The organism is Peribacillus sp. YIM B13472 (assembly GCF_042788005.1).
GTDB lineage: Bacteria > Bacillota > Bacilli > Bacillales > DSM-1321 > Peribacillus > Peribacillus simplex_E.
Genome location: NZ_JBHZPG010000023.1, coordinates 1 through 57,671, shown reverse-complemented (window position 1 = coordinate 57,671; position 57,671 = coordinate 1). Strand labels below are relative to the sequence as shown.

General features: G+C 41.5%; 50 protein-coding genes and 1 pseudogene. 34 read left to right on the top strand and 17 right to left on the bottom strand.

All coding sequences use genetic code 11. The features are described 5' to 3' along the window. The first annotated feature begins 111 nt into the window (after positions 1-111). The 10 genes from ACFX4I_RS17290 to ACFX4I_RS17245 all read left to right on the top strand — a co-directional run bounded on the left by ACFX4I_RS17290 (position 112) and on the right by ACFX4I_RS17245 (position 13,235). Entirely contained in the window at positions 112-312 is a 201-nt protein-coding gene (locus tag ACFX4I_RS17290) for a cold-shock protein (RefSeq protein ID WP_034304915.1), read from the top strand. A 534-nt stretch (positions 313-846) separates the two neighbouring features. Beyond that, complete coding sequence (locus ACFX4I_RS17285) at positions 847-1,218, top strand: ArsR/SmtB family transcription factor (RefSeq protein WP_098371746.1); 372 nt, start codon at positions 847-849, stop codon at positions 1,216-1,218. Further along, positions 1,211-3,334 (top strand): heavy metal translocating P-type ATPase, encoded by a 2,124-nt coding sequence (locus ACFX4I_RS17280; protein ID WP_230303261.1) that lies wholly within the window; start codon positions 1,211-1,213, stop codon positions 3,332-3,334. Before ACFX4I_RS17285 ends, ACFX4I_RS17280 begins: the two co-directional genes overlap by 8 nt. A 274-nt stretch (positions 3,335-3,608) precedes the next feature. Then, positions 3,609-4,874 carry a GTPase HflX gene (gene hflX, locus ACFX4I_RS17275; protein WP_309519529.1) on the top strand — a complete coding sequence of 422 codons (1,266 nt, stop codon included), beginning with the start codon at positions 3,609-3,611 and terminating at the stop codon, positions 4,872-4,874. A 694-nt stretch (positions 4,875-5,568) separates the two neighbouring features. Next, positions 5,569-6,927: an NAD(P)-dependent oxidoreductase gene (locus tag ACFX4I_RS17270; RefSeq protein ID WP_377421990.1), complete on the top strand. Its 1,359-nt coding sequence runs from the start codon at positions 5,569-5,571 to the stop codon at positions 6,925-6,927. 26 nt (positions 6,928-6,953) lie between these two features. Further along, complete coding sequence (gene preA, locus ACFX4I_RS17265) at positions 6,954-8,240, top strand: NAD-dependent dihydropyrimidine dehydrogenase subunit PreA (protein ID WP_309519527.1); 1,287 nt, start codon at positions 6,954-6,956, stop codon at positions 8,238-8,240. Between the two features lie 14 nt (positions 8,241-8,254). Continuing rightward, a complete protein-coding gene (hydA, locus tag ACFX4I_RS17260) occupies positions 8,255-9,673 on the top strand; it encodes a dihydropyrimidinase (protein ID WP_283932471.1) in 1,419 nt (472 codons plus the stop codon). A gap of 42 nt (positions 9,674-9,715) precedes the next feature. Then, entirely contained in the window at positions 9,716-11,200 is a 1,485-nt protein-coding gene (locus ACFX4I_RS17255) for an NCS1 family transporter (protein ID WP_377421969.1), read from the top strand. A gap of 18 nt (positions 11,201-11,218) precedes the next feature. Further along, complete coding sequence (locus ACFX4I_RS17250) at positions 11,219-11,434, top strand: hypothetical protein (RefSeq protein ID WP_144529503.1); 216 nt, start codon at positions 11,219-11,221, stop codon at positions 11,432-11,434. 166 nt (positions 11,435-11,600) lie between these two features. Beyond that, positions 11,601-13,235 carry a PucR family transcriptional regulator gene (locus ACFX4I_RS17245; protein WP_309519526.1) on the top strand — a complete coding sequence of 545 codons (1,635 nt, stop codon included), beginning with the start codon at positions 11,601-11,603 and terminating at the stop codon, positions 13,233-13,235. Positions 13,236-13,343: 108 nt separating this feature from the next. Here the strand turns inward: ACFX4I_RS17245 and yhfH (ACFX4I_RS17240) are convergent, their stop codons facing one another. Genes yhfH (ACFX4I_RS17240) through yhfH (ACFX4I_RS17220) form a run of 5 tightly spaced genes read right to left on the bottom strand, consistent with a single transcriptional unit; the run spans position 13,344 to position 14,163 of the window. Then, positions 13,344-13,484, bottom strand: coding sequence for a protein YhfH (yhfH, locus tag ACFX4I_RS17240; protein ID WP_098371755.1), 141 nt, complete (start codon positions 13,482-13,484; stop codon positions 13,344-13,346). 29 nt (positions 13,485-13,513) lie between these two features. Continuing rightward, positions 13,514-13,651 carry a protein YhfH gene (gene yhfH / locus ACFX4I_RS17235; RefSeq protein ID WP_377421967.1) on the bottom strand — a complete coding sequence of 46 codons (138 nt, stop codon included), beginning with the start codon at positions 13,649-13,651 and terminating at the stop codon, positions 13,514-13,516. A gap of 29 nt (positions 13,652-13,680) precedes the next feature. Then, positions 13,681-13,818 carry a protein YhfH gene (gene yhfH, locus ACFX4I_RS17230; protein ID WP_251435914.1) on the bottom strand — a complete coding sequence of 46 codons (138 nt, stop codon included), beginning with the start codon at positions 13,816-13,818 and terminating at the stop codon, positions 13,681-13,683. Positions 13,819-13,847: 29 nt separating this feature from the next. Beyond that, a complete protein-coding gene (yhfH, locus tag ACFX4I_RS17225) occupies positions 13,848-13,985 on the bottom strand; it encodes a protein YhfH (RefSeq protein ID WP_202317005.1) in 138 nt (45 codons plus the stop codon). 43 nt (positions 13,986-14,028) lie between these two features. Next, complete coding sequence (yhfH, locus tag ACFX4I_RS17220; RefSeq protein WP_098372155.1) at positions 14,029-14,163, bottom strand: protein YhfH; 135 nt, start codon at positions 14,161-14,163, stop codon at positions 14,029-14,031. A gap of 511 nt (positions 14,164-14,674) precedes the next feature. On the opposite strand from yhfH (ACFX4I_RS17220), the gene ACFX4I_RS17215 reads away from it, so the two are divergent. The 10 genes from ACFX4I_RS17215 (at position 14,675) to ACFX4I_RS17170 (ending at position 25,868) form a co-directional block, all read left to right on the top strand. Then, positions 14,675-15,565, top strand: coding sequence for a diacylglycerol/lipid kinase family protein (locus ACFX4I_RS17215; protein ID WP_230302001.1), 891 nt, complete (start codon positions 14,675-14,677; stop codon positions 15,563-15,565). A 297-nt stretch (positions 15,566-15,862) separates the two neighbouring features. Further along, positions 15,863-17,896 carry a Na+/H+ antiporter gene (locus tag ACFX4I_RS17210; protein ID WP_230302000.1) on the top strand — a complete coding sequence of 678 codons (2,034 nt, stop codon included), beginning with the start codon at positions 15,863-15,865 and terminating at the stop codon, positions 17,894-17,896. A 158-nt stretch (positions 17,897-18,054) separates the two neighbouring features. After that, positions 18,055-18,573, top strand: a complete 519-nt coding sequence (locus ACFX4I_RS17205) for a GNAT family N-acetyltransferase (protein ID WP_309519524.1) — start codon at positions 18,055-18,057, stop codon at positions 18,571-18,573. A gap of 179 nt (positions 18,574-18,752) precedes the next feature. Next, complete coding sequence (locus tag ACFX4I_RS17200) at positions 18,753-20,138, top strand: protoporphyrinogen oxidase (protein ID WP_377421964.1); 1,386 nt, start codon at positions 18,753-18,755, stop codon at positions 20,136-20,138. 170 nt (positions 20,139-20,308) lie between these two features. Beyond that, complete coding sequence (locus ACFX4I_RS17195) at positions 20,309-20,851, top strand: helix-turn-helix domain-containing protein (RefSeq protein ID WP_230301997.1); 543 nt, start codon at positions 20,309-20,311, stop codon at positions 20,849-20,851. 63 nt (positions 20,852-20,914) lie between these two features. After that, positions 20,915-22,024, top strand: coding sequence for an ABC transporter ATP-binding protein (locus ACFX4I_RS17190; RefSeq protein WP_377421962.1), 1,110 nt, complete (start codon positions 20,915-20,917; stop codon positions 22,022-22,024). Then, entirely contained in the window at positions 22,014-22,817 is an 804-nt protein-coding gene (locus ACFX4I_RS17185; RefSeq protein WP_230301995.1) for an ABC transporter permease, read from the top strand. The genes ACFX4I_RS17190 and ACFX4I_RS17185 overlap by 11 nt, the downstream gene beginning before the upstream one ends. 1 nt (position 22,818) lies before the next feature. Then, positions 22,819-23,622, top strand: a complete 804-nt coding sequence (locus ACFX4I_RS17180; protein WP_230301994.1) for an ABC transporter permease — start codon at positions 22,819-22,821, stop codon at positions 23,620-23,622. Continuing rightward, positions 23,619-24,692, top strand: a complete 1,074-nt coding sequence (locus ACFX4I_RS17175) for an ABC transporter substrate-binding protein (RefSeq protein ID WP_377421960.1) — start codon at positions 23,619-23,621, stop codon at positions 24,690-24,692. Before ACFX4I_RS17180 ends, ACFX4I_RS17175 begins: the two co-directional genes overlap by 4 nt. Positions 24,693-24,977: 285 nt before the next feature. Continuing rightward, positions 24,978-25,868, top strand: coding sequence for a peptidylprolyl isomerase (locus tag ACFX4I_RS17170; protein ID WP_377421958.1), 891 nt, complete (start codon positions 24,978-24,980; stop codon positions 25,866-25,868). Between the two features lie 1,003 nt (positions 25,869-26,871). Here the strand turns inward: ACFX4I_RS17170 and ACFX4I_RS17165 are convergent. Further along, positions 26,872-27,396 (bottom strand): YtxH domain-containing protein, encoded by a 525-nt coding sequence (locus ACFX4I_RS17165; protein ID WP_377421956.1) that lies wholly within the window; start codon positions 27,394-27,396, stop codon positions 26,872-26,874. Between the two features lie 167 nt (positions 27,397-27,563). Between ACFX4I_RS17165 and ACFX4I_RS17160 the strand changes: the two genes are divergently transcribed. Both ACFX4I_RS17160 and ACFX4I_RS17155 read left to right on the top strand, forming a co-directional pair. Continuing rightward, positions 27,564-28,028 carry a MarR family winged helix-turn-helix transcriptional regulator gene (locus tag ACFX4I_RS17160; RefSeq protein WP_377421954.1) on the top strand — a complete coding sequence of 155 codons (465 nt, stop codon included), beginning with the start codon at positions 27,564-27,566 and terminating at the stop codon, positions 28,026-28,028. After that, on the top strand, positions 28,029-31,145 hold the full coding sequence (locus ACFX4I_RS17155) for an MMPL family transporter (protein ID WP_377421952.1): 3,117 nt from the start codon (positions 28,029-28,031) through the stop codon (positions 31,143-31,145). A 109-nt stretch (positions 31,146-31,254) separates the two neighbouring features. Here the strand turns inward: ACFX4I_RS17155 and ACFX4I_RS17150 are convergent, their stop codons facing one another. From ACFX4I_RS17150 to nagA, 4 genes are all read right to left on the bottom strand, one after another. Next, positions 31,255-31,977 carry an SIS domain-containing protein gene (locus ACFX4I_RS17150; protein WP_141994156.1) on the bottom strand — a complete coding sequence of 241 codons (723 nt, stop codon included), beginning with the start codon at positions 31,975-31,977 and terminating at the stop codon, positions 31,255-31,257. A gap of 63 nt (positions 31,978-32,040) precedes the next feature. After that, positions 32,041-32,763, bottom strand: a complete 723-nt coding sequence (locus tag ACFX4I_RS17145; protein WP_098372142.1) for a GntR family transcriptional regulator — start codon at positions 32,761-32,763, stop codon at positions 32,041-32,043. A 15-nt stretch (positions 32,764-32,778) separates the two neighbouring features. Next, positions 32,779-33,513: a glucosamine-6-phosphate deaminase gene (gene nagB, locus ACFX4I_RS17140; RefSeq protein WP_377421950.1), complete on the bottom strand. Its 735-nt coding sequence runs from the start codon at positions 33,511-33,513 to the stop codon at positions 32,779-32,781. Then, on the bottom strand, positions 33,513-34,691 hold the full coding sequence (nagA, locus tag ACFX4I_RS17135; RefSeq protein WP_377421948.1) for an N-acetylglucosamine-6-phosphate deacetylase: 1,179 nt from the start codon (positions 34,689-34,691) through the stop codon (positions 33,513-33,515). Before nagA ends, nagB begins: the two co-directional genes overlap by 1 nt. Positions 34,692-35,001: 310 nt before the next feature. On the opposite strand from nagA, the gene nagE reads away from it, so the two are divergent. Then, entirely contained in the window at positions 35,002-36,912 is a 1,911-nt protein-coding gene (gene nagE, locus ACFX4I_RS17130; protein WP_230301986.1) for an N-acetylglucosamine-specific PTS transporter subunit IIBC, read from the top strand. Between the two features lie 41 nt (positions 36,913-36,953). Here the strand turns inward: nagE and ACFX4I_RS17125 are convergent. Continuing rightward, positions 36,954-37,311 (bottom strand): annotated as a pseudogene (locus ACFX4I_RS17125) (ATP-binding cassette domain-containing protein); the annotation flags it as partial. Between the two features lie 167 nt (positions 37,312-37,478). On the opposite strand from ACFX4I_RS17125, the gene ACFX4I_RS17120 reads away from it, so the two are divergent. Continuing rightward, positions 37,479-37,865, top strand: a complete 387-nt coding sequence (locus tag ACFX4I_RS17120) for an SDR family NAD(P)-dependent oxidoreductase (protein ID WP_377421946.1) — start codon at positions 37,479-37,481, stop codon at positions 37,863-37,865. A gap of 19 nt (positions 37,866-37,884) precedes the next feature. Here ACFX4I_RS17120 and ACFX4I_RS17115 read toward each other — a convergent pair whose 3' ends face one another. Further along, positions 37,885-39,618: an AAA family ATPase gene (locus tag ACFX4I_RS17115; protein WP_377421944.1), complete on the bottom strand. Its 1,734-nt coding sequence runs from the start codon at positions 39,616-39,618 to the stop codon at positions 37,885-37,887. A gap of 249 nt (positions 39,619-39,867) precedes the next feature. Between ACFX4I_RS17115 and def the strand changes: the two genes are divergently transcribed. Beyond that, positions 39,868-40,446, top strand: a complete 579-nt coding sequence (gene def / locus ACFX4I_RS17110) for a peptide deformylase (RefSeq protein ID WP_377421942.1) — start codon at positions 39,868-39,870, stop codon at positions 40,444-40,446. A 43-nt stretch (positions 40,447-40,489) separates the two neighbouring features. On the opposite strand, the gene ACFX4I_RS17105 is transcribed toward def, so the two are convergent. Both ACFX4I_RS17105 and ACFX4I_RS17100 read right to left on the bottom strand, forming a co-directional pair. Beyond that, positions 40,490-41,191: an SGNH/GDSL hydrolase family protein gene (locus tag ACFX4I_RS17105; RefSeq protein ID WP_230301982.1), complete on the bottom strand. Its 702-nt coding sequence runs from the start codon at positions 41,189-41,191 to the stop codon at positions 40,490-40,492. A gap of 119 nt (positions 41,192-41,310) precedes the next feature. Further along, entirely contained in the window at positions 41,311-42,825 is a 1,515-nt protein-coding gene (locus ACFX4I_RS17100; RefSeq protein WP_230301981.1) for an MDR family MFS transporter, read from the bottom strand. A 129-nt stretch (positions 42,826-42,954) separates the two neighbouring features. Here ACFX4I_RS17100 and ACFX4I_RS17095 point away from each other — a divergent pair, with 129 nt between their 5' ends. The 4 genes from ACFX4I_RS17095 to ACFX4I_RS17080 all read left to right on the top strand — a co-directional run bounded on the left by ACFX4I_RS17095 (position 42,955) and on the right by ACFX4I_RS17080 (position 47,593). Then, complete coding sequence (locus tag ACFX4I_RS17095) at positions 42,955-43,434, top strand: MarR family winged helix-turn-helix transcriptional regulator (RefSeq protein WP_377421940.1); 480 nt, start codon at positions 42,955-42,957, stop codon at positions 43,432-43,434. 185 nt (positions 43,435-43,619) lie between these two features. Next, positions 43,620-44,465: an iron uptake system protein EfeO gene (gene efeO, locus ACFX4I_RS17090; RefSeq protein WP_377421938.1), complete on the top strand. Its 846-nt coding sequence runs from the start codon at positions 43,620-43,622 to the stop codon at positions 44,463-44,465. Next, complete coding sequence (efeB, locus tag ACFX4I_RS17085) at positions 44,466-45,752, top strand: iron uptake transporter deferrochelatase/peroxidase subunit (RefSeq protein ID WP_377421936.1); 1,287 nt, start codon at positions 44,466-44,468, stop codon at positions 45,750-45,752. Positions 45,753-45,838: 86 nt separating this feature from the next. After that, positions 45,839-47,593 carry an FTR1 family protein gene (locus ACFX4I_RS17080; RefSeq protein ID WP_377421934.1) on the top strand — a complete coding sequence of 585 codons (1,755 nt, stop codon included), beginning with the start codon at positions 45,839-45,841 and terminating at the stop codon, positions 47,591-47,593. Between the two features lie 44 nt (positions 47,594-47,637). Here the strand turns inward: ACFX4I_RS17080 and ACFX4I_RS17075 are convergent, their stop codons facing one another. Beyond that, a complete protein-coding gene (locus ACFX4I_RS17075) occupies positions 47,638-48,063 on the bottom strand; it encodes a DUF4395 domain-containing protein (RefSeq protein WP_377421932.1) in 426 nt (141 codons plus the stop codon). 487 nt (positions 48,064-48,550) lie between these two features. Between ACFX4I_RS17075 and ACFX4I_RS17070 the strand changes: the two genes are divergently transcribed. The 5 genes from ACFX4I_RS17070 (at position 48,551) to ACFX4I_RS17050 (ending at position 55,856) form a co-directional block, all read left to right on the top strand. Next, positions 48,551-48,982, top strand: a complete 432-nt coding sequence (locus ACFX4I_RS17070) for a MerR family transcriptional regulator (RefSeq protein ID WP_283933033.1) — start codon at positions 48,551-48,553, stop codon at positions 48,980-48,982. 198 nt (positions 48,983-49,180) lie between these two features. Then, positions 49,181-50,479 carry a hemolysin family protein gene (locus ACFX4I_RS17065; protein ID WP_377421988.1) on the top strand — a complete coding sequence of 433 codons (1,299 nt, stop codon included), beginning with the start codon at positions 49,181-49,183 and terminating at the stop codon, positions 50,477-50,479. 291 nt (positions 50,480-50,770) lie between these two features. Next, positions 50,771-53,569 (top strand): response regulator, encoded by a 2,799-nt coding sequence (locus tag ACFX4I_RS17060; protein ID WP_377421930.1) that lies wholly within the window; start codon positions 50,771-50,773, stop codon positions 53,567-53,569. A 32-nt stretch (positions 53,570-53,601) separates the two neighbouring features. Then, positions 53,602-54,435 (top strand): CheR family methyltransferase, encoded by an 834-nt coding sequence (locus ACFX4I_RS17055; protein WP_377421928.1) that lies wholly within the window; start codon positions 53,602-53,604, stop codon positions 54,433-54,435. Positions 54,436-54,713: 278 nt separating this feature from the next. Further along, on the top strand, positions 54,714-55,856 hold the full coding sequence (locus ACFX4I_RS17050; RefSeq protein ID WP_377421926.1) for a PP2C family protein-serine/threonine phosphatase: 1,143 nt from the start codon (positions 54,714-54,716) through the stop codon (positions 55,854-55,856). A gap of 114 nt (positions 55,857-55,970) precedes the next feature. Here ACFX4I_RS17050 and ACFX4I_RS17045 read toward each other — a convergent pair whose 3' ends face one another. Together ACFX4I_RS17045 and ACFX4I_RS17040 are read right to left on the bottom strand one after the other, a co-directional pair. Beyond that, positions 55,971-56,141 (bottom strand): CsbD family protein, encoded by a 171-nt coding sequence (locus ACFX4I_RS17045; protein ID WP_096340795.1) that lies wholly within the window; start codon positions 56,139-56,141, stop codon positions 55,971-55,973. 81 nt (positions 56,142-56,222) lie between these two features. After that, positions 56,223-56,981 (bottom strand): alpha/beta hydrolase, encoded by a 759-nt coding sequence (locus ACFX4I_RS17040; RefSeq protein WP_377421924.1) that lies wholly within the window; start codon positions 56,979-56,981, stop codon positions 56,223-56,225. Positions 56,982-57,671 lie beyond the last annotated feature (690 nt).

Here is a 57,671-nt window from a genome sequence, read left to right as displayed (position 1 = left end):
TTATTTTTGTTCGGTACTAAGGATACTAAAAGTACTACTTTTCGTTTTCGATGATGACTTAGAGCAAGGATAGTAATACATTGTGCTTAGATGCACTAGGAGGCAACAACAATGGAACAAGGTAAAGTAAAATGGTTTAACGCAGAAAAAGGTTTTGGATTCATCGAACGCGAAAACGGAGACGACGTATTCGTACATTTCTCAGCTATCCAAAGCGAAGGTTTCAAATCTTTAGACGAAGGTCAAGAAGTTACTTTTGAAGTAGAACAAGGCCAACGCGGACCTCAAGCTTCTAACGTTCAAAAAGCATAATTTCAATAACAAAAAAAGACGGATCCTTGTTATAGGGTCTGTCTTTTTTTGTTTTGTGAAAATACATAACAAAAAACCCTGCTCAACGATAAGCAGGGTAAATGGTACAAGTAAAGTAAAACGCTTAAAAAGGTTTGACTAAGTATATCATAGTTTTTCTAAAAAATACTAAATTAAATATATTATACTTATCAAGGCATCGATAGGAAATTACTGAAACATTGGATTGAAGGGACGTGAAGGAATTTATGTCCCTTCTTTTTTTTGCCTGAAGTATAGAAGTTTCGGTTCAGGAGATTCATGGAGTCCCTGGAAAGAGGACAGCCTGCCCTTTGTGTTCAGCAAAATTCCAGGGGAACGACTGCGAAGTGAAACAAAAAACGATGGCCCACATATAAAGACATATAGGCACTTTCACTAAGCCGCTTGTGAGGAAGGAGAAAAGATTCTTGTACATTCAAATATGGATTTGAATATTCAGGGAATTATGTTATATTATAATCAAACACAGATTTGAATGAGAGGTGTGAGAAGATGACGGAACTGAAAGATATATGTGATGTCCACCTGCATGATGAAGTGAAGGTTAATCGCATTCAAGAGGAAATGAGCCAGGTGAATTTATCCAGCATGTCGAAGCTGTTTAAGGTTATAGGCGATGAGAATAGGGCGAAGATAGCTTATGCGCTCTGTAAGGACGAGGAATTGTGTGTGTGCGATCTGGCCAATATCATTGGTGCTTCGATGGCGACAACGTCACATCATCTTCGTACCCTTTATAAACACGCAATCGTAAAATACCGAAAAGAAGGAAAGTTGGCTTTTTATTCTTTGGATGATCACCATATAAAGCAATTAATTCTCATTGCATTAGAACATCAGCAGGAGGTAAGGGTCGATGGCTGAGTCCCCATTAAAAACATATCGTATCCAAGGTCTATCCTGCACTAATTGTGCAGCTAAATTTGAGAACAATGTCCGTGAACTAGTGGGTGTGGAGGATGCCAAAATCAACTTTGGTGCTTCGAAGATTTCTGTACAGGGCAGTACGACTATCGAAGAGATTGAAAAGGCGGGTGCTTTTGATAACCTAAGAATCCGCGGTGAACAGGAACAGGTGAAGCAAAAGGAACCATTTTGGAAGCAAAAAGAAAATATAAAAGTGGTGTTCTCGGTTATCCTATTGCTGATCAGCTGGATATTGGATAATCGATATGCTGATGGAAGCATCATGCCGGTAATCGGGTATGCGGCTGCAATCATAGTTGGGGGATATTCATTATTTGTCAATGGATTGAAGAATCTTGTCAGGCTTCGCTTTGATATGCACACCCTTATGACGGTTGCCATCATCGGGGCGGCCGTGCTTGGTGAATGGGGCGAAGGGGCGACTGTCGTCATCCTATTTGCGATAAGTGAAGCACTGGAAAAATATTCGATGGATAAAGCCCGTAATTCTATAGAATCATTAATGAACATCGCACCTAAAGAAGCCTTGATCCGTAGGGGGCATCACGAAATGATGGTTGCTGTTGATGAGATTGAAGTGGGCGACATCATGATCGTTAAACCGGGTCAAAAGCTTGCCATGGATGGCAGGATCATGAAAGGGGCCTCGACACTTAATCAAGCAGCCATTACTGGGGAATCCGAGCCGGTTTTTAAAACGGTTGATGGTGAAGTGTTTGCCGGAACCTTAAATGGTGAAGGGTTGCTCGAAGTGGAGGTCACGAAGCGAGTCGAGGATACGACGATTGCAAAAATCATCCACCTTGTTGAAGAAGCACAGGCCGAAAAGGCACCTTCCCAAGCCTTCGTGGATAAATTCGCAAAATTCTATACGCCGGCCATTATGCTCATTGCCTTGGCCATTGCCGTGTTGCCCCCGATTGTGATGAACGGGGATTGGAGTGAATGGATTTACCGGGGGTTGGCTGTACTTGTTGTCGGTTGTCCTTGTGCTTTGGTCATTTCTACGCCCATCGCCATTGTGACAGCTATCGGAAATGCTGCGAAACATGGAGTGCTGATTAAAGGCGGGGTCCATTTGGAGGAAGCGGGAGCCTTAAAGGCGATTGCGTTTGACAAAACGGGTACTTTAACAAGGGGCATACCTGAAGTGACTGATTTCACAGTGTTATCTGCTGAGTTGAATGAACAGGATGTGCTGGCTATCGCTGCTGCTTTAGAAAGCAGATCACAGCACCCCCTTGCCACGGCCATTCTTCAAAAGGCGGAAAACCACGATGTGGACTATCATTCTTTATTGGTAGAGGATTTTACTGCGATCACCGGTAAAGGTATAAAAGGGAAAATCAATCAAGGAATCTATTACATTGGTAAACCCCACCTTTTTGAAGAAGAGGCAGGTTTAGTTTTCTCTGATGATGTGCTTAAATTAATCAGCGGCTTTCAAAATACAGGGAAAACGGTGATGGTGCTTGGCGATCAAGTGAAGATCCTGGCACTCATCGCGGTTTCTGATGAAATAAGGGAAAGCAGTAAGGAAGCAATTCGGAAACTGCATGCATTGGGCATTGAAAAAACGATCATGCTGACCGGGGATAATATCGGAACAGCTAAAGCAATTGGGGCGGCAGCTGGCGTTCATGAGATCGAGGCGGAGCTATTGCCACAAGATAAATTGACCATCATCAAACGATGGAAACAAAAATATGATCGAGTGGCCATGGTAGGCGATGGTGTCAATGATGCTCCGGCCTTGGCAGCTTCCACGGTGGGAATCGCGATGGGCGGGGCGGGTACAGATACGGCCCTTGAAACGGCCGATATTGCCTTAATGGGTGATGACTTATCGAAGCTGCCTTATACAATCCGCTTAAGCCGCAAAACATTAAAAATCATTAAGCAGAACATCACGTTTTCATTGGTGATTAAAATCCTGGCCTTATTATTGATAGCACCGGGCTGGTTAACACTTTGGATGGCGATTTTTGCCGACATGGGTGCGACGTTATTAGTTACATTGAATAGTCTTAGGATATTGAGAATAAAGGAATAGAATAATATGGGCTCCCTGGTGCATCTTAAGGTGAACCAGGGAGCTTTTATTTATGAGACTTCCAATTGTTTCATGTGAAACTTTGAAATAATTAATCGGTCCTGTTATTTTTTGTTGAATTTTCTTTTATAGTAAAAGGAAGTCCGATAAACTTGGGCAGCGATCGTTATGCAAGTAATTTCTGGTATGCTACAATGTGGCTGGCTTTTAGGCAGTATGATAGGTTTGTTTGAGCATAATATAGGGAGTAAGGTATGTACGGAAGGGATTTGAAATGATGGAATTACAGCAGAGGGCAATCTTGGTTGGAGTTAATCTCAATGGTCAAAAGGATTTTGAGTATTCAATGGAGGAATTGGCCAATTTAACGGAAGCATGCGAGGTAGAGGTTGCAGGGACCATCACACAAAATTTGCATCGGGTGAACTCGTCACATTTTATCGGTACCGGGAAGATCGAGGAAGTGAAAAATCTCGTTGAGTATAAAGAAGCTAATGTCGTCATTTTTAATGATCAGCTCTCCCCTTCGCAACTTCGTAATCTGGAGAGGGACATGGATTGCAAGGTGATCGACCGGACAATCTTGATTCTGGACATCTTCGCGCATCGGGCGAAAACGAAGGAAGCGCAGCTTCAGGTAGAAGTGGCGAAGCTTCAGTATATGCTCCCGCGTCTCGTTGGTTTGAGGGAGTCATTAGGGCGTCAGAGTGGCGGGGTCGGTACAAACAAAGGTGCAGGTGAAAAGCAGTTAGAGCTTGACCGCAGGAGAATCGAGGAAAATATAAGTGTTTTGAATAAAGAACTGGAAGACCTTGTTGCACACCGGCAAACGCAGAGGAAACAGCGGAAAAAGAATGCCATCCCTGTCGTATCCTTAGTCGGTTATACAAATGCAGGTAAATCTTCGATCATGAATGCTCTGATTGAGATGTTCCATCCAACAGCCGAGAAGCAGGTGTTTGAGAAGGATATGCTGTTCGCTACGCTTGAGACTTCCGTCCGAAACATCCCGCTCCCGGATAAAAAGGAATTTTTATTGACGGATACAGTGGGGTTTGTGTCTAAATTGCCCCATCATCTCGTGAAAGCATTCCGATCCACATTGGAAGAAGTGGTAGAAGCGGACCTGTTGATCCATGTTGCCGATTTTTCCAATCCTAATCATGAGCAGCAAATAGAGATAACGGATAAGACTTTAAACGAGATAGGCATTAAAGGGATTCCAACGATTTTTGCTTATAATAAAGCCGACCTTACCGATTTGGATATCCCTCAGGTGAATCGTGGCTCTGTGTATATGTCAGCAAAAAACAAAGTTGGCATCGAGGAATTGATAGATCAAATTCGCAAGCATATTTTTGTCGACTATACTCACTGTGAAATGCTGATTCCATTTGATCAAGGACAGCTGGTTTCTTATTTCAATGAAAATGGTCACATAACCGAAACAGAATATGAGGCAACCGGATATCGAATAAAGCTTGAGTGCAAGAAAACGGATTATGAGAAATATAAACGGTACGTTATTCATCCGGAATGAACCTGCCTGTTGATAAATCGTTAACAGTTTGTTGATAAGTGGAAAAGTCGATTCAATAATGTGGATAACTTTTGGTGGAATGCCTCCGTTCTGCAAAAACAAAGAGAATATCGCCATATAATATGTGAATAAGTTGTGGATAAAAGTGAAAAGACCCAGGAAACCAAGATATGAGTTTCCGGGGTTTTTTTTATGTGGACAAAGTGTTGATAATTAGTTCTTCAGAACAAACCATCCAAAGAATATCAATAAGTATGATGAAAAGTAAGTTTGAATGTAGAAAAATGACGATGTTTATCACTTATTGTTAGGAAATATAACATGATTATTACATATTGCATATCTAGCATATGGAAATACTTTACACTTTGTATAATGTAACTTACTTTTTAACATTATAAAATAAAGAATACTCAATTCTTTGATTCATCATCAGGATTTGAGTTTTTAAGATTAGTAGGGGGGGTTTTTGTGTTAGGAAGCAGGGACCGAGGCGTGACCAGTGAGAGAATGATAGAAAATAATAAACAAAACGAGAGAATTTTGGCTGGGAAATCGCCATGACTGTTAGTTGAATAAATGGATGAAAACCATGTGCTTTCAATCGTTTAAATATGAGGGCAGTAGAGAGAAATGCATGCAATTCCTCCCTTTTTCAAAAATAAATGTTTGGAAGGAGAAATAGTGGATGAGTATGACGAGCCCGTTAAAAGGTGATCTGGAGATTAACTTTCAGGAAGCGGAGAGGGGGTTATCCCCAAGGGAAGCTTTGGAAGAATCGAATCGATGTTTATACTGCTATGATGCCCCATGCATCCAAGCCTGTCCGACCGGAATAGATATTCCAGGTTTTATTAAGAAGATAGCTTCTGGTAATTTTAAAGGGTCGGCCAAGACCATCATGACAGCCAATCCTGTCGGTGCCAGCTGTGCGCGGGTATGTCCGACTGAAGAGCTATGTGAGGGGGCATGTGTCCTGAACCATTCTACAAAGCCAATCATGATTGGCAATCTCCAGCGTTACTCCACAGATTGGGCCATCCAAAATAAACAAGCCCTATTCAAGGCCGGGAAGAAGAATGGCAAAAAAGTTGCCATTGTAGGAAGCGGTCCGGCGGGTTTGTCTGCAGCAAGGGAGTTAGCCTTGCTTGGCTACAGTGTAACCATTTTCGAAGCTGAAAAGAATCCAGGCGGATTAAATACTTACGGAATTGTATCATTCCGGTTACCTCAGAGCATTTCTTATTGGGAAGCCGAACAAGTAAAGAGTTTGGATGTTGTTATTAAAACGAATACACGGGTAGGGGTGGATGTTTCCGCAAATCAGCTGACTGCCGACCATGATGCGGTCATTTTAGCGATCGGCATGTCCGATGTTCCTAAGCTTGGAATTGAAGGGGAGGATTTGGCTGAAGTTTATGATGCAATCGATTTCGTAAAAGCAACGAAAACAGGGGCAATCACTGATAAATTCCTTGGGAAGAAGATGGCGGTAATAGGGGCTGGAAACACGGCGATCGATGCCGCGACCTGTTCTGTACGCCTGGGCGCCGAACAGGTGAGCATTATTTATCGTCGTACCCAAAAGGAAATGACAGCCTATGATTTTGAATATGAGTTTGCCAAACAAGAAGGTGTCGGGTTTCACTGGCTGACTGCCCCATCCAGGATACTCTCGGATGAAAGCGGTCAGGTTACGGGCATCGAGTGCGTGAAGATGGTGCTTAGCGAGGCGGGGGAAGATGGCCGGCGCCGGCCAGTCCAAATTTCCGGATCAGAGTTCGTGATACAGGTCGATGGGGTCATTCGTGCTATAGGCCAATCCAGATATGTAGGATTGATTGAACAGTTCGGCATTCAACATGATGATGGTGTCGTAAAATTGGAGGGTGATTCCTACAAGACATCGAATGAAAAGATCTTTGCGTGCGGTGATGTGATCTTCGGAAAAGGACAAGGTGAGGCAATGGTTGTTTCAGCTGCCCAGCAAGGGAAGAAGACAGCCTATGAAATCGACTCGATTTTGAATGGCGAAGCGGTGGATATTGCTTAATAACTATGGAAATTAGGAGGCTTATCATGGCTGATTTATCAATTGATCTTGCAGGTATTAAATCTCCCAATCCTTTTTGGCTTGCTTCAGCACCACCTACTAATTCGGGTTATCAAGTCCAGCGCGCATTTGAAGCTGGATGGGGCGGAGCTGTTTGGAAGACATTGGGTGATCCCATCCTGAATGTTTCATCACGTTTTGCAGCGGTCAGCTTTAATGGACAGAGAGTTGCCGGGTTCAACAATATAGAATTGATTACGGATCGTCCCCTTGAAGTGAATCTGAAAGAAATATATGAAACGAAGAAGAGATTCCCTGATCATGCAATCATTGCATCGGTGATGGTGGAGCCACAACAGGAAAAGTGGCATGAAATCATCAAACGTATAGAAGATGTAGGGGTCGATGGTTACGAGTTGAACTTTGGCTGCCCGCACGGTATGGCAGAGCGTGGGATGGGAGCTGCTTCGGGACAGGTTCCCGAACTTGTGGAAAAGCAAACATACTGGGCGAAGGAAGCTGCATCCAAACCCGTCATCGTCAAGCTTACACCCAATATAACCGACATTACGGTTACGGCTGAAGCGGCGGTGCGCGGCGGTGCGGATGCAATAAGCATGATCAATACGATCAACAGCTTGGCAGGAGTGGACATCCATTCATGGAATACGATTCCCCATGTAGGCGGCAAGGGGGCTCACGGAGGGTATTGCGGTCCCGCCGTGAAGCCGATTGCTTTGAATATGGTGGCTGAGTGTGCAAGGAATAAAATGATCAATGTTCCCATTTCCGGAATAGGCGGCATTTCAAATTGGCAGGATACGGTGGAATTTTTATTGATGGGTTCGACTGGAGTTCAAATTTGTACGGCTGCCATGCATCACGGTTTTAGAATAGTAGAAGACTTGATTGATGGCCTGTCCAATTACCTTGATGAAAAAGGGATTTCTTCTGTGATGGATATTGTCGGTAAGTCCGTACCGCGTTATTCCGACTGGGGGAATTTAGATCTTAATTATAAGGTCGTTGCGCGCATTAATAATGATGTGTGCATTAACTGCAATAAATGTCATATTGCGTGTGAAGATACATCTCATCAATGTATAGATATGTTAAAGGACTCGTCAGGCAGATCCTTCTTGAGAGTGCGTGAAGAAGATTGCGTAGGCTGTAATCTTTGCTCGATCGTCTGTCCGGTCGATGGGGCGATCGATATGATCGAATTGGCAAATGAATTACCGCCAATGACATGGAATGAACGCCAGTCGTTCCTTGGGGGCATAAGCAGTGAAAGTGTTGATTTCGTAAAATGATGGAGGGGTCGAAGATGAAGAAAATCATTAAAAATGGAACGATTGCAACCGCTGCAGATACGTATCAGGCGGATATATTGATTGAAAATGAGAAGATTGCAATGATTGGCAAGGACCTGCCGGCTGAGGGGGCTGAAATCATTGATGCAAAAGGCGCTTATATTTTTCCGGGAGGCATTGATCCGCATACCCATCTCGATATGCCGTTTGGAGGGACAACGACGAAGGATGATTATGAAACGGGTACGATTGCTGCTGCATATGGAGGCACGACAACGATCATCGACTTTTGTCTGACCGAAAAAGGAGTGCCGTTAAAGAAAGCAATTGAAACATGGCATGAAAAGGCCAATGAAAAAGCGGCCATAGATTATGGTTTTCATTTAATGATCAGTGAGATTAATGATGATGTATTGGCTGAGTTGCCAAGTATCATCGATAATGAAGGAATTTCTTCCTTTAAAGTGTTCATGGCTTACAAGAATGTTTTTCAAGCTGATGATGCCACGCTATACCGCACTTTGTTGCAAGCAAAGGAGCTTGGCGCACTTGTCATGGTTCACGCTGAAAATGGTGATGTCATCGATTATCTTACAAAGCAGGCGCTTGCTGAAGGTAACACCGATCCAATTTACCATGCACTGACAAGGCCTCCTGAGCTTGAAGGGGAAGCAACTGGACGTGCAGCTAAACTGACGGAAATGGCAAATGGTCAGCTGTATGTGGTTCATGTCACCTGTGAAGATGCGGTGGAAAAGATCACTGAGGCAAGAAATAAAGGGGTGGATATTTGGGGGGAGACTTGTCCGCAATATTTGGTTCTTGACCAGTCTTATCTTGAAAAGCCCCATTTCGAAGGGTCTAAGTATGTATGGTCCCCGCCGTTAAGGGAGAAGAAAAACCAGGAAGTACTATGGAATGCTTTGAAAACGGGACAGCTGCAAACGATTGGTTCCGATCAATGCTCTTTTGATTTTAAGGGACAAAAGGAACTTGGACGTGAAGATTTCACGAAAATACCGAACGGTGGCCCAACGATTGAGGACCGAATGAGCATCCTCTTCTCTGAAGGGGTCATGAAAGAGCGTATTACCTTGAATCAATTCGTCGACATGACCTCTACGCGTGCTGCAAAACTATTTGGATTATTCCCTAAGAAAGGGACGATTGCAGTAGGTTCGGATGCTGACATTGTCATTTTTGACCCGAAAGTTGAAAGGGCCATTTCTGCTGATACTCATCACATGGCTGTGGATTATAATGCGTTTGAAGGTATGGAAATTACAGGTGAACCGGTTTCCGTTTTATCGAGAGGTCAATTCGTCATTAAAGACAAACAATTTGTAGGCGAAGCTGGAAAAGGGCAATTCCTGAAACGGGCAAAATATAATGCGGCGCTGAAGCCGGATACCGGGAAAAAGCTTCCAGTCTAACTTCGGTAAGGAATCTTGCAAATTAATTTAGGGGGATTTTCTATGAGTGAGAAGAAAGATTATTTAAAGTCTCCCGATTTGCTGCCTATACCTCATAGTGAGAAAAATATAAGTGCAGCCGGATTTGGTTTCATTTGGGTGGGCATGGCTGTAGTATTGGCCGCCTTCGCAATCGGTGGGAACGGTGTTCAAAGTTTATCCTTAGGCTGGGTCGTTCTTGCAACGGTCATTGCCTGTGTGGTTCTCGGCTTTTTGATGACAATGACAGGGGATATTGGTGTTGAACATGGAATATCATTCCCGGTCTATATGAGGGCGCCGTTCGGTACGATTGGCACCCACATCCCTTCGGTTGTACGGGGTTTTGTAGCGTCATGCTGGTTCGGCCTCAATACTTACTTTGGAGCCACTGCAATGAACGCTATCTTCACAACCTTGTTTAACTTTGATAATTGGTTTATATGCTTCCTCATTTTTGCCGTTTTACAATTGGTCAACACGGCAATGGGAATAAAGTCGATAGAACGATTCGCCGACTTGGCGGCGCCCGTTATCATTTTAATTTCTGGCTGGATGTATTTCACTCTATCCGATCAGGCAGTGGCCCAAGGAAGAGATGTATGGTCCTGGATTGAAAGTCCGGTCACTGGCGGGGCTGCCGCCACGGCTTTCATGGTCGTCATCATGGCTAATATGGGATTTTGGGGCACGTTGACTGCAGATATGCCCACGCTTTCCCGCTATATAAAGGCACCAAAAAATGAAAAAAATTGGTTCAAGCGCAATAAGGGGCAAATAATTGGGAATATTATCACCTATCCCATCACGCAGACGTTCATGGTGACCATCGGAGCCGTTTCTTATATGGCTGTTTCCAATTATGATCCTGTAGTTGCCATACAGGGATCAGCAAGTGGAATTGCTCTCGGCGTCCTTTTAATCATGATCGTATTCGCTCAATGGTCGACGAATACTACGGCCAATGTCATTCCCGCGGCTACCATTTTCTCCAATGTCATGGGTCCTAAAATGCCATTTTGGGCGGGAGTCGTTGTGGCGGGGGTTATTGGGATAGTAGTTCAGCCGTGGAGCCTGTTCGGCATCATAATAGAAGTTTTATTAATAATAGGTGGAATCCTGGCATCCATTGTCGGCATCCTTGTAGCGGATTACTATTTCCTCCGTAAACGGAGAGTGAATGTACAAGAACTCTATGAGAGTGAAGGCCAGTATAAATACTTGAATGGAGTGAATTGGGCAGGAATCATTTCTTGGGTGATTGGAGGAATCGGTGCCACGATTTTTTCAAATTATTCGTTTATTATCGGCTTTCTTCTCGGCGGTGCAAGTTATTATATATTAGCTAAGTATTGGTGGTTCAAGCAATATGAACAAGCTGAAATCGTTGATCCAAGCGATGAGAAATATTTAGGGATTTCAGTTGGGAGAGATTGGGAAATCGGAAAAGGTACAGAACTTGAGGAAGAGATGGTTTTTACGGCTTCACCCGGCAAGGAGAACGTATGAAAAAGGGGGGGAATGGAAATGTCCGAATATCAAGAGTATCGCTTAGAAAGGGAACAAATCGATTTTTTACTTGAAAGAGGATATCGAATCACCCGGGTTTCCGAAAGTTTAAGTGGAGCTTTTCTCGATTTTGAACTGATTGAAGGAACGAAGCAGGAATGGAAGCAATTGAACATCAAAACCCCGGAAGGAAGGAAATACTTCTCTACATTGCTTGTAAAAAAATTGCATTGAAATGGTTATGGACCGGGCCTATTCCTCACGAATGGGTCCTTTTACTTGTAGCTGTTCGAGTTTTTTGTAGAATTTTGACGTTAGATTTTCTAACAACTGTCTGGAGATTTAAGGGTTGTCCGTTTATAATAGATTTTAAAGCAGTTTTATAAAAGGATGTGGACGGATGAATACATCGATTACAATCGAGGAAATTCTAACACGCAAGCATTTTAATCTGACGGATATAATTGCAGGCAGCGGTGGGATAAAGCGTCAAGTGAAGTGGGTACACTGTATGGAAGTCACCCAAATCAGCCATTTGTTAAATGGAAATGAGCTGATTCTGACTACCGGTTTAGGGTGGAAAGATTGCGATGACACATTTCTATCCTACTTAAGACAGTTAATAGAATGCGATGCAGCTGGACTCTGTATAGAGGTTGGCGCAGACACCATGGCCGTGCCGCAATGTGCCATTGATCTCGCAAATGAACGGCAATTCCCTATCATCCTATTTCATGAAGAAGTCCCTTTCGTAGAAATCACGCAGGATATTCATTCCCTTATCATCAATAAACAATATCAGATGATCTCCAACTTAGAAAACTACTCCCAGCAGTTAAATAAAAATCTCCTCGAAATTGACCATTATGAACCAATTCTAAAATTTCTCCACAGCTATTTAAATGTACAGGTTATTCTTATCTTTAATGAAAATGATATAGCCAGCATTCCAAAAACCAAGAAAAAAATAACCTTTCAAATGGTAGCGGACATATACGAAGAGAAGCGGAAATTGGATAAAACCGTTCTTGGACAGCCGATTCAAGTGCTCGGTGAAAATTATGCGGAACTGCTCATTTGCAGCAACGGCAGAGAGTTGACTGATTTTGATTCACTGATCTTGGATCGAACGGCTACCGCATTGGCACAGCATCTATTAAGGGAGTTATATATAGAAGAAAAGAAAATGTCGGAAGAAAGTAAATGGCTTACAAATTGGATTGAAGGTGAATATAGTGACGAAGCAATCCGGGAGAGACTTTCCTATATTGATCCGAAAATGCAGTTGGATGGCGGAATTGTTTGCATTTGCAAACAACACCCAAAATATAATAAAAGTTCCACAAAATTAGATGGAACCTATTTTAAAATAATGTTTAGAACAGTTTTTGAACAGTACGGCTTTCAGATATTTTCCATGGAAATACATCAGCATCTTGTTTTTATTTTAGGTGATAATCGTTCATCTGAAGATTGGAAATCAAGGGTTATAAGCGCGGTCGATCGAATCATGAAAATGGATGTAAGCGGGCGTAATCGCATGGGTCTGCTTTCCATTGGGTTTGGAAAGCATGTTCAAAGGTTGAGTGAGATTTATAAAAGTTATGAAACGGCCCGTGAGACTTTGCTGCTTCAGGATACACTACCAGAGGATAACAGGAGCTTCTTTTATCAGGACTTACATATGCATCGCATGATTTCGCTCATAAATAAACATGGTAATCTGGAGGAAACGGTGTACGAATATTTAGGTCCGGTCATTGAATATGACAAGCAAAACAATGGTGAGTTAATGCCTACCTTGAAGACCTATCTTGCTTGTAACGGTTCCAAACAGGAAACATCGAAACAACTATTCATTGTCCGGCAAACGCTATACCATAGGCTTGAAAAATTGGAGAAACTGCTAGGTTCTGATTTTATGCGTTCAGATAAGCGTCTAGGCCTTGAATTCATGATTTTTGCATTGGATTTCTTACAATACAGCAGCAGGCAGATAAGTGGAAAATATGTAGACAAATATATTGGGAGATGAAAAATAAGTACGGCTGAAGGGTGTCCAGGGGACATCCTTTTTTGAATGCAAGGAAATAATGCTGACATCAAATTGGCCTATATAGCTACTTGATGTCAGCATCTTATACTAATATTCATCTTTTTTGGAAAGGCAGCGGTCACATTCCAAGAGGTAGGATTCAGCTTGTTCCGTGATATGGGTCCCGCATTCCGAACATTGTTTAGGCGGCAGAGTCCTGAAGAATTCCAATGGGTTTTTAGTTTGCATGATGATTCCTCCTTATGATCTGGTTTAATTTATTCTTCGTGTTTCGAAAGGCAGCGGTCACATTCCATTAAGTAGGATTCAGCTTGATCCGTGATATGGGTCCCGCACTCCGAACATTGTTTAGGCGGCAGAGTCCTGAAGAATTCCAATGGGTTTTTAGTTTGCATGATGGTTCCTCCTTTTTGATTTGGTTTAATCAGTCTTCGCGTTTGGAAAGGCAGCGGTCACATTCCATTAAGTAGGATTCAGCTTGTTCTGTGATATGGGTTCCGCACTCCGAACATTGTTTAGGCGGCAGAGTCCTGAAGAATTCCAGTGGATTTATAGTTTGCATGATGATTCCTCCTTTTTTTATTGGTTTAATCAGTCTTCGCGTTTGGAAAGGCAGCGGTCACATTCCATTAAGTAGGACTCAGTGTGCTCAATAATATGGTCACCGCACTCGGGGCAATGTTTAGCAGGGATATTGTTAAAAAACTCAATGGACTTTTTCATTTGCATGATGATTCCTCCTTTTTAATGTTAGATATATTTTCCGACCGTTTTATTCTTCACGTTTGGAAAGGCAGCGATCGCATTCCATCAGATAGGAATCTGAGTGGTCCACATGTGTTTCACCACACTCAGGGCAATGTTTAAATGAATCGATTATGAATAAATCTGATTGATTTGCTTGCATGTCTCGCTCCCCCTCTTTGTAGTACAGTTTTATGTGGTTGCTTGTTGTTATAATACAGTATATACCCGAATTTGGAAAATGTATAGGTATTTTACAGAAAATTTCAATTTTTTTTGCGGATAGTGTGAAAACCTTATAGGAAAGGGATTTATCATCAATTTATTTTTGTATTTTTCTTCACGGCAAGTAGAGAATGGAAGAAATCATGCTTTTTATGAAAGGAAAAAACAAAGAGTGAGCGAAAGGGACAGACGATTTTCAATTGATTGAGATAGGTATTAATGTAACAGATGTGGAACAGGAAAGTTCAGTGATCAGTGAATGCCTGTTTACAGTCCATGTAACAAATAAGAGCTTGTTTTAAAATGACGGCAAAATTCAAGTGGCAGCGATTATTTGTAAATTACTGGGGGAAATGCTTATTTAACAATCAGAAAAAATGTCCGTGTGGTTTTAGTACATCATTAAAGAGGTAATTTGCTAGTAGAAGTACAATAATGGGAGGTAGCATATGTCGAAAGCGATGATTATCATCAATCCATCTTCAGGTAAGGAAAAGGCAGGAAAGATTTTGCCGAAAGCGGAAAAGGCACTTGGTGAAATTTATGATGAGGTAAGTGTTTGTAAAACGGAAGGAGAGGGGGATGCTACGGATTTTGCTAAGGAGGCCTGTGCAGAAAGGTTCGATGCTGTCATTTCCATGGGTGGGGATGGAACGGTGAATGAGATAGTGAATGGCTTGGGCGAGCAGCAACATCGGCCTATTTTCGGAATCATTCCACTAGGAACCATTAATGATTTCGCGAGATCTTTGGGAATACCCCTGAATCCCAATGCAGCCATTGAGATATTAAAGGATATGCATATTAAGGAATCGGACATAGGGAAGATCAATGACCGTTACTTCATGAATGTGTTGGCAGTAGGGGCGATCGCCGAGGCTACCTATAATGTTACCGTTGAACAAAAAACCCGTCTGGGATCTTTTGCATATTTCATTGAAGGAGCAAAAGCGATCATTAAAAAGACTCCATTTCCTTTAACGGTTGAACATGATCAGGGAAAGTGGATGGGCGAGGCACATTTACTAATTGCAACAATGACTAACTCTGTCGGCGGTTTCGAACAACTTGCCCCAGAGGCGGAAGTGAATGATGGAAAGCTGCACACATTCATCATTAAGGATTTATCTCTTCCTCTCATCGTCAAGATCATTCCCAGTTTAATTAGGGGAGAGATCAAGGGGCATGACGAAGTTGAATATATTAAAACATCCAAGCTCCATTTAGCCACATCAGAGGAACTAGCAGTCAATATCGATGGCGATGAAGGCATCCGTCTTCCTTTCCAGGCAAATGTACTGCACAAACATCTTCGTCTCTTTGTCCCGGGAACTAAATAAGTTTCTTAGTCCCAGCTTTTTATGTGGGGTGTCTTTTCACAAAGACCATTTTCATTCATCATGCGGGAAAAGCTGATTATGGTTAGGCAATCAGCTTTTTTCTGTTTTATGCGTACCCCAGTTTGTTGATGGATTTGATTTTATAAACATCCAATCACTTCGAACTACATGATATTAAACCAGGTATCATTATTCAGGAGGATTCTAGGTTAGAATAGTTAATGCATGAATGAATGGGTATAAATATGTTACGCTTATAGTTATGAGAATAGATGAGAGAGGAAGTTTGATGTTTGTATGGAGTTTTTTCTTGTTATATTAGCTCTTCTTATATTGATTGGAGTGTCTAATGTAATTAACCATTTTATACCCTTTATACCTGTACCATTAATACAGATAACACTGGGTGTCATATTGGCACTTTTACCCCTGGGTATGCATGTTGAGATGGAGACGGAATTGTTTTTGCTGTTATTCATCGCGCCCCTATTATTCAATGATGGCAAAAATGTACCCCGAACAGCACTATGGAAGTTGAGAGCACCGATTCTAATGCTTGCACTGGGCCTTGTATTCATAACGGTTTGGGCAGGCGGGTATTTAATTAATTGGATGATCCCTTCGATTCCATTGCCGGCAGCATTCGCTTTGGCGGCCATTTTGTCACCTACAGATGTTGTGGCAGTAAGCGCTTTGGCGAGTCGGGTCAAGTTACCGAAGAGCATCATGCACCTTCTCGAAGGAGAAGGGCTAATGAATGATGCCTCAGGTCTAGTTGCCTTTAAGTTTGCCGTTGCGGCTACAGTCACTGGTGTTTTCTCCTTAGTCGATGCAACCTTCAGTTTCATATGGATTGCAATTGGCGGGTTTGTAGGTGGAGCAATACTTGCTTTCATCATTATCAGGCTTCGTGTAGTTCTTCGCCGTTTAGGGATGGAAGACGTCACGATGCATATGCTGATCCAAATCCTAACTCCTTTTATTATTTTCCTCGCTGTGGAACATTTCCACCTTTCTGGGATTTTAGCGGTCGTGGCTGGGGGAATTGTCCATGCCATTGAACGAGATCGGGAAATATCACCAACTGTGGAACTTCAGGTCGTTTCAAGAAGTACATGGTCCGTCATTTTATATATATTGAATGGTCTTGTATTCGTTTTGCTTGGCTTGCAAATCCCAAGCGTTGCGAAAACGATCTTTCAAGATCCAGCCTTCAATAATGGGCAAGTGATCCTTTATATCGTGGTCATTACACTTTTCCTCTTCGCTTTACGATTCATTTGGCTTACGGCTGCCTGGTCGATTGGCTGGATGACGAAAAAAGCAGGCGCCCAAAAACCGGACTTCAAAGCGGCCGGAATCATTACCATTTCCGGTGTTCGCGGAGCTGTAACGTTAGCGGGTTCGTTCTCGATCCCGTATGTATTGGCGGATGGAAGTCCTTTTCCTGAGCGTTCGTTAATCATCTTCATTGCAGCAGGAGTCATATTGCTGACCTTGATTGTTGCGAGTGTATTTCTGCCAATCGTGGCTCGGTCCGAAGAAGAGGAAGTGGTGGACAAGCAGGCTGACAAAACGAAAGCTGCTGTCATTCACTCACATCAAGCTGCAATTCGGGTGCTTGAGTCACAAATGACTGATGAAAATCGGGAAGCGGCTTTATCGATCATATCGAGGTACTGTACGAAGATCAATGAATTGTCCTATGTAGAACAGGAGAAAGAACCAGCTGCATTAAGGGAAGAAGAGAAGGATCTTCGCTTTAAGGCCCTTGAAGCGGAGCAAAGATTCCTGGATAAGCTTATTAAGGATGAAAAAGTGGACCGGGAGACGGCGTATATATGCAAGGAATACATCCAGCGTATGGAAGGTGCCGTAACAAATCGACTGAAGTTCCGTTTTTTCAGGTCAGTAACGCTTTTCAGAAGAAGTATGCTGAGGGTTTTAAAATTATTTTTCCCTAATAAAAGTGAAATAAGAAAAATCAATCTTAAGAGATTGGAAAAGGTCAGGGATCTTAAAATCAGGATGTATAAAGCTGCCATCCAAGAGATACAAGCCGGAATTACTGCCGATAATCATAAGACATCCTCGATGATCATAGATGAGTATAAAGTGCTGATTTTAAAATGCAAACGTGAAAATAGAGGCAGGACCCCGAGTAAAATGGCCGATTATGAAAGAGAGCTTTTCTATAAAGCGATCCAGGCTGAACGGGACGAAGTGCAGGATATGTTTGAAAAACGAGAAATTTCCCGAGATGTTGCCAACATACTCCGCCAGCAAATCAATTTACGGGAAGCACTAACAATCAATGAAAATACACATTAATTAAGGAGCACTGCCGGTATATTCGGCAGTGCTCCTTGCGGTTTGTGAAGGGAATATCGGACGGGGCATCGAATCATTAATGTATCCAATAATTGATGTAAGAGGGTGTGTTTAATGAAACAGGACAAAGAAATAATTGATGTAAGAGGGTGTGTTTAATGAAACAGGACAAAGAAATCGAGACCATCATCTTAACGCCTTATTTACCGGAACATCGTCACCTGCTTTCCCAGTTTTATTTACCGGATACACAAACCCCCTTTTCTGCTCTGCCCGAAGAGTCACTGAAACATTGCCGGGAAGATTGCGACAGGCATCCTATCGTAATATTGGATGAGGGTATTCCAGTTGGTTTTTTCGTTTTACACATTGGCGAGAATATCACCCCTTTCACCAATGATAAAAAAGCGATATTACTCCGTGGATTTCTTGTTGATCAAAAGCATCAAGGTAAAGGGGTTGCGAAGAAAGCCTTGCAAATCCTTCCGGAATTCGCAAAAGGGATTTTTCCAAACAAGGATTCGATCATTCTGGCAGTGGACGTCATGAATGTGATTGCAAAAACGCTATATGCGAAAACGGGGTATCAGGATACAGGGATTCAAAAAGAAGGCAGAAGCGGGTGGATGGAGATAATGGAGTATAGATTAGATACGATGAACAAGGATATGGAATAAGAAACGAATAACTAATATCGTTTGATCTGGACTTTTCCAAGAGGAGAGGTCTTTTTTTGTCCAATTTGTTACAGGTTTCATTACGAAACCAATGAATTAGAAGGGCCGCTTTTAATAATGCCGCTGCCTTATGGTACACTTTACTTAATGCAAAATTCGTTAATCGAGGTGTAGTCCTAATGAAAACAGTCGTAGTCGTAGGTGGAGGAATTACCGGTTTATCAACCATGTATTATTTACAAAATACAGTTAAAGCGAGGAATCTCTCCGTACGATTGATATTAATAGAAGGAAATGAGGAACTAGGCGGTAAAATAAGGACTGTGCACGATGGTCCATTTAAAATTGAAGCGGGTGCCGATTCGATTGTCGCCAGGAAACAAAATTTAAAACCATTTATTAAGGAATTGAACCTAGAGGATCAAGTTGTCTATAATGCGACGGGAAAATCATACATCCATACAGATGGGATGCTGAAGGGAATCCCCGAGGATGCCCTATTCGGAATACCAATGAGCCTGGAGTCGCTGGCGAAAAGCGATCTGGTTTCCGCCCAAGGGAAGGTTGACGCCTTAAAGGATTTCTATACAAAAAATGAGACGTTTACGAAGAATGACTCAATTGGTTTATTTCTTGAAAGCTTCTTAGGTAAGGAATTGGTGCAAAAGCAGATATCACCTGTCCTTTCGGGTGTTTACTCAGGAAAATTAAATGAATTGACCATTGCCAAAACACTGCCAGAGATGCTGGATTATAAAAATGAATATGGCAGTATAATACGCGGTCTATCGGAAAATAAGCAGAAATACCAAAGCAAGGGAAATAAAAAATTCCTTTCGTTTAAAAATGGCTTATCAACATTGGTTGATCGAATTGAGGAAAGCCTCGATATGGTGGAAATTTTAAAAGGGGTAAGTGTGGATGAAATTGGAAGTTTGGATGGAAGGTACATCATTTCATTGGCAAACGGTGAAACGCTGGAAACGGACTTCATCGTATTGAGTACACCGCATACAGTTGCCCAGAAATTATTGGGTGATCGGGAGTTGGATGAGGACTTCGACGGCTTGATCAATAGTTCGATGATTAGCGTTTATCTTGGATTCGATATCCCGGACAGCATGCTTCCTAAAGACGGGACAGGTTTCATTGCAGGTGATAATAGTGATTTGATCTGCAATGCATGTACCTGGACAAGCCGGAAATGGGAGCATACTTCTGAAAACAGTCAGCTTTTGGTAAGGCTTTTTTATAAAAGCTCTAGTCCGGACTATGAACGATTACGGTCCCTTACAAATCAGGAATTGATCCAGGTGGCTTTACGCGACATTAAGAGCAGTTTAAGCATTTCCGGGAATCCAATTACGAGTGAAGTGACGAATTGGCATGAAAATATGCCGAACTATCATATTAAACATCCTCAAATCGTTCAATCACTGGAGGAGAAAATCTCCGAGAATTATCCGAATGTTTTACTTGCGGGCTGTTCATACAATGGTGTCGGAATACCGGACTGTATTGCAGATGGGGAAAAGAAAGCGCAAGAGATTTGTCTGAAGTTGTAAAAGGGGGACTGCCAGGTGGCGGTTCTTTTTTTATTCACGCCTGGAAATTCCGTTTGAAGTTTCCCGCATTTCCTGTATAATGAAATTCGAAAAATTAAACTGAAAGTTTACTTATATAAAACTTTATCTACTGTGGGTTTACTATAAGTAAACCGATTGAGGGTAATGAGATGCAAATTGGAAAAAAAATAAAGAACCTTCGCTTGAAAAAAGGATTGACCCAGGAAGAATTGGGGGAAAGAACGGATTTAAGCAAAGGATATATTTCACAGTTGGAAAGGGATCTTAGTTCCCCTTCAATTGAAACTCTTTTCAATATTTTAGAAGTACTCGGCTGCAAGCCGAAGCAGTTCTTCGATGAAGAGGATCAAGTCCAAAAAGTGGTTTATGAAGAAGAAGCACAAACATTTTTCATCGATGAAGAACGCGGGTATCAAATCCAGTGGCTCGTGCCTGAATCGAATGAAAAGGAAATGGAACCTATTCGGCTGACTCTCCAGGAAAAAGGGGAGTTCAAACAGTTTGAACCATCCTTGTCGGAAACATTCGGTTATGTATTAAGCGGAAGAGTCATTGTAAAGCTAGGTACACACACGTATTTTGTCAAGGCAGGGGAATCGATTTATTTTCATGCCTCAGATGAACATCAAATCATCAATGATTTTGAAGGTCCGTCAGAGTTATTACTCGTGGTGACGGAATCATACTTATAGAATTCAAAACAAATGCAATCGTTGAAGATTGATGAGTAAGGTAATGGAGAGAGGGAAGAAGCTATGGCAAACGGGAATATAATACGCTTCGATCAGGTTACGAAGCAATTTGATGATGATACGGTAGTTCTCGATAATGTTAGTTTTGAAATCGAGAGAGGGAAGTTCTATACGCTCTTGGGTCCTTCCGGATGTGGGAAGACCACGATCCTTCGCTTGATTGCCGGATTTACGGAAGCCTCCAAAGGTGATATTTACTTTGAAGGAAAAAAGATCAATGATGTGCCAGCCAATAAAAGGCAAGTGAATACGGTATTTCAAGATTATGCACTTTTTCCGCATTTAAATGTGTTTGAAAATGTAGCATTTGGTCTTCGGATTAAAAAAATGAAGAATTCGGAATTGGAAATCAAGGTGAAGGAAGCCCTCAGCTTTGTTAATTTGGAGGGGTATGAAAAACGGGAGATCAGGGAAATGTCCGGCGGTCAGCGGCAACGGGTAGCGATTGCGAGGGCGATTGTTAATGAACCGGAAGTCATCCTTCTGGATGAACCGCTATCTGCCCTCGATTTAAAATTGCGTACAGAAATGCAATATGAATTGCGGGAGCTGCAACAGAGGCTTGGAATCACGTTTATCTTCGTCACTCATGACCAAGAGGAAGCATTAGCGATGTCAGATGAGATTTTTGTCCTTAACAAAGGGAAAATTCAGCAAAGTGGAACCCCTACGGATATTTATGATGAACCGCTGAATCGGTTCGTTGCCGATTTCATCGGTGAGTCTAATATTGTAAAAGGAAAAATGATTGAAGATTACCGTGTGGAATTCGTCGGCAGACAGTTCGAATGTGTCGACCAAGGATTGAACAGTAATGAAGCTGTCGATATCGTCATCCGCCCGGAAGATTTAGAGATTACTTCCGTAGATCGCGGAAAACTGCAAGTTCGGGTGGACTCCCAGCTATTTCGCGGTGTTCATTATGAAATCAGCTGTTATGACCATGATGGAAATGAATGGCTTGTCCAATCAACGAAAAAAGTGGCAGTTGGAGATGAAATAGGCCTTTATTTCGATCCAGAATCGATTCACGTCATGCGATTGGGTGAAACGGAAGAAGAATTCGATAAACGTCTGGAAGCGTATCATGATGGGGAAAGTCATGAAGAATAAAATATCCCGGAATATTTACTTCATACCCTATGTCTTATGGATTGCTTTATTCGTGATTGCACCCATTTTATTAATCCTTTACTATTCCTTCTTTGACATTGAAGGAAATCTATCTTTGATTAACTATCAAAAGTTCTTTACGCCAGTATATTTAAAAATGACATTAAGCTCATTTTGGTATGCTTTCCTGATTACGGGAATATCCCTCTTAGTCGCTTACCCAACCGCATATTTGTTAACGAAAACAAAGCATAAGCAGTTGTGGCTTTTGCTGATTATCGTTCCTTCCTGGATCAATTTACTTTTGAAGGCTTATGCCTTCATTGGTATTTTTGGCACGTATGGTGTGGCGAATGGCTTTCTAGAGGCGGTAGGAATCGGAAAGCAGCAGATTCTCTTTACGGATTTCAGCTTCATATTCGTTTCGGTTTATATTTTCATCCCGTTTATGATCTTACCGATATTCAATGCGCTTGATAAAATGAATCCAACCCTTGTGGATGCGGCCAATGACTTGGGAGCGTCCCGATGGATGACATTCCGCCGTGTCATTTTTCCATTGACGTTAGATGGTGTAAAGACGGGATGCCAGGTGGTCTTCATCCCGGCACTTTCATTGTTCATGCTTACAAGACTGATTGCCGGTAACCGCGTCATTACGCTTGGTACGGCTATCGAGCAGCACTTCCTTGTGACACAGGATTGGGGAATGGGTGCCACAATCGCAGTATTTTTGATTATTATAATGTTCCTGATTATGTTTGTAACGGGTAACCGAAAGCAGGGTGTGTAAATTGGGCAATAAATTATCACCAATATCAAAAACGTTTCTCGTTTTGATTTTTCTCATACTCTATGCACCGATTTTCTTTTTAGTCTTTTACTCTTTTAACAGCGGTGGAACGATGTATGACTTTAAAGGGTTCACGATGGAGTGGTACAAGGAGCTATTCCAAGATACAAGGCTGCTGATCATTGTATTGAATACACTTGTGATCGCTTTATTATCTGCACTGATCGCAACAATCATAGGGGTGATAGGGGCGATTGGAATTCGGTCCTTTACGAGCAGTAAAGCTAAGAATACATTATTGTCATTGAATAATGTATTGATTGTCAGTCCAGATGTGATCATCGGTGCTTCCTTCCTGATTTTATTCACAATGGCCGGGATCAAGCTTGGATTCTACTCTGTACTGTTGTCGCATATCGCCTTCAGCATCCCGATCGTAGTGCTGCTGGTCCTTCCGAAACTTCAGGAAATGAGCCCAACTTTAATTGATGCGGCCCGAGATTTAGGAGCAAGCCGGTGGGATGTATTGACGAAGGTCATCCTTCCATACATCTTACCAGGTATCTTTGCTGGTTTTTTTATGGCATTGACTTATTCACTTGATGATTTTGCGGTTACGTTCTTTGTGACCGGTAATGGCTTCTCCACTCTTTCTGTGGAAATCTATTCATTGGCCCGTCGGGGGATTTCATTGAATATCAATGCACTATCGACACTGCTATTCGTCGTGACACTGCTATTGGTTGTCGTATATTACTTTATAACTCAACGTGTAAGGCAAACGGGAATGGGGGGGAAACGATGAAAAGGCTTGTCCAAATGTTTTTGATCATTTCCCTCGTATCCGCTTTGCTGCTATATGCGATTTCAAGATTGAATTCATCGCAGGGGTTTACGAGCAGCAATACGCTTACCATCTATAATTGGGGCGATTACATCGATACGGATCTAATCGAACGTTTTGAAAAAGAAACAGGTATAAAGGTCATTTATGAGACGTTCGATTCGAATGAGGCCATGATGACTAAAATCGAACAGGGCGGTACGACTTATGATATTGCCATTCCGTCTGAGTATATGATCGATAAGATGCGGCAAGAAGACTTGCTGGTTCCCTTGGATCATTCCAAGCTTCCGAATTTGAAATATATCGATGAGCGATTCATCGATCTGCCATTCGATCCGGAGAATAAATATTCCGTCCCTTATTTCTGGGGAACGGTTGGAATTGTTTACAATTCCAAGATGCTCGGTGGCAAAGAAATAACGGCCTGGGCGGATTTATGGGATAAAGATTTAAAAAATGAAATCCTTTTGACGGATGGGGCAAGAGAAGTGATGGGCATGGGTCTGAACTCATTGAATTATTCATTGAATGATATAGATGAAGAACACCTTCAAGAGGCAAAATCCAAACTTGATGCCCTCACTCCGAATATTAAAGCGATAGTAGGAGATGAAAGCCGCATGCTATTGGAAACCCAGGAAGCGGCGATTGGCCTTGTTTGGTCGGGAGTTGCTTCTGAAATCATGGCTGAAAATGAAGATCTCGAATATGTTGTTCCAAAAGAGGGGTCTAATTTATGGTTTGATAATATGGTCATCCCGAAAACAACCAAAAATGTCGATGCGGCTCACCAGTTCATCAACTTCATGCTAGAACCGAAAGTTGCGGCACAGAATGCTGAATATGTAAGTTACTCGACACCTAATAAAGAAGCACTGAAATATATGCCTGAAGAAGTGGTGAAGGATGAACGTTTCTATCCATCACCGGAACTGACAAAAAAACTTGAAGTGTATGAAAACCTCGGGAAGAAAAACTTGGCCCATTACAACGAACTCTTCCTTGAATTCAAGATGCATCGTAAATAACATAGGAAAAAGGCATGGTGTAGGAGTTCGCTCCGTACACCATGCTTTTTTTCTGTGTTTTTGCACTCAGTTACCTATATATCAAAAGTCGATATAACGGTATAATTTCGTTTTTTGTAATGATCAACCAAAGCTCAATGTAAATTGGTAGAAGAATGAAATACTCTAAAATATCTGTAGGAATATAAGTATGTTAGTATAATGATGGGTTAGTACATATTAAAGTCTTAAGGATTAATTAATATTTCCAAGCTATCATAATAGAAAAATTAAGGGAGCGTATTCATGAAACTATTAAGAAGCACGAAGGCATATATTTGGGCAGGGAGCATTTTAATCATTGCCGGGATCATGGCATTTGCGATGATCTCGTCCACGGATAAGACGATGGCGAGCATCGATGGCGAGAAAATCAATAAGGATGATCTGTATGATGCGCTTGTTGCGGGGTACGGAGCAGATACTTTAGACCTGTTAATTACGAATAAATTGGTTGAATTGGAAGCGGAAAAAGCGGGAATTAAAATAAAGGATGAAGAAATCCAGAAAGAAATCGATACCATGGTTAAGTCCTATGGTGATGAAAAGTCGTTAAAAGAGCAATTAAAAGCAAGCGGTTCTTCCATGGATGCCTTAAAAAAGGACATCGTGGTTTATCTGCAAACGAAAAAACTGGTCGAACCGAGAATTACCGTGACGGACGATGAAATCAGTACGTATTTTGAAGATAATAAAGATACATTTGATCAAGCTGAACAAGTGGAGGCTAGTCATATTTTAGTCGAAGACGAAAAAACGGCTGAAAAAGTTGCGAAAGAAATTGCAGAAGGCGGTGATTTCGCTAAATTGGCAGCTGAATATTCCACTGATATACAAACAGCGGATAACGGTGGAAGCCTGGGGTATTTTGGGAAAGGTGATATGGTGGCAGAGTTTGAAGATGTTGCCTTTGATCTTGATATAAATAAAGTCAGTGATCCCGTCAAAACCGATTATGGATACCATATCATAAAAGTTACCGGTAAGAAGGAAGCAAAAAAAGCTAATTTAGAAGACAGTAAAGATGTAATTAAAGAAACGCTTCTTTCTGAAAAATTACAAGAGGAATATCCCGTTTGGTTAGCTGAAGTGAAAAAAGACCATGAGATAACGAATAAATTAGAGGGTTCTAACTAAGGTCATCAAGTGAAATGATATATGAAAAAACAAAAGGGTTGCGGAAAATGTACCTTTCATCAAATGATGTTCCCGAACCAATTGACCCAAAGCAACACCTTCAACTCCATAGGTATGGTTCTGTCTGAATTTTATACAGAGTTGATTGGAGAGGAAGGTACGAGACTCCTGCGGGAAAAGCGTGTCTAGGGGAGACCCCGCAGGCGCAAGCCGAGGAGGCTCCAAGACCACCCGCGGAAAGCGGGTGCCTGTAGCGGAAATCAACATCCAAATTGTGCAGGGAAAAAACTGAAGGCCCAATCATTTAGACAGGGACCCACAGTTTGTAGACTTCAATCTAAATGTTATAACAGAGTTGATTGGAGAGGAAGGTACGAGACTCCTGCGGAAAGCGTGTCTAGGGGAGACCCCGCAAGCGCAAGCCGATGAGGCTCCACGACCGCACGCGGAAAGCGGGTGTCTGTAGCGGAAATCAACATCCAAATTGTACAGGAAAAAAACTGAAGGCCCAATCATTTAGACAGGGACCCACAGTTTGTAGACTTCAATCTAAATGTTATAACAGAGTTGATTGGAACGGAAGGTACGAGACTCCTGCGGGGAAAGCGTGTCTAGGGGAGACCCCGCAGGCGAAAGCCGATGAGGCTCCACGACCGCCCGCGGAAAGCGGGTGCCTGTAGCGGAAATCAACATCCAAATTGTACAGGAAAAAAACTGAAGGCCCAATCATTTAGACAGGGACCCACAGTTTGTAGACTTCAATCTAAATGTTATAACAGAGTTGATTGGAACGGAAGGTACGAGACTCCTGCGGGAAAAGCGCGTCTAGGGGAGACCCCGCAGGCGAAAGCCGAGGAGGCTCCCCGACCGCCCGCGGAAAGCGAGTGCCTGGAGTGGAAATCAACGTCCAAATTGTACAAGCCATAAAAATAGACAAACTCGATTTTCATCGAGTTTGTCTACAGTCTGAAGCTGAGGCATTATGCCTCAGCTTTTTTATATATTAGAAGTTGGATGAAATGGATTTTTGATTGGATAATCCCGATTTTTTAACGATTTCATCACTTTCTTTTTCACCTTTGTCATTATCGGATTTCAATGATTGTGATGGTGTTTCTTTCAGTTGTTTACCGGCAACGACCACTTTTGAACTGATGTCTTTCAATTCACTTGTTGCGTCTTTAGCTGTACCAAGGGCATCAGTGGAGATATCCTTTACTTCGGATACTTTACCCACCACGTCTTCATTAACGGTTTCATATAGTGTTTCAACGTCATTGATTGCCTCTTTAATCGTCTCCGTTGCCCCTTTGACTCCTGATACCACCTGTTCCTTCATTTCGCCTGGATTTTCCTTGACCTGTTCAATCATATTCATGGAGTTGTCTTTTAAAAGGACAGCAGAACGCTTTACTTTATTTCTTGTATTGGAGTCAAGCAAGGTCAACGCACCACCAACAAGCCCCCCAATTAGAATCCCTTTTAAGAGTTTGCTATTCGTTTGATTTTCGATAGTTGATTGAGTCATTTATATTTCCTCCTTTAGAATAGTAGATTGTTTGCTTACTTTGGGTTTTCCCTTATTTACCATAAGTTAAACTGGAAATAATAAACTATCATGGGATTGACATAATAAATAAAACAATAGTAATCTGCATATAGTTAAATGACTGAACTACTTTTGGAGGTGCAACGATGACTAATGACAGAGTTTCTGGATTGATTAATCGATATATGAGGGTTTCCTTCTATGTCAATAAGATGGGTGAGCTTTTAATAAAAGATCAGATTTGTGATGTGCTGACGAACGAACAATACTATACTTTACGGTTCATTCAACAACAGCGGTTGTGTACATCGACGGAAATCAGTGATGCCTTTTATATTAATAAAAGTGCCGTCACGTCCAACATCAACAGGCTGGAAGGCAAAGGATTGATAGAACGGGAACAGGACCTGGTTGACCGAAGGGTCTTTCACTTGAAGCTTTCCAAAGAAGGGGAAGCATTGTTACAGGAAACGGAAAATAAGATTCATAAATTGGTAGAGAGCATCATGACGAAATTCGATTATGAAGAGATTGTTAAATTCCTTGATACATATGAGAAGCTTTCACAAATTTTCATTCAAATGAAAAATGAGGAATGGGAGGAAATATAAATGAGGGGGATCATAAAGGGAAGATGGCTGGTCATCATCGTTTGGGTTGCAATTACAGCAGGATTATTGTTTGCGGCACCGAATATGGCGGAACTTGTCCGAGATAAGGGACAGCTGGATGTACCGGCAGAGTATTCCTCCGGGATGGCCAATGAGCTAATGAAAGAAATCCAGGATAAGGATGAGTCACAAGTGGCTCTCGTATTCCATGGTGATAAGAAGTTGTCTTCCTCGGAATTGAAAGAGATTGAGATAGCGATCCAAAAGCTTGAAAAGAATAAAGCAGAGCTCGGCATCAAAGAGGTCATGACCCATTTTAAAGAGCCCTCGCTAAAAGGTCAGTTGGTCTCGGAGAATGAATCGACAGTTTTGACTTCCATCACGATGGTCAAGGGGGACCGAGAAGCTAAGGACGTGATCGATGCCCTTTATAAAGAGTTGGAACAAGTGGATGTCGAGCATTATTACACAAGCAGCTGGATGATCGATGAAGATCTTAATGCCAATTCCCAAGAGGGGCTGAAGAAAACTGAAGGCATCACGGTTGTCTTCATTCTGGCTGTATTGCTGATAGTCTTCCGTTCAGTGGTGACACCGATCATTCCGTTAGTAACAGTCGGTTTCACTTATTTATGTTCACAATCCATCGTCTCATTCCTGGTGGATAAATGGGACTTTCCGATTTCGTCTTACACCCAAATATTCCTGGTAGGTATTTTATTTGGAATCGGGACTGATTATTGCATCCTGCTTCTTAGTCGTTTCAAGGAGGAGCTATCGTTACAGGAGTCCTTGCCTGAAGCGATCGTGGAGACATACCGAACTGCCGGTAAGACTGTCTTCTTCAGTGGGCTGACCGTAATGATTGGCTTTGCGGCAATCGGTTTTTCTACTTTTAAGCTCTATCAATCTGCGGCGGCCGTTGCAATAGGGGTATTCATTTTAATGATCGCCCTTTATACGATCGTTCCATTTTTCATGGCGGCTCTTGGCAAGAAGCTATTTTGGCCGGCAAAAGGGAAGCTTGAGCATAGTGAAAGTAAACTATGGGGAATTCTGGGCAACTTCTCCTTGAACCGCCCATTGTTGGCGCTTATGATCGTTGCAATCGTCTGTGTTCCCTTTTTGTTTATGTATGATGGGAAGATTTCATATAACTCCCTTGAAGAAGCGGGTGATGATGTTCCTTCCATCATGGCATTTAATATCATTTCCGATGAATTCGGGCCAGGACAATCCATGCCAACACAGATTGTCATAAAAAATGACGAGCGCATGGATTCGGAGGATTACATCGCACTTGCTGAAAAAATCAGCCAGGAAGTCGTCAAGGTGGATGAAGTCGATGTAGTTCGTTCCATGACCCGCCCGACAGGTGAACCCATTAAGGACTTATTTGTCGCGAACCAAGCCGAAACTTTGGAAAAGGGAATCGGGGAGGGAAATGAAGGCATTAAACAAATCAGTGATGGATTAAAAACGGCAGGCAGTGAGCTTTCCGATTCAGGACCTCGCTTGAAGCAAGCGACGGACGGAATAGGGGGTCTCATATCCGGCACCAATGAATTAAAGAGCGGCGTAGGTCAGGTGGAGAAGGCGTTAACAAGCATTGAAGCAGGCATTCGCGATGGGTCTTCAGGGACTGGGGACATAAAAAAAGGACTGATTGAGGTCAAGGCAAACTTGGAGGAGCTCGCCGCCGGAAGCGGACAGCTCCTCGAGGGCTATAAACAATCAGCTAATGGGTTAAGTGAGCTCACAGGGGGATACAAAGAGATTCAAACTAACCTTGCGGGCGTATCACAAAGCCTTGCTGGTTTAAATCCTTCCTTTGAGCAAATGGAAGCCACACATCCAGAATTACAGGCTGATCAGTCCTATCAAACGATCAAGCAAACGGTGCAAGGGGCACAGGGGGGCTTGGAGCCCATGGCAGCAGGCCTTTCCGAGCTCAATAGGAATCTTGGTTCAGTGTCCGGCGGTTTGAATACGGCGAATCAAAATATGGCAGAGATCGTAAAGGGCCAAACTTCTCTTGGGGAGGGCCTGAACCAATTGATTTCAGGTGTTGACACTTTACAAAAAGGTCTAAGCACCATGGCCAATGGTCAGGGGGAAGTCATAAATAACCTGTCAGGATTTAAAGGCGGCCTTACCAGCTTAAGTAATGGGCAGCAAGAGCTCCTAAATGGTTTTTCAAGCCTCGGCGGGCAACTTACCGATTTGACAGATGGCTTAAATGAAAGTGCGGATGGTCTGAATGAAGTCCATGATGGACTATCGTCCGCACAGGGTTATTTATCAGGGCTGGCAAAAACGGATAAAACGGTAACAGGCATGTACATTCCCAAAGAAGTAGTGGAAAGCGAAGAATTCGGGGAAGCATTGAACGCGTATTTATCTGAAGATGGTAAAATCATGACCATGGATGTGGTATTCAAGGCGAATCCATATTCCAATGAAGCAATCGAGCAAATCGATTCGATCGAGGCAGCCGTTGAAAGAGTAACGAAAGATACAAAGCTTGAAAACGCGCAGGTGGCGATAGGGGGAATCACAAGTACACATCATGACTTGGGCATGATATCTGAGGAGGATTTCTCGCGGACGGTCGTTTTGATGCTGTCGGGCATCGCAATCATTCTCTTTTTCATGCTGCGATCCCTGGTCATGCCGGTCTATTTGATTGTGTCGCTCGTTTTGACTTATTATACAGCGGCAGCCATTACAGAGTTGATTTTTGTAAACATTCTCGGTTATGCCGGCATCGGCTGGGCAGTTCCTTTCTTTGCTTTCGTCATCTTGATTGCTCTTGGCATTGACTATAGCATTTTCTTGATGGATCGCTTTAACGAGTGGAAAGATAAACCGGTCAAGGAAGCGATGTTACTGTCCATGAGAAAAATGGGAACGGTGATTATCTCAGCGGCTGTCATTCTGGGTGGAACCTTTGCTGCCATGATGCCAGCAGGAGTTTTATCGCTCTTGGAGATAGCCACTTTAATTTTGGTGGGGCTTGCTTTATATGCGTTTGTCATATTGCCATTGTTTATTCCAGTTATGGTTGCGACGTTTGGAAATGCGAATTGGTGGCCGTTTTTGAAGAATAAGGAATAAAGGGAAGTAACCATTGAATAAAAGAAGGCATCCGAATGGATGCCTTCTTTTATATGACTGCTTCACGATGAACATAAAAGCTTATGTATTCCTTTTTTGCTATATCGATTCATAATTGGGGGATTCTTGTTTTATATTTCGCGATGATCTTCTGATTGTGTTCATCTGCCCCTTCGATATTACTGCTCAGGAATACGGGAGGGGTCTCCCCTGATTCAATAATCGTTTGGATGACTTGCGTGAAAATCATATTGAGGAGAACGGCCCCTATCACGGTAGATCCAGAACCAAAAGATATATTATTTGATTTCAGTAATGTGTCACCTTTGGCAATATGATTGTCTATGACCAAATCAACGACATCGTGGAGGTAATGCTTCTGTTTATGCCGTGAAGGACAACTTTTTGCATACTCCGGTGATGTTAGTCCAATGACGAAGGCCCCTTTTTCTTTTGCGATAGTGGCGACATCTATGGGAACGGGATTTACGCCGGATGATGAAATGACGATACAGACATCACCAGGCCGGATATCCTCATCATGCATGAATTTCTCTGATAGGTCATTTTGCCGTTCAAGTTGGGATGACCTTGAAGCCCCCTTAAAAAGCATCAAATCTTCAACGAAAATAGGACGAATTGCGGCTAACCCACCTGCCCGGTAGAATACCTCTTCGGTCAAAATATGAGAGTGTCCGCTTCCGAATAGATGGATGATTCCATCCGACATCACCGCTTTTGAGATATGGTCCACGGATTCCTTAATTGATTGTTTTTCCTGTTCTCCCACAATTGTGAGTAAAGCCTGCACTTCTTCAAAGTATGAGTTCATATTTGTGACACCCTCCGATTACCTTTGGCAATTAAAAGACTTTAGTGATGAAAATATTCAATTTTATCTGCTTATAGTGATAGTGAACTTATACCTGTCCGCACGATATGCCGATTTAACATATTCAAGGGGAGTTCCATCCATTAGGAACGTATGCCTTTGAATGAATAATATGGGTGAGTGCTTTGGAATCGCTAAATGGGTGACTTCTAATTCAGAAGCAATCGATGATTCCAACGTTTGTGTAGCGTAGTCTATTTTAAGTTTAACGTAATTTTCTACATATTGGTAAAGAGAGAGGTTAATGATCTCTTCCGTTAATCCTTTAATTAAATTGGCAGACATGTACACGGTCTCGAGCGCCATTGGAACATCATCAGCCAACCGAATGCGTTTTATTTCATAAACGGGAGCATAAAGGGAAATGTGCAATTCACTGGCAATCTTCTTATCAGCCGGAATGATTTCAAAGCTCAGCAGCTTACTGCTTGGATTTAATCCCCTGGCTTTCATGTCCTCGGTGAAGCTGGTCAACCCATTGAGCTGCTGCTCCAATTTCTTATCGGCGACAAAGGTTCCCCTTCCTTTTTGACGGTATAAGTATCCGTCATTCACCAAATTATTTATGGCTTGCCGGACGGTCATCCGGCTAATTTCGAATTGCTCGGCATATTCACGTTCAGATGGAAGGGCATTGTGCGCTTGGAACTCACCGTTTTCTATTTGTCTTTTTATTTGTTCTTCGATTTGAAAATAAATCGGAAGAGGTGAGTTTTTATCAATCATCGAATTTCGCTCCTTTTAGGGTATTATCACTCCGGATAACGCTTTTTGGTCTGCGATAATTGTAACACTATTATGTTTTTTTAGGATAGATGCAGGGAAATCCTCGGAAATGTCACCGTGTATCAATTTCTTCAAGGTTTCGGCTTTTTCTTCACCGGATATCAGCAGCAGAACTTCTTTGCTTTTCATGATTGTTGAAATGCCCATCGTAACGGCATGTGTAGGAACTTCGTCTATGGAATCGAAATAACGTGCATTCGCTTGGCGCGTTGAATCTTCAAGTGTAACGACATGTGTACCCGATGTGAATGAAGTTCCAGGTTCATTAAAACCAATATGGCCATTTTGCCCAATACCAAGTACCTGAAGATCGATTCCCCCCACGGAATCAATCATTTCGTCATACCGTTTACATTCTCCGTTGGTATCATCGGCCGTGCCATTTGGTAGGTGAGTATGCTCTTTATTTATATTGATGTGAGTGAATAAGGAGTCATTCATATAATAATGGTAACTGTTTGGATCATTTGGTTTTAAGCCGATATACTCATCAAGATTAAAAGATGTTACATTTTCATAAGAAGTATGATTATTCACGTGATCTTCAATCAAATTATCATACATTCCTTTTGGGGTACCGCCTGTAGCAAGGCCTAATTTGATATTTGGATTCCCTTTGACTTTTCCGATCACTATTTCTGCAGCTGTCCGGCTCATTTCCATGTAGTCCTGCACTTGTATGATATTCATTAAACATTCTCCTTTTTAAAAGCTAAATTTCCTCTGCAGAACGTCATTTCAACGTCCAAGCGGTCATTCAATATTACAAGATCGGCGTCTTTGCCGACCTGGATGCTTCCTTTTCTGTCAAAAATCCGAAGCTGTTTGGCAGGGTTTTCTGCCGTCATTTTTATGATGTCAGTCATGGAACAATCGGTATATTCCAATATGTTCTTGATGGCATCGTTCATTTTCAATATACTGCCGGCTAGTGTACCGTCTGAAAGCGTTGCTTTCGTTTCGTTTACATACACAGGCTGACCACCTAAATCATAGGTTCCTTTTTCAAGCCATTTGGCACGAAGCGAGTCCGTTATCAAAATCATGCGTTCACTGGTAATTTGGTTAAATGCCAACTTCACCATTTCCGGCCTGCAGTGAATGCCGTCAGCAATAAGTTCAACATATAGCTCGTCTCGAAGATATGCAGCTCCCAAAACACCAGGTTCGCGGTGATGGAGTCCCCGCATCCCATTATAAAGATGTGTAACGTGGGTAGTGCCTGCCTGGATTGCTTCATCTATTTGGTCATATGTTGCATCTGAATGTCCAATGGAGGCGACGACGCCAGTTCCCCTTAAGTGGGCGGCTAGATTTAATCCATTTGGTTGTTCAGGAGCAAGCGTTACAAGCTTGATTTGATTTTCAGCCATTTCCTGCCACTTTTTAAATAGAGTGACATCAGGGTCAACGATATAATCCTCCGGCTGGGCTCCTTTACGGGCTGGTGAAATGAAAGGGCCTTCTAAATGAATCCCAACTATTTCAGCGTGTTCTTCAGTTTGATTTTCGATATATTTACCAGCATTAAGAAGGGCTGATTCAATGGCTTCGGTAGATTGAGTCATTGTAGTGGCCAGAAAGCTGGTGGTTCCTTCTTTGGGAAGAGTCTTTGCCATTGTGGATAATGCTTCATGTGTGGCATCCATTGCATCGGAATTGGATGCCCCGTGAATATGAATGTCGATGGCACCGGGAATTACCTGATAATCCGGTGAAAGAGTAATTACCTTGGCATCATCGTCCTGTTTGTATTGGCTGACTGGACCAACCTCGGCAATTTTTCCATCCACGACTTTAATATACCCATTTTTGTATGTTTCCTTTTCGCCATGAACTATTAGATCATTAATAATGAATGTTTTCATACATAATCTCCTTTATGAAAGTAAAACTTATGAATGAGTCATGAAATGGTCTCATATATTTTGCCCTCATTTTATCGCTTTTATCATAAGTTGTCTAGACCAGTTAGGTAGTATAAGGAATAAAAAAGATATTATTGCTTTATTTTCGGGGAATATAGTATATTTTCAAGTGAATTGGTATAGACATCTATATATTTTCTGTGCTAGTATAAGCCAAAGAAATGTTATTATATTGATAAAATGAAAACGCTTTATACTTCTTGTCATTCAGAAGAATCAATAGAAGTTAGGAACAAGGGAGATGAGTTCGATGTTGAATTTTTTACAAAAGATTGGTAAAGCTCTTATGCTACCAATTGCTGTTTTACCGGCAGCGGCTATATTGCTTCGCTTAGGACAACCGGATTTACTTGATATAGCATTTATGGCGGCTGCGGGAAAAGCGATCTTTGATAACCTTGCCATATTGTTCGCATTAGGTATTGCAATAGGATTATCTAAAGACGGTAGCGGTGCAGCGGCATTAGCTGGTCTTGTTGGTTACTTTGTTTTAACGAATGGTACACAAGCGATTAATAAAGATATCGATATGGCTGTTTTAGGCGGTATTATATCGGGTATAGTTGCAGCTCTTCTATATAATAGATACTCCGACATAAGACTCCCTGAATGGCTTGGCTTCTTTTCAGGGAAACGATTCGTCCCGATCATCACTTCGCTGGCGATGATTATACTTGCGGGAATATTCGGTTTTGTTTGGCCGCCGATCCAAGATGTAATCAATAGTGTTGGAGACTGGATTACAGGTGCCGGGGCATTGGGTGCCGGCGTATTCGGCGTATTGAATCGCTTATTGCTTCCAGTAGGATTGCATCATGTCTTGAATAGTATGGTTTGGTTCGTTTTTGGTGAATACAATGGAGCGACAGGTGATATAAATCGTTTCTTCGCAGGGGACCCGACTGCTGGGCCCTTCATGACCGGTTTTTTCCCGATCATGATGTTCGGCCTTCCAGCTGCAGCATTAGCGATGATTGCAGCTGCTAAAAAAGAGAAACGTAAATTGGTGACAGGGATGCTTGTTGGGTTAGCTTTCACTTCTTTCCTAACAGGAATCACTGAACCGATTGAATTTCTGTTCATGTTCATCGCGCCGGTGTTATATGTAATTCATGCCCTTTTAACCGGGGTCTCCCTGGCACTAGCTGTTATATTGGATATCCATCATGGGTTTGGATTCTCCGCAGGGGCCATTGATTATTTCTTGAACTTTGGTATAGCGCAAAAACCGCTATGGTTAATACCGATTGGCTTAGTATACGCGGTAGTTTACTTCGTGATATTCTATTTTGTCATCAAGATCATGGATTTAAAAACACCTGGCCGTGAAGACGATGAGGAAGTTGTGGAAGAAGAAACTATTGTGAAAACAGGGGATAAATATACCGATATGGGATCGCTTTTCATTCAAGATCTTGGCGGTAAAGAGAATATAATGCTAATTGATAACTGTGCAACGCGCTTGCGTTTACAAGTGGCCGATTCAGGAAATGTGAACGAAGCAGCCTTAAAAAGGCATGGTGCGCGCGGTGTCATGAAGTTGAATAAATCGAGTGTGCAGGTCATTGTTGGAACGAATGTTGAATTCGTTGCAAATGCAATGAAACAACTTGTCAAGAATGGCGTCGACCCAAGCAAAGTGAAAACAAGTCCAGCTGCACAAGTGGCAGAGGATAAAATGGAAGAAAACCAAGCTTTGGGTGCAAATGACTTTGTCCTTCCAATTGAAGGAACCGTTTTACCGATCGAACAAGTTCCCGATCAAGTGTTTGCCATGAAAATGATGGGGGATGGCTTTGCTATCGAGCCAGTCAACGGAAAACTAGTATCCCCAATCGATGGGGAAGTTCTAAGTATCTTCCCGACAAATCATGCACTGGGATTGAAAATGGATAATGGTCTGGAAATCCTGATCCATGTTGGCTTAGATACAGTTAAATTAAATGGCGAAGGGTTTACATCTCTTGTGCAAGAAGGTCAAAGAATAACAAAAGGAACACCTCTTTTGGAAATTGATTTAGATTTCATAAAACGGAATGCACCATCAACGGTCACTCCTATTATATTCACTAACTTACCAGAAGGAACGGCAGTGAAATTGCAAAAATCAGGGATCCAGAAACAAAAAACACCAGATATCATCCAGTTGGAAAAACTATAAAACGTATAAGAAAGGGTGTCGACTTGTCGACACCCCTTTTTTTAATTGGATGAAAAGGCTTCTTTGTATACTTTTGGCTGTGATAAATTGTCATAACCAAAACAAACGGGTGCCCCATTGGCAGGATCTATCATAACCCTTGCATGAATACGAAAGATTTCTTCTAAAACGGCAGGTGTAATGATTTCGCCAGGGGTACCGATTTTAACGATTGCTCCTTCGTTCATCGTTATGATTTCATGTGAAAACCGAGACGCATGGTTGATATCATGCAGTACCATCACGATGTTTTTTTTCTGTTCCCTGTTAAGTCTCTCAACAATTCTCCAGTTGATGGGCCAAATCCAGGTAGGTAGGTTCATCCAGTAATAAAATCTCCATTTGCTGTGCTAAAGCCATCCCCCGTCTGTTGAGCTGCTATACATCTAAGTTTTTGATTTTGATTAGGAAAGGGAGTGTCAAGGTGGACTTTTTGGAATGTAAAAGGAAAGCTGCTCTTGTAACGGGTGGTGCTCAAGGTATTGGAAGTGCCGTTGTTCAGGCTTTAGCAAGCTTGGGGGCGGCCATTGATTAAATGCCGTCAGCTTGATAAATATGTAAGTGAATTGAAGTCTCAAGGATTGGAGGCATATGCCTTTCCAGCGGATGTGAGCGACAGTAATGCAATCGATTGCACGATTGATCAAATTGGGATTGATATTGGTCCCATAGAGACACTGGTCAATGTTGCCGGTGTTACGGGAAGAAGTACAAACCAAGAAAGGCAAATAGCAAATATTGTTCTTTGGATTGCAGCAACAAGGGGAGGAAAAACCGTAAAGAAACATATCGTGTTGACTAGTATGAGGAATTTTCATCTGGTTAATTCATTTCTTTGTCTTGAGGCCATATATGATAAAAAAAAAGAGCCTGTTCGATTGGAAACAGGCTCTAAATATTACATTAGGTCTTAAGACTCAGCGAAAAAGAGTATTAAGCATTCGAGCATATGCCGGTTATTTCTGAAGCATCAACGATACGCTGAACTTCTGATCCCTCAAGTGTCTCTTTTTTCAATAACTCTTCAACGAGCTCTTCATATTGTAAGCGATTCGAGTCAATCAACATTTCCGTTTCAGAAATCGCTTTCGTGAATAATTCCTGCATCTTTTGCTCCTTCTCACCTTTATTAAAGGTGAGGGTAAATCCATCTTGAAGCATTCCGGTATCGACCATTTGTTCAAGTAGATGTTTCGCCTGTTGTACATCTCCGCCTACACCGATGCTGTGTTCTCCTAAATACATTCTTTCCGCCACGCCACCTGCTAAGATCATTTTGACTTGATCAAGCAATTCACTGGCTGTTGCCAGATGGAGTTCTTTTGGTATTGGCGCTACATATCCAAGGGCTTCCCCACGCGGAATGATGGTCGCCTTTCGAACGGAACCGGGCTTTGTCAAAGCTGCAATCAGGGCATGTCCACTTTCATGAATGGCCACACGCCGCTTCGTATCCGCATCATTCAAGGTACGTGATGTCGCTCCAAGTATTGTACGGTCAATGGCGTAATCAAGATCCTGTTTACGAATCATATCCTGTTCATTCCTCAGGGCATGTCGTGAGGCAGTATCGAACAGGGAGCTTAAGTCAGCGCCGGAAAAACCGGATGTACTTTCAGCCAACTCATCCAGGGAAGCCAGGACATCTGTCGCTAGACGCTTTCCTTTTGTATGGATATCGATGATTTCCTTTCTTCCTTGTGTATCTGGAAGTGGAACTTGGAAAGAAAAATCGATCCTGCCCGGACGTAGAAATGCCTCATCGAGCATATCTTTCCGGTTGGTCGCTGCAATGAATAAGATGCCTTCATTTGGATGGCCTCCATCCAATTGCACAAGCAGTTCAGTTAACGTTTTTTCGCCTTCTTCCCCGCCATGAGCTTTCCTTTTACCAGCCAATGCGTCCACTTCATCGATGAAAATGACAGCTGGCGATTGCTTACGCGCATTTTGGAAAAGGCTGCGGACACGGGCTGCACCGACTCCAACAAACATTTCGTTGAAGGCTGAACCGCTCGTTGAGAAGAAGTTTGCACCAAGCTCTTTTGCAATTGCCTGTGCAAGCAGCGTTTTCCCCGTTCCCGGGGGGCCATATAATAAAATGCCTTGAGGCGGCTTAATTCCAATTTTAGCTGAACGTTCAGGTTCCTTTAGTGTAGTGAGTGTCTGTAGGATTTCCTGTTTGATTTCGGATTGCAACCCGCCTACATCATCCAGAGTTATCTCTGGCAGGGGCTTTGGGGTGGAAAGGCTTTGTTTTTTACTGCCGATCCGCAATCCGTTCTTTGATTTTTTCTGTATAATGACACCGGTTGTGACGAGAGCCGCCATTAAACCGATTAAAATCCATAATGCTGATTTATTAGTTGATGAAAAAGAATATTGAACGTTATAAGTTTCGACAAGTTTATTGATCATTTGACTGTTGGGAGGAATATTGGAAACGTATTCTCCATCTGGCGTGGAGATGTGAAGAGTGCCATTTCTTTTTTCTTCAATGGTGACAAGGGCTCCATTTTGGGCTTTAATCGTCTTTTCTACCGAAGAAAAGGGAATGACCATATCCTTTGACTGAGTAACAACATACCAACTGACTCCAGCAATTATCACAATGAGAGCCGTAAGGAACGGCAGCAATTTCGAAACTAATTTAGAGTTCGAGTTCAATTTTTCATCTCCTTTAAGAGTATATATCTAGTATAAAATTTTTAAACATGTAATCTATAGGTCTTTATGCCTTAAATTAAAGGTAAATAATGTGAAATGAAAGAAAAAATATTTATTTTGGAAGTTTAAAGAGTCGGGAATTTAGAAATATTTAATCTAACCAGCATATTAGACTTTTTAAAAGCGAAATGCTAAAGTGAAATGGTCTAAGTCATGAAAAAATAAAATGGTAGAAGAGTGTGAAGTTCTATGAGTAAATTTATAAAAGACTATATGATTACGATGAAGGATATCGTTAGAGAAGGGGATCCCATTCTGCGTCAGGTAACGGATGAAGTTAGCCTGCCGATTTCGGATGAAGATCGTGAAACGTTGGAATGCATGATGCAATACCTGAAAAATAGTCAGGATTCAAAACTCCAAAAGAAGTTCAACTTGCGTGAAGGAGTTGGATTGTCTGCAAATCAGATAGGCTTGAATAAACGCATGTTCGTCATGTATTTTCCCGACGAAAAGGGGAAGCTGTTTGAATATGCCCTTGTGAATCCGAAAATCATCAGTCATTCGGCCACAATGATCTATTTACCGCAAAGCGAAGGCTGCCTTTCTGTCGACCGTGATATTAAAGGATATGTACCGCGTTATGAACGGGTTAAAATTAAAGCGGTGGATGGTAATGGTGAAGAAATAGAGATGCGGCTGAAGGGCTTTGCTGCAATCGTTTTTCAACATGAGTTAGATCATTTAAACGGAATGATGTTTTATGACCGGATCAACACCGAAAACCCTTTCAAGCTTCCGGAAAACGTGGAAGTGAAAAGTCTGTAAGGCCAAAAAAAGGCAAAGCGCCATGCTTTGCCTTTTTACCGTTTTATGGCTGAGGAAGCCTATCATCTTCCATATGCTTCTGCAAATCACTGAATATGGCCATGCTCATTTGCTGGTATCCTTCTGAAGTGAGGTGGATGCCATCATCGCTAATCAAGCGACCTAAGTCGCCGGAGGATTTAATATAGGAACGGACATCGATTAAAGGCACCTTTAGTTCCGCTGCAAGGTGTTTCAATTGGCGATTATACATCCCATGCCAATGTTCAATACCACCGACATGGGAAACGAAATGCCCGATCGAATGACCGAACTTATCAGCGATGGATCTGTAATACCTGGCAGGGTCAAGTGGCGGGAGAGTTAAAAGGAATGGTGTTACATGCCTGTCCTGAATCTGCTTGATAAGTTGTGTGATATTATCCAGATAGCGTTCGATTGGAACGATGGGCTCATGGTCACCTTCTGGATTCTTGGCTACTTCATCCCAATGGAAGTTACAGTCGTTTCCACCGACTTCTATTAATACGATATCGGGATTTTCCGACATGACGTCTTTCTCGATCCGGCTAACCAACAGGTCGGAGTTGTCATTGAAAACCCCTTTATTCAAAACTTCCACGAATGGCAAAGATTCTGTTAGCTTAGCTAAAGAGTTCGGATAATTTTCTTTAATGATGCGAAGGCGCCCCTTAACATAAGAAATGCCTCTGGTTAAACTGTCACCAAAACATACGATCTTCAAACTTCTCACCTCGGTATGTGAATGTGTTACTTATATTTTAGTAGTGGAATGATTTTTCGGCAATCTTCACTCCCATATAAAAGGATAACAAAAAGCGCTGGAAGTGCAGCGCTTTTTGTTTATTGCAATGATTCCTTTTTTGAAGGTGTTTCCACTCTTGTTTTTCCCATGAAGAAAACAGTGATTGCTGCAAGGCCGATCGGAATGAGGGCCAAGGTGAATATCAATGATATCGATTCGGACATAGCATGAACGATTTTATTCAGGATAAAGTCCGGAATCTCGGCACGTGCTTCCGATTGGAAGAGCTGCCGTGGGTCATCCATCAATCCGGCTGTATCCGGACCCCCTTGCATTCCTTTAAATGCATCCGTCATTTTACTTGTGAATACATTGGTCTGAATCGCTCCATAAATCGTTACACCGAGTGTCATCCCAAATGAACGGAGGAATGAGTTTGTGGAATTGGCCGACCCCCTGAATCTAGGTTCCAAGTTGTGAATGGACGCAATAGGCAAAAGGGAGAAGGAAAAGCCCATGCCAAATCCAGTCAGAATCATGTACGTAGTTAATAAAGTCCTGCTGGTCTCAGGGGTGATGGTCCCTAATAGAAGCATTCCTGCAAAATAACAGATGACGGAAATAGTCATTAAGTTGCGAAAGCTTGTCTTTGTATTGAATATCCCGCCAACTGCACTGCCGAATACAGAACCAAGCATCATGGGAGTTAGGATCAATCCGGCATTTGTTGCGGAACCACCGTAGACTGCCTGCACGAAAATCGGAATATAGACGGTTAAAATAATGAATGTACCGCCATAAAGAATGGCTAAAATCTGAGAAGTGGCAAATAATCGCCTTTTAAACAGCCATAATGAAATGATTGGATCTTTTGCTCTTTTTTCGAAAAAGAAAAATGAAACGAAGAAAACCACAAAACTGGCAAACAGACCTATGATAGGAGAGGAACTCCAGCCATACTCCCCGCCCAGTTCGAGAGCGAACATTAAGCTGATAACGGCAATGACGAGAGTTGCTGCGCCACCCCAATCAATTTTTTGCTCTTGGGTGTTGGGTGACTCCTTGTAATAATTCCAGATGAAAAATAAAGAAATGATCCCAATCGGAACATTGACGTAGAAAATCCAGTGCCAGCTGGAGTATTCAGTAATATAAGCGCCTAAAAGTGGTCCCAATACGCTTGAGGCCCCAAATACAGCGCCGAAAAGGCCAGTTAATTTCCCGCGTTTTTCAGGTGGGAAAATATCAAAAATGATCGTAAAGGCTATAGGCATCAAAGCGCCTCCGCCTATCCCTTGGATCGCACGGAAGATACTTAACTGCACTATGCTCTGAGCCATGCCACATAATGCGGAACCGATTAAAAAGACTATAAGTCCAAAAATAAAAAACCTCTTTCTTCCATACATGTCGGAAAGCTTACCGAAAATCGGCATACTTGCCATCGTGGCGACCATATAGGCAGATGTCACCCACACAAACTTATCGAACCCGCCTAAATCAGAAACGATCGTTCCCATTGCAGTCGCAACAATCGTATTATCCATTGCTGACATCAAGATACCCAATAGTAAACCGGCAACAATGAATTTTTGTTTTTTTTGATCGTTCATTTATTTTCCTCCTTCATCTCAACCAGCTAATGAATTTCCTTTACATGGTTGAAGGGTAAACGTTAAGATGAAACAAAATATTTATCTTGAAAATCAAGATAAATTTAAGTGTAAAAGGGGTGGCATTTTATGTCAAGCGATAATGGGTTGAATGCAGCTCTGTTAGAGAGTTTAACACACAGTTTGCAGCGTTATGGAATGAGATCCGTTTTATTTCAACAAAACATGGCCCAGAAAATAGGGGTATCCCATACGGACTTAAAGAGTGCTGAAATATTGAATGAAACAGGGCAAATAACCGCAGGTGAATTATCCAAAATTACAGGATTGAGCACGGGCTCGGTTACAGCATTGATCAATCGCCTTGAGAGATCCGGTTATGTTAAAAGAGAACGAGATAAATTGGACGGAAGACGGGTAATGATTGCACCGATACCCGAAAGACAGGAACAGATTAAATCGCACTATCAATCGCTTTCTGTGGCCACCAAGAAGTTATGCTCCGCTTATAATGAGCAAGAGCTAATATTAATCAATAAATTTATTGAGGGTATAACAAAAATCATGGATAAAGAAAATGACAAATTAATGAGTGAGCGTGAAAGGTAGCGGATGTAGGCTGCCTTTTTTATCTTTAGCCAGTTGGTGGCTTATCATACGAAAGGAAAAGAGATAGAGTTGAATATTTTGGAAGAATATGAACAATGTCATGTTTCCATTAAAATATATATTGATAATGAATTTCATTATCTGCTAATATGAACCTACAAATCATTTCAAAGGGAGAATACAATATGAAGAAAGCAAAGGCGTCATTAGCAGTCTTACTATCAACCAGTCTATTATTTGGCTGTGCGCAGGAAAAGGAAGGAACTGAACCGGCAGATGATAAGGCCAAAGAAGTGAGTGCGAGTAAGCTTGATGGTGTATCTAGCGAGTACCGGGAATATGCCATTGGTGAAATAGAAGAGTTCGTAAACGCAACGGAAGAATTCACTACGGCCGTATCTGCCGGTGATATTGAAAAGGCGAAGGAATTATACGCACCAGCACGGATGCATTATGAGAGAGCGGAACCCATCGCTGAAGTTTTTGGCGATCTTGATCCCAAAATCGATGCGCGTAAAGGGGATGTCAAAGATGAAGAATGGGGCGGTTACCATAGGATTGAAATGGGGTTATGGCAAGAAAATACAACGAAAGGATACGAAAAGTATGCAGATCAATTAATGCGTGATGTCAATTTGCTTCGTGCCAAAGTTGAAACGGTTGAGGTAACACCCGATTTGTTGATCACGGGTGCGGTGGATTTATTGAATGAAGTTTCCACGAGTAAAGTGACAGGAGAAGAGGACCGATACTCCCATACCGATTTATATGATTTCGTGGCTAATGTTGAAGGTGCAGAGAAAATCTATGAACTGCTTACTCCAGCTCTAAAAGAAAAGGATGCGAAGCTTGCTGAGGAAATCCAACAACGTTTTGACGATGTATACGGCTTGCTTGAAAAGCATAAAGAAGGGGATGGATACATCTCATATACGGATTTAAAGGAATCTGAAGTCAAAGAGTTAAGTCAAGCAATTGATGCATTGGCTGAACCACTTTCGCAAATAGGGATTGTAACGGAGGAATCTTAATTGAAAGAACATATGCCGAAAGATGAAACTGGAATTTTTACAAAAAAAGTAAGTCGTCGAAATATGTTGAAAACGGCAGGAGTCGGTGGAATCGGAGTCGTGATAGGAGCATCTGGATTTGGAGGGCTGCTGACACTTTCTGAACAAAAGGCGAAGGGACAAACTAAGGATATTGTTCCTTTTTATGGAGCGCACCAAGCTGGTATCACCACTGAGGCGCAAGATAACCTTTACTTCGCATCATTGGAAGTAACCACGGATAAAAGGTCAGACTTAATCCAGTTATTTAAGGATTGGACAGAGGCTGCGGCTCAGATGACAGAGGGGAATTTGATTGGTGATACGTCACTTAATACGAATATGCCTCCAAAGGATACAGGGGAAGCGAAAGAATTATCACCTTCCAATTTAACGATCACTTTTGGAGTGGGTCCGACCCTGTTTTCGAAGGATGGCAAAGATCGATTTGGTTTGAAATCAAAAAGGCCTGCTGAATTAAAGGAACTGCCCCAATTCCCTTTAGATGCTTTAGAAGAAGAATGGAGCGGTGGGGATATTTGTATTCAAGCATGTGCAGATGATCTTCAAGTGGCTTTCCATGCCGTCCGTAACTTAGTGAGGATCGGCAGAGGGAAAGCGATCATTCATTGGGCACAAACAGGTTTTCAACGGACTAAGCAAGCCGATTCACAAAAAACGACACCGCGGAACTTATTCGGGTTTAAGGATGGGACTGTCAATCCGGATACGAATGATAATAATGAAATGAATGAGCATGTTTGGGTGAAGGGTGAGGACGGTCCTGACTGGCTTGTTGGAGGCAGTTATATGGTGGTGCGACGAATCCAGATGTACATTGAAGTTTGGGACCGGACTATATTGAAAGAACAAGAAAAGACGTTTGGCCGTCATCGCGACAGTGGAGCCCCACTAGGAATGAAAAATGAGTTCGATACCGTGGATCTTGAAGCTAAAGACCCAAATGGAAATCGGATCATTCCAGAAGATTCACATATGAGTCTCTCCAGGGGGGACGGAAAAGCAAAGATATTGCGGCGTCCCTATTCATATGCAGATGGAATGGATCCTAAAACAGGGAGCTTCAATGCAGGCTTGCTATTCATTTGTTTTCAGCGAAACCCAAGTAAACAATTCATACCCATACAAGAGCGACTGGCGAAAAATGATAAGCTCAACGAATATATCGTTCACAGGGGCAGTGCCATGTTCGCTTGTTTACCAGGTGTGAAAAAGGGTGGCTATATCGGGGATTCCCTTTTTGGATAAATATAATTTCAAATGAGGACGTGAAAATCGCCAGCATGGATATTATCCAGTTGGCGATTTTAGTTCAAGAATAAGGAGGGACCAGTATGACTGTTTCTAGATGGAAGAGTGGGATATTGGTTTTAATAGTCAGTCTTTTATTTCTTTCGACTGATATAAGGATGGTTTCGGCGGGTGAAAACCATGATCAGCTTTTTGTTTATATTGGCGATAGTTTAATGAAGGTAAAATCCGGCGACCTTGAGGAAGTATCGAAAAATCTCGATCTATTCGAGCAAGATTGGAAAACGATAAAAACGGACAGCGAGAGTGCGAGGAAAGTCGACGAGAAGCTAACCGCTGTAAAAAGTGCTGTGAGCGACCAAGCCTCCACAGATGAAATCAAGAAGCGATTATCGGCACTATCAAGTACGCTTGTTATTTATGATACCAATGAAAACCCTGTTGATAAGACTGAATATAAAGAACGGTTACAAGCAATACTTCCATTAATAGATAAGTTGGAGGCTTTGATAGCTGAAGGTGACTTTGATCAAGCTAAAGTTCAATATACCAATCTCCTGAATCAATGGACCGATGCAGAGGTCATTGTCAGGGAGAAAAGTGTTGCTGCATATGGTGAGTTTGAAACGAAAATGGCCTTTGTGCGGATAGCGATTACCCAAGACCCACCTGATCCGGAAAAAGCCCAAAAAAATCTAACTGAATTGAAGGGTCTAATCGAGGATTTCCTTGCTGGTAAAGTTGAAGTAGGAAGCCAGAAGAACACCTATTCACTTGGGGATGTAACAGAACTTTTACAAGGAAGCGCAACGGATATTGAAAAGGATGAAATCGATTCTGCCGTTGATAAGCTAAATGAGATCTTAACAATTTGGCCTAATGTAGAAGGGGAGGTCTCCACAAGGGACAGCAAGCTTTACAGCGATATGGAAACGAAAGTCCCGACCGCAATCAGCCTATTAGAATCGAAAAATGTAAAGGCGGATGAAGCAAAGGGAATCGTATCCGATTTAAACACAAGGTTACTCCCTTTAATTGAGGATACGGGTTATACAACATGGGATGCCGCTCTGATCCTTTTACGGGAAGGGTTGGAAGCACTCTTGATTGTAGCTACATTGCTGTCTTTCCTAAAAAAAATCGGGCAAGCGGACAAACAAAAATGGATTTGGACAGGAGTTGGTGCGGGTTTAGTTGCCAGTTCCATATTGGCGGTCATAATCAATATCGTCTTCTCTCAGATCACGGCTGCTTCAAGCCGGGAATATATTGAGGGAATCACTGGGATAATAGCAGTATTGATGATGTTAACAATTGGTCTTTGGCTTCATAGTAAATCGAATGTCCATGCATGGAACCGGTATATCGGCAAGCAAATGAACCAAGCCATTGCGACGGGGAGTATCATCTCTTTCGCTTTAATCAGTTTTCTATCCATATTCCGTGAAGGTGCCGAGACGATTATCTTTTATGCTGGAATGGCTCCTTATATGGAATTAAAGCAGCTGTTGAGCGGGATTTTCCTTGCCTTCCTCATTTTATTGGTAATTGGTTTCATCATGCTGCGGTACAGTGTGAGATTACCAATGACCTTATTCTTTAAAGTGGCAACGATACTCATATATGCCTTGGCTTTCAAGATTCTTGGAGTCTCTATCCATTCACTTCAGGTTTCGCAAGTGATACAGACAAATACGATCAGCTCCTTCCCATTTGTAGAAACGATAGGCCTTTATCCAACAATGGAAACGCTGGTGCCGCAAGCTGTTTTAATTTTGCTGATTGCATTGGCCACTATTTGGGTCAAAAAGAGTAATTCCTTACGTGCAACCGAATAATAAAAATGGGACTGACGAATGTCAGTCCCATTTTATGTGTGGTATTAGCGAATAGATCGGCGGTAGGAATATCGCTTCCATTGATAAAGGATGAAGCAGCCGATGCAGAATCCAAGAATGGCTATGAGAGAAGCCATTCCGACCATCAAGGTGAATATATAACCGGTAACATTCCACCCCAGCAAGAAAGAAGTGAATCCAAGTCCTAAGCAAACAACTGCAATGACCTGATTGAATTGTTGCTGTGAATGATCTTCAGGAATATAATCGGAGGGCTTCTTTTTCAGAAAGAGCTTGGCGAGACGCATCACTGGATTGAAATTAAAGAGAAGACCCAAAAGTCCTGCTGTTAAAGGAATCACTAATATCCACATTTCTCCCGTTAATAAGGCGGTGGCTACGCTTAACAAAATGACCCATTGATTCGTTCGTACTAAGGGACGGGGAATGGAACGGATTTCACTCGTCATACTAATACCAACCTTCCTTATGCGTTTTGTAATATTTTATCTTTATTATAATCACTTGTGAAATGAAAAGCTAATAAAATAAAGCCGAAAAATCACCTTATTTATAATTATTTTAAGTTAGTATTGATTATCATTATAAAAGTAGTATAATATATATAACAAGCAATTAAAGTAAGGAGGACAGTATAAATGGTAGCAAAAGTTTGTGAAACATGCGGAACACCAATAAAAAAGCTAAAGCATTCTTCCCTATGCCAATGCGGTCCTAAAATATTGAGCAATCAATTCTTAATTAAAACAAAAAAATAAATCCGTGGATTAAATGATAAAATGAAACCGATTATTCAATTAATCGGTTTTTGTTTTTCCAATGAAGGGTAAAGAAGGTAATAAATATTTTTCATTTCAATTAAAATAAGGTACGATTATGGAATAGAATATAACGTCATGGAGGAAATGACGTACTTTCAGTTTGTCAAACCATCACGTGACGGTTAGGAGGGGTTATGTTGGGAACGAGACTTTAAAAATTGGCGAGTTGGCGGAAATGGCGAACGTTACGAAACGAACCGTAGATTATTATACGAACCTAGGCTTGCTTAAAGCAGAACGTTCCGCCTCTAATTACCGTTATTATTCAGTCGGTGAACTTGAAAGGCTCCGCCGTATCGAAGGATACAAAAGAGAAAATCTTTCATTGGAAGATATTAAAGAAATACTTAAAAAGGATAAGGAAGCCGCATCAGCAATTGAGGAAAAAGGTCTTCAACTCAAGAATAAAATGGATGGCCTGAACGAGGAACTTCAGGAATTCATCAGCTTGATTGAAAAGGACGGAAAAAGTGAGCTTCTTCTAAAAAAACAGATATCCCGTGAAAGCATGGCCTTGATCCAATCATTACTAGTGTTGCTGGTATGATTAAAATTTATCTCTATAGTTTTATGCACGAAGGTGCATATTAACGAATATAGGCTAAATGGTTTTAGTTCATGTAATAAGGCAAAAATCGCTTTTGAAACGAAAATAACCATTTATACAGGAGGTGCTTGGGATTAAGCCGTACATGTCTTATCCGAAGGTCAGAAGGATTGGCACTATATGGCGAACCCGCACATATTGGAGATTTTTATAAAATTATTAGCAGTAGCTGTATTAATAGCATTAACCGCATTTTTCGTCGCATCGGAATTTGCAATCGTGAAAGTCAGAAGTTCCAGAATCAATCAATTGATTGAGGAAGGGCATAGAAATGCCCTCGCAGCCAAGAAAGTGACAACGCATATCGATGAGTACTTATCTGCCTGTCAATTGGGGATTACAGTAACCGCCTTAGGTTTGGGGGTGTTGGGTGAACCGACGGTCGAAGCGATCTTAAAACCATTGTTCACTAAATGGGGATTAGAGGAATCCGTAAGTCACATCATCTCGTTCCTGATCGCGTTCGGTTCCGTAACATTCCTTCATGTTGTAGTCGGTGAATTGGCACCGAAAACGGTTGCCATTCAAAAGGCTGAAGAGGTAACCTTGCTTTTTGCAAAGCCGTTAATTCTCTTCTACCGCATTTTATACCCATTCATTTGGTTACTGAATGGTTCTGCGCGTCTACTGACAGGCATTTTCGGATTAAAGCCAGCATCTGAGTCAGAAATGGCCCATTCTGAAGAAGAGCTGCGCATCATTTTATCGGAAAGCTATAAAAGCGGAGAGATCAACCAATCGGAATACAAATATGTAAATCAGATATTTGAATTTGATGAGCGTATTGCCAATGAAATCATGGTTCCGCGTACGGAAATGACCGTTATCGAAAAAGGCATGCCATTATTGGAAGTTGTTGAACTTATTCAAGAAGAACAATACACAAGGTATCCGGTCATAGACGGCGATAAAGATAATGTCGTGGGCATGGTCAATATCAAGCGACTTTATACAGCGACGATTACAGAAGAGAATGTAACAGCTTTGACGGTGGATTCCTTTGTAACACCCATCATACGTGTTCTTGAAACGATCGCCATTCATGATTTGCTGCTGAAAATGCAGAAGGAACGCATCCATATGGCAGTTTTGACTGATGAATATGGCGGAACGGCTGGTCTTGTTACGGTTGAAGACATCCTTGAAGAAATCGTTGGGGAAATCCGTGATGAATTTGACCAGGATGAACGTCCGCTCATTCAAAAGATTGATGAAGGGCATTATGTGTTCGACGCTAAAACATTGGTTGAAGATGTCAATGATACCCTTGCGATCGATTTGCCGGAGGAAGATATCGATACATTGGGAGGATGGTTCCTGACAGGCAGATTTGAGATTGCTGTCGGGGATAAAATCGAATACGCCGGATATGAATTTACTGTAAAGGAAATGGACGGCCACCATGTTTTATATGTTGAAGTGAAGAAGATTAAATAAACAGGATCACAACTAGAGCTGAAAGTGGAAACTTTCGGCTTTTATTAATGCTCCTTGGTTCGAACAATGACGCAGACTGTTACTTAATTGGAAAAGAAATTCCTTAAAAATTACACTGTAGGTAACCATTTTAGCTTGGAAAATGTTAAAATTGACTTTGAGTAATGAATCTATCTATATATCATTTTAAAGGTCAAGAATAAAAGTAATACTAATGATAGTATTACGATTTATTTTGCAATGCCGTTTATTTTTGGCTGATATAAATTAGTATCGAAGGTGGGCGGGAAAATGGGTTTTAAGAAGAAGCAAATGTTGGGATTTGGTTTAATCTTGTTTTTCTTGGCTATTTTACTTTCTTTCATGATGTTTACGCTTAACAATTTAAAGAGCAGCATGACTGAAATAGTTGAAAATCGCTATGAAAAAGTACAAGATTCGATGGAAATCCGTCAGCTTTTTTCCAGGTCGGACCGTGAGATCCTGTTTGCAGCTAATGATGCAAACAAAGAAGAAAGAGCAGAGAGCCTCGAAATCATCAATGAGAATCATAGTTTGATTGAATCGAAAATTGCGGGGTTATCAGGTTCGTTAAATAAGGCGAAAGCAAAGCAATTATTGAAAGAGTTCGAGACGCAATATGCTTCTTACTCCATAACGGAGGCTGAGATCATCCAAAAGATAAAGTCGGGAAACTCTTCGGATCTAACAAGCCTGATGGATGACCAAAGGGAAAAACGAACGAAAGTCATCAGTACGATGGACGACTTTAAAGATTACCAAGAAGGTGTCATGAAAGATACATTAAGTAATTCGAAACAAACCTATGAAGATATGATCGGTTTTATAATTTTCGCGGTTATCCTCAGCATTTTAGTTATTTCAGTAACGGTTGTTTGGATGATTCGCAGTACTTCGAAAGATCTGCAATCGATTACGAATGTCATCAAAAATATCGATTTTAAAAATTTATCGGTCATACCAAGAGTTCCGGTTCGGACTACTGATGAAATTGGTGATATAGCGAGATCGTTCAATGATATGGCGGAATCGCTTGAAGACTATAATCGAAAAGAGAAAGATTTCACCGAAAAGATCAGTGAACAGAACTGGATCCAGACCCGTGTTGCAGATATAGCTACCATGTATCAGCGCATTGTTGATGTGGAAGTTCTGGCTGACCGGTTCATTACAAGACTTGCACCGATGATGGGGGCTTCAATTGGAGCTTTTTACGTCAAACGGGGTGAGGGTGTGGATATGCGTTTTGTAAAGCTTGCCAGCTTTGCTGGAGATGGCGAAGATTCGGGCAGACGTGAATTCCGTCTTGGCGAAGGGTTGATCGGACAATGCGCCCTTGAAAAGAAATCCAAAGTCATTGACGATATCCCTGAAGATTTTCAATTGGTTACGACAGGATTAGGGGAAGTCAATCCGAAAAGCATTGTCATTGCGCCAGTCGTTTTTGAGGAAGAAGTTGTGGCGATGGTTGAACTGGCAAGTTTGGAGACTTTTACGAAGTTGCAAAAATCTTTCCTGAACCAGGTTCTTGATACTCTAGGCATCACGATTAATAATGTAGAGGGCCGGATGGAAATAGAGCGTTTATTGAAAGAATCACAAGCACAGACCGAAGAGTTACAGGCTCAATCGGAAGAATTGCAGTCACAGTCAGAGGAAATGCAAGCCCAATCGGAGGAACTGCAAACCCAGGCTGAAGAGTTGCGAATGATCAATGAACAATTAGAAGAGAGAAATCGTGAAACTGAAGAAAAATCGAAAGAGCTTCAAGTCGCAAAACAAAATCTTGAAAAACAGGCGGAAGAATTAAAGTTAAGTTCAAAATACAAATCTGAGTTCATGGCCAATATGTCCCATGAATTGCGGACACCGCTTAATAGTATTCTGATTTTATCTGAAATGCTTTCAGATCCAAATGATAGTAAATTAAATGAAGAGCAACAGGAATTCGCTCGTGTCATTAATTCATCGGGCCAAGACTTATTAACGTTGATTAATGACATTTTGGATTTATCAAAAGTTGAGGTCGGAAAGCTTGAAGTGGTCTTTGACGAAATGAATTTGAGTGAACTTCCTGAGTTATTGCACCGTAACTTCGATCATGTAGCGAAGAAAAAGAACATCGACTTTATAATAGAAAAAAGTAAAAACGTTCCGGATATTTTCTTTACGGATGAACAGCGCTTCCAGCAAATTTTGAAAAACCTGTTATCCAATGCATTTAAATTCACGGAAAAAGGTTCCGTGTCTGTCCAAATCCAAAAAGCTGATGAAGAAAATGTAGCACAATGGATACAGACAAAAGGAGCTAGCAATTGGGTTGAAATTAAGGTGACGGATACGGGCATCGGAATATCAAAAGAGAAGCAAAAACTTATTTTTGAAGCGTTCCAGCAAGGTGACGGAGCTACAATGAGAAAATATGGCGGTACGGGCCTAGGGCTATCGATTTGCCGGGAGTTTGCCAAACTTCTGGGAGGCTGGGTCATTGTAGATAGTGAAGAAGGGCAAGGCAGTACCTTTACTTTCTTTATTCCAAGCATGCCAGAGGGCTTCAAAAATGTCGGCGAAGCAATAGCTGCTTCTCCGGAAGTGGCAGCAGCTAACCACGATGATTCTACCGCGCCTATTGGCGGTCAAGGAGAACCGGATGTAGTTATAATGGATGAAGAAGATCGGGATAAGGTCAAACCATTCTGCAATAAAACAGTACTGGTCGTCGATGATGATCACCGTAATATATTTGCTCTGAAAAATGCGCTGAAGCATGAGGGGATGGAAATCCTAACAGCTGAAAACGGCTACGAATGTTTGGAACTCCTTGAAAAAGGAAACGATATAGATGTTATATTGATGGATATCATGATGCCGGGCATGGACGGTTACGAAACGATGACCAGAATTCGCGAGCAAAGTAAGTTCGAGGATCTTCCAATCATCGCGCTAACTGCGAAAGCGATGAAAGGCGATAGGGAAAAATGCCTGAAGGCCGGCGCTTCTGATTATGTCAGCAAGCCATTGAAATTGGATCAGCTGCTATCCGTCCTAAGAGTATGGCTGACTAATTGATTGATAGTACGTACGGGTAAGGAAGGTTTTGCATGAAGGATACTTTAACGATTGAAGAAAGAGAAGATTTAGAAATTGAATTATTGTTAGAGGCCATTTATTCCGTTTCTGGCTTTGACTTTCGCAAATATATGCGTTCTTCAATAAAAAGAAGAGTTGAAAATAGAATGAGACTGGACCATATTCGCAGGATTAGCGGGATGATAGAAATGGTTTTATATGAAAAAGGGTATGTCGAGAAGCTTTTGAAAGATTTTTCAATAAATGTCACTGAAATGTTTCGCGATCCGGAGTTCTTTAAAGCCTTTCGTTTAAATGTTGTACCGGTCCTGAAAAAACTTCCTGAAATCAGAATTTGGCATGCGGGTTGTTCGACCGGTGAAGAAGCCTTTTCCATGGCGATCATCCTCAAGGAAGAAGGACTTTATGATAAGGCGAGGATTTATGCCACTGATATGAATGATGAAGTCCTCCGTCATGCGGAAAAAGGGATATTACCTTTAAATAGAATGCAGTCTTATACGAAAAACTACTTGCAAGCTGGAGGTAACCAGGAATTTTCGGAGTATTATACAACGGATTATCAAAATGCTTATCTTGATTCGGGTCTCCTTAAAAACATTGTGTTTTTTCAGCATAATTTAGTTACTGATGGTTCGTTCAATGAGTTTCATATCATCATGTGCCGGAATGTGATGATTTACTTTACCGGTGAATTACAGACCTATGTTAATCAGTTGTTTTATGACAGTCTTTGTAAAGACGGATTCCTTGCGGTTGGCAGCAAGGAAACACTTCATACATCATCCTTTTCGGAAGATTATGAGGACTTTGACTCAAAGGAACGAATTTATCGGAAATTGTAAAAAGAAAGAGTTCGCATATAAGCGGACTCTTTCTTTTTAATTTAGTGCATTTTTTTCACTTTTTTTGCATTTCTACGTTTAAGATATCGGAAGAAGGGGTATATATAATGAGTTGGTCTCCATGTAAAATCGCTGCCATGGTTTATCATTATTAAATGAGACTGAACTTCGTTATAATATAATTGAAAAATCCCTTTTTAGGGAGCTTTATTAAAGTACAGATCCATAAAAAAAGATAAATGTTGCCGCTCGATATAAGCCAAAAGGGGAATGAAAGAATGACGATTTTAATCGTAGATGACAACCAGGTTAACCTTTTCGTTATAGAGAAAATTCTAAAACGAGCTGGCTATACGGATTTTCTATCATTAACTTCAGCTGTTGAGATGTTTGAATATTTACAGGTGGATAATCCGCAACCTAAAGAGACTTCAGTTGATATCATTCTGCTTGATATCATGATGCCGGAGATCGATGGGATAGAGGCGTGCAGGAGACTTCAAAGTATTCCTCACCTTAGAGATATACCCGTCATTTTTGTAACCGCCCTTGAAGATTCAAATAAGGTGGCCGAGGCACTTGATGTTGGTGGAATTGATTATATAATGAAGCCTATCAATAAAATAGATTTACTTGCAAGGATTCGCGTGGGGTTAAGACTTAAATATGAAAAAGATTGGCATAAAATGCAGGATGAAAAAATCCGCAATGAATTGGATCTTTCCATGCAGGTTCAAAGCAGCTTATTAAGTGAACCCATTATAAATGACCACTTAACTATAAGGGCATCATACTTACCTGCGAATAAATTAGCAGGGGATATGTACTATTGGCACCGGATCGATGAAAATCGTTATGGGATCATCCTGTTGGATATGATGGGGCATGGCATATCCGCCTCACTTGTGTGCATGTTCATTTCCTCCGTATTGAGGGATGCCATTAGGACACATACGGATCCAGTGGCAGTAATAAACGAAATGAATCGTTGGATGAGTACCCTTAATAAAGAAGATAATCAAGTGCATTATTATTTTACCGCAATTTATATGATCATTGATACAGAGCAAAAGACAGTGGAATATGTGAATGCCGGACATCCTCCAGGATTTGCTTTAATGGACGATGGAAAAGTGGCCTCGCTTTCAAAAGGGACATGTCCTGTTGGGTTCTTCACCGAAATGAAAATAGAGAAATCCGTCATTCATTATGAAGAGAAGATTCAGCTTATGCTATTTACGGATGGAGTCATGGAAGCAATAGATCGAGAAGGGACGGAAGGACTCGACCAAATAAAGGAAGCGGTCTCGACGAGATGGTTTGATTGTAAAGAATCTCCCCCTATCGATTTTTTGATGTCCCCGGAAATGCAGCAAGATCAACCTGATGATATGTGTGTTGTTGTTATTCAAGCAAATTGAAGAAGGAAGAGGCGGCAGATTATCTGCCGCCTCTTCTCTATAAAAGGGGGGTCACTTTTATATGAAATGAGAATGTTCGTTAAGAGAGTGAATCCTCTATTCGGTTATTTGCAATTAACGGTCATTTTTCAATTTACTAATGCCGTCTTGGAGATTGCCTTTTAATTTATCGACTTTACCTTCTGCTTGTAAGTGAGGATCATTTTTCGCGTTTCCGACTTGGTCTTTCGTTTCACCTTTAACTTTATTTACAGCACTTTTTACTTTGTCTGATAAACCGCTCATTATGTTACCTCCTTTTTCTTTATATGCTTTATATACCCATGAAGTGTATGTGTAAACCTGATTTTTATGGAGAAAGGAGTTTTAAGAAGCGATTATTGCCTTTTTGCTTAACCTTTGAATGAACAGAGATGACAGATCAATGATATGATCTTTGTCATGATCCAACGAGGCCACATGATATGAATTTTCAAGGGGCGCCATCTCCTTGTCACCGGACATGACAGTATCGTAAATCTGGTAGGAACACGAGTCTGGTACAACGTGATCTTCTGGAGAATGGAAGATAAGTATCGGGCACGAAACGTCTACTAGTTTTTGACTGGTATGTTCCATTATATCGAGCAATTGATTAATCGCTTTTGCCGGAACTTGGTCATATGTGATTTCTTTAGTTGTATCGTCTTTTATGTCAGGTTTGCCTTCAGGAACGAAGCGCGGAACCGATTGGTTACGATATATTTCATATTCAGGAACTTGGAGAGCGGCATTGATGGTGAGAATTCCATCACAAGCCACTTTTGTCGCTAAATCAAGAACAAGGGCGCCTCCCATTGATTGTCCGATGGCGAATACATGGGTGCAGGTTCGCTTTAATTTTGCATAAGCCATTTCAACATCTTGTATCCATTCCTGATAATGACTCGTTTCCATTTCATATTCATCCGTTCCATGGCCTGCCAGTCGAGGAGCGAAGACAGTAAAGCCTTTGGCGGCAAATTTTTCACCTAAATACCTCACGCTTTGTGGTGTTCCATTAAAACCATGGCAAATAAGAATGCCGATAGAATTGCCGGGTAAGAAAAAAGATTCCGCACCTGGTATTACCATTGCTGCTGTCATATTCCCATCTCCTTTAATTTAGCTAAGTTTTATTGAAAGAAAGTTTATAAATAAAATTAACTATTCCGATTATTTTACTTGGTTATATAATAGCATAATGAAAATTGTGAAGTCAACTTGGTTATATTCCGAATTTCATTATCATTAAGAAGCATTAAAAAAGGATATAAAGATACTTATTAGTTCCATTCCGTGTATCGTTGCCATTCTTTCTACTATATAAGTATTGTCTTGTAATTGTTGATGAACTGAAGAAGCTAATAACCGGTGCAAGATATAAATATAAGAAATGGAGAAAAAGGCGTTGACTTTAAAGTGAAATGGGATTAATATAAATAAGCACCAACTAAGGCAAACGAAAAAACTTCATCACTTTCGGCAGATTGCTGAAAGAAATAACTATTGACTTCTTACTATGAAAATGATAAGATGAAATGGTCGCTGGAAAACACAGCGATTTAAAATAAGTTAAAAACTTCGCAGAAGTTGACAACTAATCAATAAAGTGTTATGATGAATAAACAGCCGCTCGAAAGAACGATTGTGAAATTGCTCTTTGAAAACTGAACAAAACAAAGCGCCAACGTTAAATTTTAAGTGAGCACACACTATTAAAAAAGCAAATGAGCAAGTCAAACATTTCTTCGGAGAGTTTGATCCTGGCTCAGGACGAACGCTGGCGGCGTGCCT

Coding starts and splice junctions, on each gene's coding strand:
- ACFX4I_RS17290 (WP_034304915.1), top strand. CDS start 112: ATGGAACAAGGTAAAGTAAAATGGTTTAACGCAGAAAAAGGTTTTGGA.
- ACFX4I_RS17285 (WP_098371746.1), top strand. CDS start 847: ATGACGGAACTGAAAGATATATGTGATGTCCACCTGCATGATGAAGTG.
- ACFX4I_RS17280 (WP_230303261.1), top strand. CDS start 1,211: ATGGCTGAGTCCCCATTAAAAACATATCGTATCCAAGGTCTATCCTGC.
- hflX (WP_309519529.1), top strand. CDS start 3,609: ATGATGGAATTACAGCAGAGGGCAATCTTGGTTGGAGTTAATCTCAAT.
- ACFX4I_RS17270 (WP_377421990.1), top strand. CDS start 5,569: ATGACGAGCCCGTTAAAAGGTGATCTGGAGATTAACTTTCAGGAAGCG.
- preA (WP_309519527.1), top strand. CDS start 6,954: ATGGCTGATTTATCAATTGATCTTGCAGGTATTAAATCTCCCAATCCT.
- hydA (WP_283932471.1), top strand. CDS start 8,255: ATGAAGAAAATCATTAAAAATGGAACGATTGCAACCGCTGCAGATACG.
- ACFX4I_RS17255 (WP_377421969.1), top strand. CDS start 9,716: ATGAGTGAGAAGAAAGATTATTTAAAGTCTCCCGATTTGCTGCCTATA.
- ACFX4I_RS17250 (WP_144529503.1), top strand. CDS start 11,219: ATGTCCGAATATCAAGAGTATCGCTTAGAAAGGGAACAAATCGATTTT.
- ACFX4I_RS17245 (WP_309519526.1), top strand. CDS start 11,601: ATGAATACATCGATTACAATCGAGGAAATTCTAACACGCAAGCATTTT.
- yhfH (WP_098371755.1), bottom strand. CDS start 13,484: ATGCAAACTAAAAACCCATTGGAATTCTTCAGGACTCTGCCGCCTAAA.
- yhfH (WP_377421967.1), bottom strand. CDS start 13,651: ATGCAAACTAAAAACCCATTGGAATTCTTCAGGACTCTGCCGCCTAAA.
- yhfH (WP_251435914.1), bottom strand. CDS start 13,818: ATGCAAACTATAAATCCACTGGAATTCTTCAGGACTCTGCCGCCTAAA.
- yhfH (WP_202317005.1), bottom strand. CDS start 13,985: ATGCAAATGAAAAAGTCCATTGAGTTTTTTAACAATATCCCTGCTAAA.
- yhfH (WP_098372155.1), bottom strand. CDS start 14,163: ATGCAAGCAAATCAATCAGATTTATTCATAATCGATTCATTTAAACAT.
- ACFX4I_RS17215 (WP_230302001.1), top strand. CDS start 14,675: ATGTCGAAAGCGATGATTATCATCAATCCATCTTCAGGTAAGGAAAAG.
- ACFX4I_RS17210 (WP_230302000.1), top strand. CDS start 15,863: ATGGAGTTTTTTCTTGTTATATTAGCTCTTCTTATATTGATTGGAGTG.
- ACFX4I_RS17205 (WP_309519524.1), top strand. CDS start 18,055: ATGAAACAGGACAAAGAAATCGAGACCATCATCTTAACGCCTTATTTA.
- ACFX4I_RS17200 (WP_377421964.1), top strand. CDS start 18,753: ATGAAAACAGTCGTAGTCGTAGGTGGAGGAATTACCGGTTTATCAACC.
- ACFX4I_RS17195 (WP_230301997.1), top strand. CDS start 20,309: ATGCAAATTGGAAAAAAAATAAAGAACCTTCGCTTGAAAAAAGGATTG.
- ACFX4I_RS17190 (WP_377421962.1), top strand. CDS start 20,915: ATGGCAAACGGGAATATAATACGCTTCGATCAGGTTACGAAGCAATTT.
- ACFX4I_RS17185 (WP_230301995.1), top strand. CDS start 22,014: ATGAAGAATAAAATATCCCGGAATATTTACTTCATACCCTATGTCTTA.
- ACFX4I_RS17175 (WP_377421960.1), top strand. CDS start 23,619: ATGAAAAGGCTTGTCCAAATGTTTTTGATCATTTCCCTCGTATCCGCT.
- ACFX4I_RS17170 (WP_377421958.1), top strand. CDS start 24,978: ATGAAACTATTAAGAAGCACGAAGGCATATATTTGGGCAGGGAGCATT.
- ACFX4I_RS17165 (WP_377421956.1), bottom strand. CDS start 27,396: ATGACTCAATCAACTATCGAAAATCAAACGAATAGCAAACTCTTAAAA.
- ACFX4I_RS17160 (WP_377421954.1), top strand. CDS start 27,564: ATGACTAATGACAGAGTTTCTGGATTGATTAATCGATATATGAGGGTT.
- ACFX4I_RS17155 (WP_377421952.1), top strand. CDS start 28,029: ATGAGGGGGATCATAAAGGGAAGATGGCTGGTCATCATCGTTTGGGTT.
- ACFX4I_RS17150 (WP_141994156.1), bottom strand. CDS start 31,977: ATGAACTCATACTTTGAAGAAGTGCAGGCTTTACTCACAATTGTGGGA.
- ACFX4I_RS17145 (WP_098372142.1), bottom strand. CDS start 32,763: ATGATTGATAAAAACTCACCTCTTCCGATTTATTTTCAAATCGAAGAA.
- nagB (WP_377421950.1), bottom strand. CDS start 33,513: ATGAATATCATACAAGTGCAGGACTACATGGAAATGAGCCGGACAGCT.
- nagA (WP_377421948.1), bottom strand. CDS start 34,691: ATGAAAACATTCATTATTAATGATCTAATAGTTCATGGCGAAAAGGAA.
- nagE (WP_230301986.1), top strand. CDS start 35,002: ATGTTGAATTTTTTACAAAAGATTGGTAAAGCTCTTATGCTACCAATT.
- def (WP_377421942.1), top strand. CDS start 39,868: ATGAGTAAATTTATAAAAGACTATATGATTACGATGAAGGATATCGTT.
- ACFX4I_RS17100 (WP_230301981.1), bottom strand. CDS start 42,825: ATGAACGATCAAAAAAAACAAAAATTCATTGTTGCCGGTTTACTATTG.
- ACFX4I_RS17095 (WP_377421940.1), top strand. CDS start 42,955: ATGTCAAGCGATAATGGGTTGAATGCAGCTCTGTTAGAGAGTTTAACA.
- efeO (WP_377421938.1), top strand. CDS start 43,620: ATGAAGAAAGCAAAGGCGTCATTAGCAGTCTTACTATCAACCAGTCTA.
- ACFX4I_RS17080 (WP_377421934.1), top strand. CDS start 45,839: ATGACTGTTTCTAGATGGAAGAGTGGGATATTGGTTTTAATAGTCAGT.
- ACFX4I_RS17075 (WP_377421932.1), bottom strand. CDS start 48,063: ATGACGAGTGAAATCCGTTCCATTCCCCGTCCCTTAGTACGAACGAAT.
- ACFX4I_RS17060 (WP_377421930.1), top strand. CDS start 50,771: ATGGGTTTTAAGAAGAAGCAAATGTTGGGATTTGGTTTAATCTTGTTT.
- ACFX4I_RS17055 (WP_377421928.1), top strand. CDS start 53,602: ATGAAGGATACTTTAACGATTGAAGAAAGAGAAGATTTAGAAATTGAA.
- ACFX4I_RS17050 (WP_377421926.1), top strand. CDS start 54,714: ATGACGATTTTAATCGTAGATGACAACCAGGTTAACCTTTTCGTTATA.
- ACFX4I_RS17045 (WP_096340795.1), bottom strand. CDS start 56,141: ATGAGCGGTTTATCAGACAAAGTAAAAAGTGCTGTAAATAAAGTTAAA.
- ACFX4I_RS17040 (WP_377421924.1), bottom strand. CDS start 56,981: ATGACAGCAGCAATGGTAATACCAGGTGCGGAATCTTTTTTCTTACCC.